Genomic DNA, 42,060 nt, shown 5'->3' with positions numbered 1-42,060 from the left:
GACTTTTCTAAGCAAGCTTAAAATCGTCTCGTTCGACTTGCATGTGTTAAGCACGCCGCCAGCGTTCGTCCTGAGCCAGGATCAAACTCTCCATAAAATTTATGAAGAACTTAATCAAGCTCTCAATTATCTATTAAAGAAATTGCCGATTGCTATGTTGTTCATACCAATCGATGTTTTAATAAGAAGTTTTCACTTCTCAAACATCTGGCTTTAATCATGTTGCATGATTATTTGCATTGTTTAGTTTTCAAAGAACAATCTGTTTTGTCGTTATCGGCTCTCGCTTCAAGCGACTCATTTATCTTATCGCATTCAGCTTAGCTTGTCAAGAACTTTTTTGAAGTTTTTTCGAAGCTTTTCGGTTCCTCACAGCGGCCTGCCAATCAAGGCTTGCTGAACTGTTTCGTTGCCGTGTCTGTCAGCGACTTGTATTATATTACACGAGTCAGAAGCTCCTGTCAACACCTTTTTTGAAAAAAATATGAAAAAGCGTTAGCAAATTGCAGTTTATTGGTTAGTTCGTGCTAATGATATTCTGTTCATGCGTAGTCAGGGGTGAACGGGGGAGTAATTTTTCTGTTTTCCGCTAAACGACCCCCTCGCCTCAAATAGCCGTCCAGGTGCCTGCGCCGGGCAAGCCAACGGCGCTGCTTTCAGCGTATTTACTTAGCAAGTTCCTCCAGGGGCCGGCCTTCACTGCGTTCAGGCAATCGCTCCCTACAGAAAAATCACTCCCCCGTTCGCCCCAAGTTGCGGCTTAGGCTATTGCCACGAATTCGTTGCTCCCGTTACAAGAACATCGATGTGCTTGCTGCTTGTTTCCACAAAAATTACGTTTTATACGGACATCACTTAGGGCGGAGGTGGTGATGCTTTTCGCCGTGGAACGACTGTCCGAACGTAGTGAGGACTGGCCCACAAACAAGAGTTCCTAAAAATTGAGCTGAACATACGCGCCGCCGGCCTGCCCGGCGCAGGTTACTAAAAGTCCAATAAATTTCCTTGTGGGTCATTTAGTGCAACGGCGAAAAGTATTACCACCTCCGCCCAAACTGAGCTGTAACAAAAAATTTCAGCACGTACTAGCAAACTGCAATTTAATCTATGCAATAAGCCCGCGGGACTGGTGATTATTACCAGTCCCGCGGGCTTATTTATACTTAAATGTAAACCAATTTATGCGTCCTTTTTCGCCTGCTCCGCAATCTGCTGGCGCACGGATTCCTGCGTCGGCGCTTCATAAGCAGGTTTTGGTGCAGGTGCCGACTCCGGCGTTATATCCGGGGTCGTAGCCACCTGTGAAGCGGTATTTTCGGCAGGCTGAACGGCAGCCTGCTGTTGTACCGGCTGCTGTGTTTGTTGCTGTTGTTGCGTGGCCTGTTGCTGTACCGGAGTCTCCAACGGTGCATTGATAGCCTGTGAGAATGCACTGGTCGCTTTCTTAAACTCGCGCATTCCTTTTCCCAGTGAGCGGGCGATTTCCGGCAGTTTTCCCGGGCCGAAGACCACGAGGCCCACAATCAATATCAGGATAAGTTCTGGTACACCGATTCCAAACATGGTGAATCTCCTCTCATCATTTCCGCTTAAAAATCACGGTCGCCGATAAAATCTGCCACCTGTACAAAAGCATCTTTAATTTCCGCAGGCAAATCCGCCGGAATGACCTGACGGGCCCGTTCCAAATATTCGTCAGCCTTTGCTTTGGCCACTTCCACGCCATCCGTCATCCGGACAATCTCCAAGGCACGCTCCACCATTTCCCCGGTCATTTCGGGATTGGTGACAATCTCCGCCAGTTCTTCTGCATCAGCACTTTCATTGAGGGCATGGATAACCGGCAGCGTCACAATGCCCTGACGGATATCATTACCCGCAGGCTTGCCAATCTGCTCAGACGTCTGCATAATATCCAGCACATCATCCGTAATCTGAAACGCCATGCCAATGCAATGACCGTATTCCGCCAGTTTTTTCGTATCTTCTTCCGGCAGGCCGCCCACCAGACCGCCCAATTCACAGCAGATTTCCAGAAAATCCGCCGTCTTTTTTTGAATACGCTCGTAGTAATTATCCAAGTCCTTGACGGCCTGATACACCGTATGGTCCTGAATGATTTCTCCCACGCTGAGATTGCACACCAGCTCTGCGAGACGCTTGGCGACATAATCCCCATAACCGCCTTCGGCAATCAGGGAGAATGCCCGGGCAAAGATATAGTCCCCGCCCAAAATCGCAATCTGATTGTCCCATTTGGCATTAGCCGTGGGTTCACCCCGGCGGGTATCCGCCTCGTCAATCACATCATCATGCACCAAAGAAGCCGTATGGATAAGTTCCAATGCTTCAGCCAAGGGCAGAATTCTTTCCAAGGAAAACTCTTTGCTGCCTCTGGCTGCCAACAGGCAAAGAGCGGGGCGAATCCGTTTGCCCCCGGCGGTAACGAGATGGGTGCCCACTTCGTTAACCAGCGCCACTGGAGAGGAAACTGCCCCGATCAGTCCCTCATTCAGCACATCCAAATCACTCTGTATAACATCAAACATGGGGTTTGACACATTTATCACCTACAAAACATAGTCTTTATGGCGTTTCACGCATTTTATAATTGTACTACATTTCTGCGCGTTTGTCATTGTTTATCTTTGTCCCTCAGAGCATATTCTGCAGGAATGCCTTGGTACGTTCTTCCTTGGGCTCGCCAAAGAAAGCCGCAGGTTCTCCCTCTTCGACAATATTGCCATCCGCCATAAAGATAACGTGGCTGGCCGCCTCCCGGGCAAAGGCCATTTCATGGGTCACCACGACCATGGTCATATGCTCGGCTGCCAGTTCGCGCATGGTTTTCAACACTTCTCCCGTAAGTTCCGGGTCAAGGGCCGATGTCGGCTCGTCAAAGAGCATAATGTCCGGCTTCATGCACAAAGCTCTGGCAATCGCCACACGCTGCTGCTGACCGCCAGAAAGCTGCGAGGGATAGTAATCGGCTCTGTCAGACAGTCCCACCTTTTCCAACAGTTCCCGCGCATAGGGTTCCACTTCGCTGCGCTTCAAGCCCTTTACCTGCATGGGCGCTTCCAGTAAGTTTTCCAATACCGTCATATGCGGGAAAAGATTGAACTGCTGAAACACCATACCCGTGGAGGCCAGGATTTCGCGTTCTTCTTTGCCGCTGGCATAAACGGCTTCACCGTCTTTGGTCTGCACCAAAAATTTATCCTTGATGGCAATACTGCCTTTATCAATGGTTTCCAGTTTATTGATGCAGCGCAAAAGGGTGCTCTTGCCGGAACCGGACGGGCCGATAATGGCCAGCACTTCGCCACGGCGCACTTCAATATCAATGCCCTTTAAGACTTCCACTTCATCATAAGCCTTGTAAATATCTGTCATCTTCAGCATGACTTCGCCTGTATTAGTATTTGCCATAATATGCCTCCAATTTCTTAAAGCCCCAAGTCAGGACAAAAGTCATCGCTAAATAAAAGATAGCCGCAAACAGGAACGGCGTCATGTCAAATTCCCGCTGTACGATGGTACGAGCCACCCGCAGCAAATCATTCATGGCCAGGATATAAACGAGCGAGGTATCCTTGACCAGATTGATGGTTTCATTGCTGACCGGCGGCAGCACAATGCGGATAACCTGCGGCAAAATGATGCGGCGCATGGTCTGCGGATAGCTCATGCCGAGCGTCTTAGCCGCTTCATACTGCCCCTTGGGCACGGCCTGAATACCCGCACGGAAAATCTCCGCAAAATAAGCGGCATAATTAAGCGTAAAAGCGAGCAAGGCCGCCGCGATATCCGGCAGGCGGATACCAATCATCGGCAGGGCAAAGTAAACAAAAAGCAGCTGCAGCATAAGCGGCGTGCCGCGCATAATCCAGATATAAAACTCGACAATCCGGCTGATAATCTTCAGACTGGACAAGCGCCCCAATGCCGCCAGCATACCAATAGGCAGGGATAAAATCAGGGTGACAAAAAATATTTCCAACGTGATTTCCGTACCTTCCAGCATCAGCAGGAAGGTGTGAACGAGCTGTTCCATATATCTTACTCCTTTAGTGTCGTAAAGTGTTAATACATTAGATTATACACAATAACTGTCACCCTGTAAAGAAAACTCCGTGCAAAACAATGTTTTGCACTACGCCCTTACACGAAATCTAAGCGATTCTGCGCCTATCGGCTTGACTCGCAAAAATTTCGTAGTACAATGACCTGTCAAAAAATTGACAAGTCATTTTCTGCATTATTCCTGTTCCAATGCAATTTCTTCGAGATATTCCCAGCGCTCCATGAGCTGTTCCACTTCCGCAGTGAGGCGTGCTTCTTCTTTGGCCAGTTCATTCAAGCGGCCAAAGTCCGTGGCGTTCTCCGCCATTTGCAGCTGCACGACCTTCAGTTCCCCTTCCTTGCTGGCGATAATGCCTTCGATTTCCGCGTACTCCTTCTGCTCCTTGAACGTGAACTTGCGCTTGGCAGGCGGCGCCGTCTTTTCCTCGGCCGCCTGCTTTTCCTTCGGCTTCTTCACGGCAGGTTCTGCTATGGCTTCAGCCTGCGCGCTTTCCTCAGCCAGCCTTTCCTTGTAATAGGAATAGCCGCCCGCATACATGCGCAGATTGCCGTCAGCTTCATAGGCAAAGACTTTGTTTGCCAGCCTGTCCACAAAGAAACGGTCATGGGATACAAAGATGATAGCGCCATTGAAATCATCGATAAAACTCTCGAGCACCGCCATGGTTTCAATATCCAAATCGTTGGTCGGTTCGTCGAGCAACAAGACATTTGGTTCTTCCATCAATACCCGGAGCAGATAAAGCCGCCGCTTCTCGCCGCCGGACAGGCGTCCAATCGGCGTCCACTGCAAATCACCGGGGAATAAAAACCGCTCCATGAGCTGTGATGCCGAAATCCTCGTGCCATCTGCCAGCGTGATAAAATGCGCGGCTTCCTTCACATACTCGATGGCCCGCAGGCGCTCGTCCATATCCACCGCCCGCTGGGCAAAATAACCGATTTTGACCGTCTGACCAATGGTCACTGTGCCAGAAGTTGGAGCCAGCTGTCCAGCAATGATATTCAGTAAGGTAGTCTTACCTGTTCCATTAGAGCCCAGAATACCAACACGGTCGTTGCGCAATACCGTATAGGTAAAATCTTTGATAATCGCGCGCCCGTCCACTTCATAATGCACATGCTCGAGTTCAATAACCGTGCGCCCTAAACGGCTGCCGGCCAAACCGATTTCCACCGTGCTGTTATCGATATTTACACTTTGGGATTTTACTTCCTCATAGCGCTGAATGCGCGCCTTTTGCTTTGTTGAGCGAGCCTGTGCCCCACGGCGCAACCATTTTAACTCATTGCGCAGGAAATTCTGCCGCTTGGCTTCCGTGGACTGCTCCCGTTCCAGACGCGCCGCCTTCTGTTCCAGATACTCCGAATAGTTCCCCGTATAAGTGTAGGCATTGCCCTTGTCGAGTTCCAAAATCTTCGTGGACGTATTATCGAGGAAATAGCGGTCATGCGTCACCATGAGGATGGCTCCCTTAAAGGCGCGCAGATATTCTTCTAACCAACCGATGGTTTCGCTGTCCAAATGGTTGGTCGGCTCGTCCAAAATCAGTAAATCGCAGGGCTGAATGAGTGCCGTTGCCAAAGCCAGCCGCTTCTGTTCACCGCCGGAGAGCGTACCTGCCTTGGCCATATAATCGCGGATACCTAACTTCGTCAATACAGTCTTGGCCGCACCTTCAAGCTGCCAGCCGTCATGTTCATCAATCACCGCCGTATGGCGCATGATTTCCTGCTGGACTTCCTTGTCCTGCGGATTTTTTTCCACCGCCGCCATGGCCAGTTCATAGCCCCGCAAAGCCTGCATCAAAGGCGACATGCCGCGGAACACTTCCATGAGCACCGTATTTTCCGGTTCAAAGACCTTATCCTGCGCCAAATACTCAATCCGCAGACCGCGCATGGTGGTAATTTCCCCGGCATCCACAGGAATGAGTCCTGCCACCGCCTTCAAAAATGTACTCTTGCCCGTGCCGTTCACACCGACAATCCCGACCTTATCCCCGGCATCCATACTGAAATTCACGCCAGAAAACAAATTCTTCTCGCCATAACTTTTCGTAAAATTTTCTATAGTTATTATCATCGTTGAAACATCCTTACTTCAAAAGTCCGAAATGAAATAGCACTTGCCGACACGCAAGGCAAGTGCTATAATGTAAGCAAGTTAAGGGTGCCGCCCAGCGGTCAGCCCTCGCAGGTTAATATTTTACTTCAAACGATAACCGCTCATGCCGGCAAGCTAGGAGCGGTTATTTTTCACTTCTACAACTATCATCCAAATCAATAGTAAAACTACGATTGTTTCAGCCATAGGCGCCGCCCCCTTTCCAGAGGGCGAAACCGCTAAACAGCACCTGAATGTAATTATAGCAGGCGTTGGGCTGAAAAGCAATGCGAAGCAAGCGACAGGCGGGGACTGGCTGACAGGCGCGTTTGGCGCGGAACGTAAAGAACATATTTTTTATCAATCCAAAAATGGGCTGGAAAAGTCAACTGTCTGAGTACAGCGAGTTTTGACTTTTCCAGCCCATTAAAATAAAGATAAAAAATATGTTTAGTTCCGCGTCTCAGCGCATGTCAGCCAGTCCACGCCTGTCGCGTCTTGCACTTCGAATCCAATCGTGGTAATCAAATCAAAGGTATTTTTTCTGCACCTGCCGCAGTCTTACTTCCAGACATACCGCACCGATAACAATGCCCGCAATCAACCCAATCCAGTACCCATACGGCCCCATATCGGTATACTTTGCCAGTCCCCAGCCCATGGGCAAACCAATAATCCAAAACGAGAGCACCGCCAGCATAAAGGTCACATGAACATCCTTAAAACCTCTGAGTGCTCCCTGAAGCGGCGCATTGATACTGTCGGCAAACTGCATAAAGACCGCGTAAATCAAAAACCCTGCTAGTATCGGCTGCACTTCTGTACTGCTGGTATAGAGCGCGGCGATTTCATCGCGGAACTGGGTTAAGAGCAGCGCCAATGTTCCCACGCTGAAAAAGGTCAGATAACGGCTGAGCTTGATGTACTGCCGGGCATCCGCCAAGCGCTTTGCCCCGACTTCATAGCCCACCAAAATAGTCAGTGTCATGCTCACCGCCAGTGGCACCATATAGACAATGGTCGTAAAGTTCATGGCCGCTTGATGTGCTGCCACAATCGCCGTACCGTAAGCCGTCATAAACAGCCCCACCGCACCGAAGATACTCTGCTCGCAGAACATCGTCGCGCCAATGGGAATACCAACGCCCAACTGTTTTTTCCATTCGGCCAGATGAATCCCCGGCAAGTGACGGAACACATGATAGTCCTTGAAGGGGTGCATGCGACTGACCACAATAATATTCAAGACAAGGTTTAACGTCAACGTTACCGCTGAACCAATCCCCGCGCCGATACCGCCAAACGCCGGCAATCCAAAGAGGCCATACATAAAGATATAGTTCAGCGTGATATTGGTCGGCACCGTACACATGGTCACGCACATCGTAAGCCGCGTATAGCCATGGGCATCAATAAAGTTGCGCAGCACCGAGGAAATAAAGATGGGAATGATGCCTAGCGACAGGAACATCAGATAATGGCTCGTGATGTATTCCACCTTGGGCTCCAGATTCAGGAGCGGCAGAATATAGGGAACCGCCAGCCAGCCCAAGGACACAAAGCCCACACCTAATGCAAAAGCCCAATAAAAGCCCTGCTTGACGATAAAGCCGATTTTTTCCTGTTTTCCCGCCCCGTAGAGTTGCGAAATGGTCGGCGTCAGCCCCGAGATTATCCCTAAAAAACTGCCGAAAAAGGGCATAAAGAGATTAACCCCCACGGCCACGCCCGCCAAATCCTGCTGGCTGATATGTCCGGCCATTACCGTATTAAAAAACCCTGTTGCCATTAAAGACAACTGGGTTATAAAGATTGGCAAAAGCACCACAAAGAATTGTCGTGCTTTTGCCTTGTAACCAAAGGTCTGTTTCATCAGTTTTCATCCTTAGACAGGCAACAGTTCTTATACTTCTTGCCGCTGCCACAGGGACAAGGGTCATTGCGGCCCGCCTTTTGACGGTGTACTTCCGCAAAGGGAATCACCTGCCCCACACCGCTCTTGGCGAAAAGTTCGCTGGGGGTGTGGCCTTTAAGCGGCCAAAGATGGGTTTCGTTATTGTAGGCAATGAGCAGAGGTACTACAGCCTTCATCTTGGCCTCGTCCTCCATCATGCCCAACTGTTCCAGATATTCAGCTGCTTCCTGCATGGAACCGCCATTCTGCAGCAGGATAAAGATTTCACCCACAATATCCGCAGCCTTGAGCACGTCACAGCCATGCTCCTTCATAAAGAACTGCGCCAAATCCTTGTACTCGTTGGTCGCATCAATATGGTTATTGGCACCTGCTTCAAAAAGCTGTTTGTAGCCAAATTCTGCATAGTCCAGATTGCTGTGCTTGCGCTGTTCGTCTTCCAGAGCGTTCTCATCAATCAGCGTATAATACTTCACGCCCTGCGGCAATGCCACAATGGTATTCGTCCAACAAGAAGCATTGAGCATTACGCCCACAAAGTCCTTGAAGGACAGGTTTTCCCGCTGGTCGGCTTCCAGCTGCCCGGCCACTTTGGTATAGAGGGTTTCATAATCCATATAACCATAGTAGAACAGATAACCGGCCGTCAAGCGGGTAATCTCCGTGTTCATGGTCGCAAGCGCCTCAAAGTTCGGAGAATCCAGCTTCTTGAATTCAGCCCGGATTTCCTTCGGCATATACCAGATAAGTTTATCCCCATCCTTACCGCAGGACAAGAGACCCAGCCCCCGCAGGTAATCCAGACGCACATCATCATCCCGCAGCTTGGCACTCTTGCCCTTTTCGAGAATGAAATGCTGGAAGCATTCGTATTCTTCCAAAAGAATAGAGGGCAGCCAGATGCGGGCAAACTTCAAAATTTCCGGAGCCAGCTTCTCTGCCAGGTCTGCCTTCTTGAGGGAGCTGGCGCCGCTGATGTTGAGGTTGTAGCGGATATCGTCGAGTTCCGCCTTGGTCATGGCGTTCAGCATGTCCTTCAGCGTGTTCTTTTCCGGCATCTTGTGACGATAGAGGGCCTTCTTGCGCTCCTCCATATCCGCTTCCATCATCTGGGCAAGAGTTTCTGCCTGGGTCAATTCTTTTTTCTGGTCTTCCATTGGTCTTTCTAAAATCCTTTCTATCCTTACGTCTTACAGGGTAATTTTTTCTCAGCCAAAGTAATCGGCAATGCCATCGGCAATGCCCTGAGCAGCTTTGCGAATACCTTCTTCGCTGTCGAGCATTTTCTCTTCGCTCTCGTTGGAGATAAAGGCAACTTCCACCAGCGTAGCCGGCATATCGGTATGCTTCACCACATAGAAGTTGCTGCTCTGGGTGCCCCGGCTCTGGGTGCCCAGCTGGTCAACGATGCCAGCCCGAATCTTATCCGCCAGCTTGCGGGAGCGCTTGTCCCCCAGGGAATAATAATAGCCTGTGGTACCTTTCGCCGCATTGTTGGTAAAGGAATCCATATGAATGGAAACAAAGATATCCGCTTTCTTGGCATTGGCCACATCACAGCGGGCCTGCAGTTCTTCAATGTCCGTAGCCTTGGCCCGCTTCTTGGAAACTTCGATATCGGCATTACGGGTCATATAAACCGTAGCGCCCTCTTTCACCAACAGGCGTTTGACTTCGTTGGACACTCGCAGAGTCACGCTCTTTTCCATGACGCCCGTGGGGCCGATAGCACCGGAGTCGCTGCCGCCATGACCGGGGTCAATGACGATGATGCGGCCTTTCAGACCGGTAATGCCTGCCAATTCGCCATCCATGTCTTCCCCACCAGCAGGTTCCTGTTTTTCTGCAGGTTCAGGCGGGGTACTTGGTTTCACTGGTTCTGTTTTCGGCTGAGACGGATGCGAGCCTGTTTTTGACATGTCAATTTGTGCGTCATCCGAATCGGTCAGGTTGCCAAAGTCCATAACAATGCGGCCGGGTGTTTTGCCGCTGCTCAAGGCAAAGACATTGTAGTTGTTTTTGCCCACTTTGGTCTCTACCACCACGCGAACAGTTTTGGGGTCAAATTGGGCGATTTTTACGCCCCCTACAAAGCGGTTGTCAATATGGATGTGTTTGTCCACCTTCGGCGACAGCCAGGCATTTTCTATATCCACCACCACACGGTCAGGGCCGGACAGCACCATTTTTTTGTATTTTACGGGCTTGGTGGCATCGATGACAATACGGGTCTTATCCCCGTTAAAACTGTCACGGATGCCAGTGATTTCGGCCATGCCGCTGATACGCTCACTGAATGCCTCATCAGCAGCCGAAGCCGCGGAGATGGGCAGGAGCAGACATAAAGTTGTCAACAGCAGTAAATGTATATAGAAGAAAATACGTTTCATAGAATCCCTCCATTACAGGACACATATACTCTATTATCAACTTTATTGCGTGAAAATGCAAGGGCTGGGGAGGATTTTAATGGAGATTTAAGATAGAACATCTTCACGCACTGCTTTGAGACAACGAGAATGGGGAAATTTCCCTTAACGTAAAAAGCCCGCTGACAAAAAAGTGTCAACGGACTTTTAGTAAATTGCAGTTTGTGAGTTCATTCGTGCTGAAGGTATCCCGTTTATACGTGGTCATGGGGTGAACGGGGAGTGATTTTTCTGTTTTCCGCTAAACGACCCCCTCGGAAAGACAAGCTGTCCAGTTACCTGCGCCGGGCAGGCCGGCGGCGCTGCTTTCAGCTTATTTGCTTGGCAGCTTTCTGCCGGGGCCGGCCTTCACTTCGTTCAGGCAGTCGCTCCCTACAGAAAAATCACTCCCCGTTCGCCCCAAGCTACGGATTAGGCAAGCGGCGAAAACTCGTTACTCCCGCAACAAGAACATCGATGTACTTGTTCCTTGTCACCGTGAAGATGCCAGCTTATACGGACATCGCTTAGGGCGGAGGTGGTGATGCTTTTCGCCGTGGAACGACTGTCCGAACGCAGTGAGGACTGGCCCGCAAACAGTAGTTCCTAAAAATTGAGCTGAACATACGCGCCGCCGGTCTTGCCCGGCGCAGGTATCTAGAAAAGACCAAACTATTGTTAGTGGGTCATTTAGTGCAACGGCGAAAAGTATTACCACCTCCGCCCCCACTGAGCTGTAACAAATAAATTAAAGTTCGCACTGACAAACTAGCGTTTTGCTTTTGGCTTGCCGAGAATTTCTGACCAGATAACTGCCTGCTGCAAATTACTTAACGTCACCGTATTCTGCGGAGCCTGTGCCTGTTCAACTCGCTGGGATTCTGCACGTTTCTCTGCCTGTTCCCGCTGCTTTTTCTTGCGGCGCAGCATTTCCTGATAGCGTTCCTGCTGTGCACGAATCGCATCCTGTGTTTCCACTTCTGCCGTTGTCTGGATGTCAGGCAGGGGCGGAGCGCCTCGAAGTTCCGGAATTTCGATTTTTATGCGCTCCTGTTTAGGCTGCGGAATATCCGGCAGGGGGCGCTGGGGGAAATCCGGTATCCGGCGTTTGGGCACCGGCTTTTTCTTGCCCTTGCGGTCAGAAAAGATGGCAAAGAGAATAAAGAGGACTATGACCCAAAAGGAGTCCATAAGTACCCCTCCTTATTTTACCGGTGCCGACGGCGCCTGCAATTTGCTGCCCGCACTGCTCGTGCTGATAGCATTGCGCATATCCGTGTCGGCTTGCACATTGTTGAGGTTGTAGTAGTCCATAACCCCGAGCTTGCCTTCCCGCAAAGCCTGTGCCATAGCATGCGGCACTTCGGCCTGTGCTTCGACAACCTTGGCTTCCATTTCCTGCGTGTAGGCCTTCATTTCCTGCTCTTTGGCCACAGCCATAGCACGGCGTTCTTCGGCTTTGGCCTGTGCAATGCGCTTGTCGGCTTCAGCCTGGTCGGTCTGCAGTTCTGCACCGATGTTGCGGCCTACATCCACGTCAGCAATATCAATGGAGAGGATTTCAAAGGCCGTACCGGCGTCAAGCCCCTTGCCCAACACTGTCTTGGAAATATCATCCGGGTTAGCCAGCACGTCATTATGGCTTTCGGAAGAACCTACAGTTGTGACGATACCTTCGCCAACGCGAGCGATAATCGTCGGTTCACCAGCACCACCGACCAGACGGTCAATATTAGCGCGCACGGTAACACGCGCCTTGATTTTGAGTTCGATACCGTTTTTCGCTACAGCGGAAACCACCGGCGTTTCGATAACCTTCGGATTAACGCTCATCTGCACGGCTTCGAGCACATCACGGCCGGCCAAATCGATGGCGGCAGAGCGTTCAAAGGGCAGGGGAATCTGCGCACGGTGAGCCGCGATAAGGGCGTCCACGACCTTATCCACGTTACCGCCCGCCAGGTAATGAGCTTCGAGCTGATTAACGGCCACATCAAGACCAGCTTTATTAGCCTTAATCAGCGGCAGGATAATCTTGTTGGGCGGTACGCGGCGCATGCGCATACCAACCAGAGTCATAATGCCGACCCGCACATTGGCTGCCAAAGCAGAAATCCAGAGTCCAATGGGGACAAAGTGCAGGAACACCATGATAAATGCAATAATCAGGACTAACAAAAAACCTGTTCCAATCAAACCACTCATAAATGCAAAACCTCCTTAAATCTGTCGCACAACTACCCGGTTTCCTTCGACGGCCACAACTTGAACCTGCACACCTTTCGGCACGAAAGCACCTTCGGAAACCACATCCACAGGCTTGCCATTCAGCCGCACACTGCCAGAAGGACGCAGCTCCGTGAGCACTTCGCCCACTGCTCCCAGCAGTGACTCCCGCGGTGCCGCACTGACAAAGCCGCGTTCCGAACGCGATTCATCCTTCAGCACCACCTTATTCCAAAGTTTACTCGAAGGCAGACGTTTAACGATAAGTGCAAAAATCACAATCGCTGCCACAAAGGAAATCAGCATGGCATAGAGCGCATGAATATCTCCGCCCAGTGCCAGCACCACACTGTAGAGCATAGCAGCAACACCCAGGCCAGCCAAAAGCCCCACCGTAGGCAGCAGCATTTCCACGATAATACAGAGAATACCGCCCATAAATATGGCAATCTGATACAGGGACACCAGCCCTTTCACATACTGACTGCCCCAAAAGACACCAGCGGCTACCAGCCCCAGCAAGATACCTGCTCCCAAGCCACCGGTCTTAATCTCCACCATAATGGCCAGAAACATAATCGCCAGCAAAAGCATCTGCACCACCGGCATACCTACCACCATATCCATATACTCACCCCCTTGCAAAATATTTCCACATAGCCTGTAAAAAGTCCTGCCTAGGTGAAGCTACTGCATCGTACTAAGCTACTGCATCGTACTAAGCCCGTGGAGACTGGTGATGTTTTTCCGCAGCTTTTGACAAGCCTGTCTATGGCGAAGGAAAAATATTGCCAGCCTCCACGGGCGCCTTAGCACTATGATGTTATCCCTGCAGGAAGCTCTTCACGATTGTATTAACCATCTTCCCATCAGCGCGCCCCTTAACCTTCGGCATCAGCACGCCCATAACTTTGCCCATATCCTTCGGCGTAGCAGCTCCGGTCTGTTCCACCGCAGCCTTCACGAGCTCACGCACTTCGTCTTCGGAAAGCTGAGCCGGCAGGTAAGGCAGGAGCACATCGATTTCCGCCTGCGTCTTTTCCACCAAATCCTCACGGCCGCCCTTCTGGAATTCTTCGATGGAATCACGGCGCATCTTTACTTCCTTGCTGATAACCGCGATTACATCTTCCTCACCGAGTTCTTTCTGTCCGTCAATTTCCTGCTGGCGGATAGCACCGCGCACCATACGGATAACGGCCAGACGTTCCTTTTCCTTATTCTTCATGGCTTCTTTCATATCAGCAGTAAGCTGTTCCTTTAACGACATTTTCTAATCCTCCTGTAATATAAATCCATATAACAAAAAGACACCTGAAAATCTTACGACTTGCAGGTGTCCCGCGCAAATTATCTGAACTTGCGTTTACGAGCTGCTTCAGATTTCTTCTTGCGGCGAACGCTCGGTTTCTCGTAATGTTCACGTTTTCTCACTTCAGCCAGAGTACCAGCTTTCTGGGACATACGCTTGAAGCGGCGGAGAGCACTATCGATTGATTCGTTTTTACCAACTTTAATTTCGTTTGCCATCTATTTTTCCCCCCCTCCACTTAACATGGGAGTTTGTGTTTCTAAAACTACACCACGATATTATACAATAAAGGTAGCGAGCCTGTCAACACAAATCCACACAAATCGTTAGCCTGGGGGCCATTGCAGGGAGCGACCGCCTAAGAGATGGAAATGCAGATGTTTTACGGTCTGACCGCCTTCATCGCCCGTATTGGCAACTACACGGAAACCGGATTCCGCTACACCTAGCTCGCGTGCAATCTGCGGAATCACATCGACCAGAATATGTGCTGCCAGTTCCTTATCTTCAGCCTTTAATGCTGCCACGCTTTCCACGTGCTTTTTCGGAATCACGAGCACATGCACAGGGGCCTGCGGTTCCAAATCCTTGAATGCCAGCACGGTCTCGTCTTCATAGACTACCGTAGACGGAATCTCCTTGCCCGCAATCTTGCAAAAAATACAATCTGCCATCATTAACACCTCCTTCACAATCGCATATTATATATTATTCGTCATAAATTGGAAAACACCTGCAAGGATGCAAAAAATATTTTCTCACTGTTTATTTTGTCACCGTCATTCCCCCGTTTTGAATTACGAAATGAATCGTCTCCGAAACAACGGACTCATTCCGCGCAGTCGTGAAACGAAATGCAAACGCATAGGTCCCATTTGCGAGTGGCTCGTCTCGCAAAACAGGCTCACCTGCCAACTGGAACGACGTGCCTTTCACTTCCTCTCCCTCGTCATTGAAGAACAGCGGTATGATTTGGTCGCCAGCTTTCAAGTTCAGATTTTGCCTGTCCATCCAACCATTTTTCAAAACGCGGTGAATGCTGAGTATCTCATATTCGCCCTTCGTGAAATCATAGCCAGCGGTTAGATAACACTTCTGCCCGTTAAGCAGAATGTAAGAATAGTAAAGATTATAATCCTGCTGCTGTTCACTAAGATAGAACGACAGGACATGACCGTTCAAGGCTGGCCACTTCCCGTCAAAATTCTCCTGGAATACGCCGCGTTCCCAATCGGCCTTCATTTTATCATCACTGCCCAGATAAATCTCTCTTCCCTGCGCATCATAGGAACAGAGCAGAAAATCGGCCTGACTGATGGCATTGGCATCTTCCGGCGAAAGAGCGATAGTGGCCATATTGTTCTCATTAAGAACGATCTGCGCATGTTTTATCTTCTCGACATCAAAATAAAACCAAGGTGTACCATCGCCGCTGCCGGAAAGCATATCGTGATAGAGCTTGGCGAACGCCTTGCTGACTCCTGTCAGAGACGAGTAAATCTGCCACGAATCCAAACCGCCATAGAGGCTGTAATAGCCAGACAAGCCCATACCATACTTACGATAGGGACCCGCCGTCTTGCATACCACAGCCTTATCCAGCGCCTCCACGAAAGCAGGCGCTGTGCTGAGCTCGGCCATGCCGTCCGCCAAAGAGCCCAAATCCACCATATTGGTATAGTCTTCGCTGTCATTCGGCCCATAATTTTCCACGCCGCCAGCCACCCGGTCATACGTGGTGAAAAAATGACGCGGATTTCCCTGAGACAGCTTCAATGCTTCCTGCCCCATTTTTTCGTAAGCGTCATTCAAGGCAGGCATTTGCCCCAAATCAATCAGGGATAAGGTTGCCATATCATCCGTTTCATGGCGCTCACAATGCGGCAGGTAGGTTTCACAGATGACCGTCCCCAGCTTTTTCCCGTCCATGCCCGGATCATTTGCTAAGGCTCCTACCCAGCCGACATAATCTGTGCCCGTTCCCGGCATGAGTTCTTCCGAAGCCGCCATGTAACGCGCAAAGCCGTACAGAGTGTTCGCTGTTTCGATGCTCGCCATCAGGCAGGTGTCAAACAGCACGAGTTCAAAAGCCGGCTTCTTCGGATTATTTTCTTCCACACTCTGCAGCGCCTGCCGCAAATCATTCAGGCTGAGTGTCGTTTCATATTTTTCATCAAAGCAGCAGCCGCCTAAGCTGCCACCGCCATGGTCCCAAAAGACGAGCATCCGATGGTCCGCAGGGTAACGCTCCTTGCTGAAGCGCAGAAAAGCCTCCAGTGTTCCTTCATCCCCCATGCTGGCATCCTGCAGTCGTTCTATCTCATGAAAACCACTGCTGTCATAAACATAACGGGCCAATTCATTTTCCGGTATGCCTGCGGTCTGCCATTTTTTTGCGCCACCGGTCTGAATGACGAACTTCACATTTTCCGGAAGTGGTATGCTTTGCAAGGCCTTCAGGTCAGCTGAGGCAAAACCACTCTCTGACTCCAAATCCGAGCCACACATATAGATGGAAACGACCCAGTTGCCCTGTGTGAACTTTATCCCGGAACAGCCTGCAACCAGCCCGCCCACCAGTACAATAAAAAGCAGCAGGCGGCACAAGGTCTTCTTGCTCATCCTCTCATCCCCTTCTTCATTTTTCCTGTTCTGACACACGCTATCCCCAGCCAGCATCACCCAGCGGTTCAAGCTTTTACCGTAATGACTTCTTCGCCAGCCATCGGCAATTTCCTCCTGTACCATCCCTCTGCCACTCATTTTCTGCCTGCGAATGCAGAGCAGCTTTATACAAACAAAGACCCCGAAGCCCTTTGCAGCGGGTTTCGAGGTCTTTTCATATTTAAGATACCAACGGTATTTGTAAGTAGATGGTCGTTCCCTTGCCGAGCTCACTTTCGAGCCGGATTTCAATGTCATGCTGCTGGGCAATCCAACTGGCTATGGAAAGTCCCAGCCCGGTTCCGCTGACGCCCTGGGCCTTGGTACGGGAAGTATCCACCCGATAGAACCGTTCAAAGACCTTCTGCTGGTCTTTCTTGTCAATGCCAATGCCGTTATCGGCCAGCGCCACCTGCATGAACAGCCCGTCCTCATTTTCCACCCGTTCGGACTTCACCGTGATACGGCCGCCCTGGGGCGTATACTTCGTGCTGTTATCCAGAAAGATGCGGAACATCTGCCGCACGGTCACCAAATCGCCATACATCATACCGTCATCATTTTGCAACAGCTCCACGCTGTGGTTCTTGGTCACGAGCTGCATCTTCCGCATGATGTCTTCCAACAGTTCACTGAGTTCGATATTTTCCTTATGCAATACCTGACGGTTCTGGTCAGCCCGGGCCAAGAACAGGAGCTTTTCAATCAGCTGCTGCATGTTCTCGGCCTCGGAGCGGATGGACGAAATGCCCTCGTCCAGCACCGCTTCATCCGCACGCCCCCAGCGGGACAGCAAATCCGAATAGCCTAGGATAACCGTCACTGGGGTGCGCAGCTCATGGGAGGCATCCGACACGAAGCGCTTCTGCTGCTCAAAGCCCCCCTCCAACCTATCCAGCATATGGTTGAAGGTCTGCGCCAATTCGGAAAGTTCATCCCGGACAGGCGGCACCACAATGCGCTTGTCCATATTTTCCACTTCGATTTTCCGAGCCGTAGCCGTCATCTCGCGAATGGGCTGCAAAATGCGGCGGCTCACAAAGAACCCTGCCAAGAGCGCCAGAAAGAAGCCTAAAATCGTCATCAGGAACAGGATTTTTTGCAGGGTTTCCAAAAAATGCTTCTCCGCGGTGATGGTGCGGAAGAAGTGCATATTATAAACCTGTCCGCGGTATTCCACATCCATGCGCGCATGGTAAAGCGTGGCATTGCGCAGCTGCACCACCTGCATATTCTTGTTGGCCCAAAAGGGCGGATTTTTTTCCGTATTTTCCTCGATGCGCCGCAGCGGCGGGTAATGGCTGTCGTTTTCGTAGACGATTTTTCCCCGGCTGTCGGTTATGCGCAGTACCACGCCGGGCAGAACCAAATCATCGCGGCCAAAATCCATATCCAGCGAACGGCCCTGCTCCATGACATCCAGCACATGATTCATGCTGATTTCCAATTCCACTTCCGCCTGATGGTAGAAGGAGAAGAATACGCCCAACCCCGTCAGGGTACTGGTGAGAATCAGCACCAGCAGCAGTACCGCCGCATAAAAGCAGGTAATCTTGGTGGAGATTTGGGCATAGCGCAGACGCGCAAACATCAGTTTTGGATGCCGCAGCCAGGCCTTAATCCCTGACAGCATAGCCTATGCCCCGCACCGTATAGATGTATTTTTCCTGATAGCGTTCATCGATTTTCGAGCGGAGGTAACGGATATAAACATCCACCACATTGGTGTCCCCATTGTAATCATAGCCCCATACCGCCTGCAGAATCTGTTCACGGGACAGGACATTGCGCTTGTTGCGCAGCAAAAATTCCAACAGAGCATATTCCTTTTTGGTGAGCTGGACAAACTCACCCTTCACCCGCACTTCATAGCGGCTGGGAATCATGATGAGGTCCTTGATGGCCAGACGCTCGTTCTCGTCCCCTTCGCTGGGGGTCTCTTTGTAATGGCTGCGCAGGGCACGGCGGATGCGGGCCAGCAGTTCCTGCATGTCGAAGGGCTTGGTGATGTAGTCATCGGCACCCAAATCCAATCCCGACACCATATCGGACACATCATCCCGGGCCGTCAGCATGATGATGGGCACATCGGAGCTCTCCCGCACCTTGCGGCAAATCTCCATGCCGTCCATTTCCGGCAGCATCACATCCAGCAGCACCAGGTCGAAGCCGCCCTTCAGAATTCTATCCAGGGCATGACGGCCGTTATCCTCAAGAGCCGTGTCATAGCCTTCATGTTCGAGTTCAATCTGTAAAAAACGGGCAATACGGTGTTCATCTTCTACGATAAAAATTTTCGGATTCGCCATACAAAGTCCCCTCCTGTAAGTTAAACATACATATATAATATAACGAAGGGCAAGGTTTGAAAAGCCTTGCCTTGTAATTATAATGGAAATTTAATGTTGTACTTTCGCTGTGGCCTTGGCCAAAAACTTCTCCTTGGCTACCGCAAAACGCTCATGGCTGCCTACGCCAATTTCGCCCTGGTCATCATAGGCCCGCACGGTGAAGATAATCTTGCGCCCTTCCACTGCCGTAACCTCAGCTTCCGCCCGCACGGTTAGGCCCACAGGCGTCGCTGCGGTATGCGCCACATGAAGGCTGATGCCCACGGTAGTCCAGCCCTCCGGCACCAGAGCTTCCACTGCCTCCGTAGCCGCCTTTTCCATCAGGCAGGTCATGGCCGGCGTCGCATAAACCGGCAGGCTGCCGCTGCCCATGGCCCGGGCGGTTTTTTCCTCTGTAACTTCCTCAGAAACCGTATTTTTAAGTCCCACTTGCACAGCCGTTAATTCCATCTTTATACTCCTTTCTCTCCGAGAAACATTTCCCGGAACAGACGAATCAGATGTTCACTGGAGGATGAGAGCGTGCGGTTCTTCAGCCAGGCAATTACCGTATGGGTACTCATCTCCGGCTCAATCAGCTTTTTATATATGAGATTGCCGTCAGTCAAAAGGGTCTTGGAGGACACCGGCAAAAGCGCCATGCCCATCCCCATCTTGGCCAGCAGCAAGTCCTGTACGATACTGTCGCTGACGCAAACAATGTTGGGCTCAAAACCAAGCTTGCGGCAGTTGGCAATGAATACCGACTGCCAGCGCAGCGGAATGATGATGGGCTGGTCTTTGAGCTCTTTGAGTTCCACCTTATCGCTGGCGGCGCCGATTTCCTGCTCCTTGTTCATGATGAGCACCAGCGGCTCATTGGGCAGCACAATGGACTCGTAAACCTTGGAATCCACCTGCGTGCGGGTAATGCCGATTTCAATCACGCGGTTGTCCAGCAGTTCCAGAATACGTGCCCCTTCCGCTTCCCAAATCTGATAAGTCACATTGGGATAGCGGGAATGAAATTCAGAAATAAGTTCCGGCAAAAGTAAAGCCCCGGACGTAGTGATGGTACCCAGGCGGACAGAACCGGCTATGCCCGAGCCGATTTCCGTAATCTCCCGAACGGTACCATCCACCATGCCCAGAATGTGCTCCACGCGGGAGTACATGACCCGGCCCGCATCGGTCAGGCGGATACGGCGGCTGCCCCTTTCAAAGAGCTGTACTCCCAGAGAAGTTTCCAGCCGTTTCATCTGCCGCGATAAAGCGGGCTGGGCAATATCCAGCCGCTGGGCCGCATGACTGATATTTCCTTCCTCCACAATGGCGTAAAACGCCCGCATATCCTTGATATCCATTTCCTGCCTCTTTCTCAAATCTATATGCAAAACTTCATAGCTAGTATAACCATTTAGGTTTATTATAACTTTTTTGACAAATAAGAGCAATGTTTTTCCCAAAAAGTAATAAAAACAAAAGAGGCTTGTTCAGCCTCTTAACTGTTTTGCAATATGACATAATTTTCCGGATGCATCCCTGGGGTGGCAGTGACCTTGATATCCATGGCAAATTCTGCCGCCAGATTCATCAGCAGCTGATTGTGGCGAAGTTCCTCCGCCACAGATTCATGGACTTCGATTTCATAGCCGTCCTCTGCATGGGATTTATGCTCCATGCGGCGGATGTCTCCAGCAATGCGGATGCTGACCGTCTCCGGCGATTCCACCCGCCCCCGTCCGTGACAGATGGGACATTCGCTGTAGATGATGCTGTCTAAGTTTTGCCGGGATTTCTTGCGGGTGATTTCCACCAGCCCCAAGCTCGTGATATCCACGATATTGGTCTTAGTGGGGTCAAACTTAGCCAGTTCCCGCAAATGAGCGAGCAGCTGTTCCTTATGCTCGTCCTTCTCCATATCGATAAAATCCACGATGATGATGCCGCCAATATCCCGGAGGCGCAGCTGACGCATGATTTCTTCCGCCGCCTCCTGATTGGTGGCATAGACCGTTTCCCCCAGATTGGTGCTGCCCGTGTACTTGCCGGTGTTCACATCAATCACCGTCAGCGCTTCGGTCTTGTCGATGACCAGAAAGCCCCCGGACTTCAGCTCCACAGTACGGCCGCCCAGATTATCCAGCTCTTCTTCGATGCCGTAATGCTTAAAGAGCGGTTCCCGGCTGTCATAATAACGGATTTTTTCCGTAAGCTCCGGGGACAGCAGCTGCACAAAATCACGCACCCGCTGATAGACAGCCCGATTGTCAATCCACATGGCCTCCACTTCCGGCGTCAGATTATCCCGCACAACGCGGATAATCAAATCCGCATCCCGGTAAAGGAGATTGGCCCCCTTGCTCTTCATCTTGAAGCGGGCCATCATGGAATGCCAGAGCTTTTCCAGATATTCCACATCTTCCTGCAAGGACTCTTCCGTAGCCCCTGCCGCCACCGTGCGGATGATAAGCCCCATCCCTTCCGGGCAGATGCGTGAGGCAATATCATGCAGCCGGTTGCGCTCCGCTTCCTCCTCAATCCGGCGGGACATGCCAATATAAGCCGCCGTCGGCAAAAGCACCACATTGCGCCCGGGCAGGGTGATATGCGTGGTCGCCCGCGGCCCCTTCGAGCCGATAGCGTCCTTAATAATCTGCACCGGCAGCTGCTGGCCGATATGAATCTTCTGCGGATGGGGAAGTGTCTGCTTCACATCCGCAGGCATCCCATCCCCGATATACATAAACGCATTCTTGCCCGTCCCAATATCCACAAACGCCGCCTGCATCCCCGGCAGGACATTCTGGACCTGCCCTTTATAAATATTGCCGACAAGATGCGAATGCGTGGCCCGCTCCACTTCGATAGAAGAAAGTTTGCCATCCTCAAGAATCGCCAATTTCGTTTCTTCGGGTACAACCGTTACTAGAATAGATTTCATCAAATCACCTCCCCCATTTTTATAATATCGAACTAACTATACAAGTTCCACGAGCCTCTTCCCATTAGAAAGCATAGCCGTACGGGTAATCCGTGCCTCAGCAGCCTTAGCAGGCAGCTCGAACTGTTCGACTAAAGCCGCAATTACTTCACTCGGCTTCACACTGCCGCTGTCCGTAATCGCAATATCTATAGCCAGAACCAACGTATTCCCCTCAAGCGAAACTTTCACTGACTGTTTCATATATTTCTTCAGTTCAATATCCCGTTTCTTTTTCGGCGTAACGCGCTGGAACTGAACTTCCTTCGCTTCATTGTACTGCTTCACCGCCGCCTGGGCAAGGGCAAAGTCTCCCCGCAGCGGCATATAAGCTGCGTATCTTGCCTCATCGGCCTGGGCCATCATGGCCTTCTGCTTGGTCTTAACCTCCCGCAGTTCCTTGAGTTCAATCCCCGGTGGCAGCTGGGCTTTAAGCTTGTCAAAGACCTCCGGCTGACAGACGGGCTTCAAGAGTTCAAACTCCATATACTCCGCCTCACTGGTTACGCCCAGAGATAACGCCGAAGCAAAGGCGACCTTCATATGATGGTTGAAGCCTTCCGAATACGCCATGGGCAGGCCTGAACGCTTGAACGCGCGGATGAAGATATTGGCATAATCCAGATGGGACACATAGCGCAAATCTTCGCCCTTGGTGATTTCCGCACGATATTTATAGAGCGTGCGAGGACGGCCGGAATCCTTGGGGTCACGATGGACTTTAGCGGGCAGTTCCGGCGACTGATAGTTCCGCTCTGCTTCTTCCTTGGCATAATCCATGACATGTACGCCAAGATTCGGGCAGATGCCGCAGGCCGAGCACTTGCCACGGCGGCAGTCCTCGGTGAGGGCCGCCTGCATGGCCTTATGCCACTCACGCAGCAGGAACTCCGTATTGACGCCCGGCGAGGTAATCGCCCAGGGCAGTGCCTCGTTAAAGTTGCGGGTGCGCTGGCTGTAATACTTACCGTCAATGCCACATTTTTCCATTGCCTTAAGCCATGTTTCATGCTGGTACAAATCCGTCCAGCCGTCGAACTTGGCCCCATCCTGCCATGCCTGATAGAGCACTTTCGCTAAGCGGCGGTCGCCACGGGCAAACACACCTTCGATAACAGACAGACGCGCATCATGGTAGTTAAAGGTAATCGCGCGGTCGGTGATGTGCTCCTTCAAGAGCTCCTGACGGCGCTGGAATTCTTCAATGGGCAGCTGGCCGAACCACTGGAACGGCGTATAGGGTTTCGGCACAAAACAGGAAACAGACACCGTGACCTTGACGCCCCGCTTGCCCTTGATTTCCGTATAGAGGTCCACGACTTTTTTCGCCAGCTTGGCAATGCCGATAACATCTTCGTCGGTTTCCGTCGGCAGGCCCATCATAAAGTAGAGCTTGACCTGCTTCCAGCCCTGCTTGAAGGCCGAAGCGCAGGCATTCATAAGGTTTTCCTCAGTTACACCTTTATTGATGACATCGCGCAGTCTCTGCGTACCTGCTTCGGGTGCAAAGGTCAAGCCAGACTTTCTGACCTGCTGCATCTTATGCGCCAAATCAATGGAGAAGCTATCAATGCGCAGGGACGGCAGGGAGAAGCTCACTTCCTCATCCTTAAAGCCGAGCATCAAATCATCCACCAGACGGCCCAGGCAGGAATAATCTGCCGAGGACAGCGAAGTCAGACTCATTTCATTGTAGCCTGTGCTGTCCACTAAGTTTCTGGCCATCTTCTTGAGATTTTCTTCGGTGCGTTCACGCGCCGGACGATAGCAGATACCCGCCTGACAGAAACGGCAGCCACGGGAGCAGCCGCGGAAGAGTTCGAGCATGGCGCGGTTATGGACGATATCCATGGACGGCACCAACGGATGCTCCACGCTCATTGTCTCATCCATATTCTTGCAGACACGTTTATAGATAAGGGTCTTGGCGTTTTCATGCAGCGGTTCAAGCTTTTCATAGTCGCCATCTGCCGTATATTTCGGCTCGTAGAAGGACGGCACATAGATGCCTTCAATCACCAGCAGGCGTTCGAGGAAACCGCGGCGTCCGCCAATGCGTCCTGCCTTTTTCCACTCGATAAAAGTCTTGGAAACCTCCACAATGGCTTCCTCTGCTTCACCGACGATAAAGAAATCAAAGAAGTCGGCAATGGGCTCTACGTTGTAAACGCAGGGGCCGCCGCCCACGATAAAGGGCATATCCTCGCCACGGTCTTTGCTCCAGAGGGGAATCCCTGAGAGGTCCAGCATGTTGAGCACGTTGGAGTAAATCATCTCATACTGCAGGGAAAAGCCGAAGAAGTCAAACTTAGAAAGCTCGTGCTTCGTTTCCAGCGAGAACAGCGGGATATTGCGGCTGCGCATCTCCGCTTCCATATCCGTCCAGGGCGCATAGACACGCTCGGCGGCAATGTTTGCTTCCTTGTTCAGGATTTCATAGAGAATCGCCAGTCCCAAGTTACTCATGCCCACTTCATAGACATCCGGCAGCGCCAATGCAAAGGTGCAGTCAACCTTATCCCAATCCTTCACCTGTGCATTCCATTCGCCACCCGTATAGCGGGACGGCTTCAGCACCGACTGGAGCACCTCATGATTGAGTTGTACCATTTCGTTAAATTCCTCCATACATCTTTTACACATTCAGTTCAAATACAGAGCCTTCCCCTAGAGGGGAAGGTGGCAGCCGCAGGCTGACGGATGAGGTGTACAGATATCCTGCCTTTTTGACCTCATCCACCGCTCCGCGGTCCCCCTTCCCCTCCAGGGGAAGGCTTTTTAGTTACTAGAATTCTAATTTCTTTTTTCTAAGCTGTATATTCAGTAATATCGCTATCGCCATGATATTGGTAGTCAGTGAACTTACCCCGTAACTCATGAGCGGCAGGGGGATACCCGTAACCGGCATAATGCCCAGGGTCATGCCCACGTTGACCAGCACATGGAAGGCCAGCATGGACGTGATGCCCACCGCCAGCAGGCGGCCGAACATATCGCTGGCATCCTTGGCAATCTGTGCGCCCCGCCAAAGTACCACGAGGTACAAGAGCAGCAGGCATACAACGCCAATAAAGCCCAGTTCCTCACCTACCACGGCAAAGATAAAGTCCGTGTGGTTCTCCGGCAAAAAGTCCAGCTGACTCTGGGTGCCTTCAAAGAGCCCCTTGCCAAAGAGCATGCCGGAACCGATGGCAATCTTGGACTGGATGATATGATAGCCCGACCCCAGCGGGTCCACATTCGGGTCCATAAAGACCATAATGCGCATCTTCTGATAGTCCTTCAAAAAATGCCAGAGCAGTGGCATCATGGCAATGCCTGTCGCAAAGAGTCCGCCTAAGAGCCGCAGGTTAATGCCGCTGACAAAGACCATGCCTAAGAAAATCGCCATAAACACCAACGAGGTCCCAAGGTCCGGCTGTTTCAAGACCAGCAGGAAGGGCAGGCCCACATAGGCCGCCACGGGCAGCAGCTCATGGAGATTGTTGAGTTTCCCCACCCGATCCTCCAGCATCGTAGCCAGAGATACGATCATGATGATTTTGGAAAACTCCGAAGGCTGGATGCTGATTGGCCCGATGGATATCCACCGCTGCGCCCCCAAGGCTGACTGCCCCACCAGCATAACGGCCACCAGCATGATGAGATTGAAGATGTAGAGCTTGTTGCCATAACCCTGCAGCATCTTGTAGTCAAAGTTCATCAGAAAAGCCGCCACTGCGATATTCACCGCCGCAAAGAGGCCCTGCCGGGCCACGAACCAATACCGCTCATCACCGGGGGTATTGATATGCGTGGCACTGCCGATAATCACCAGACTCATGATGATGATACCGGCCGTTGCCGCCAGCAGGGTTAAGTCCGTGCGGCGCAAGATCGTTTTGGTCATGATTGTTTATCTTCTCTCAATGCTCGCCCTTGTCATGCTTCATACGGCTGACGGGGATATTGGCTACCAGAGCTACAGAATCATCATCATTAGCCAGAGAGATATCCATATCCTGCTGATTGATTTCCATATAATTGGAGATAACTTTAATGATGTCATTCTTCAGATTGTCCATAACCTCCGGGGAAATATTGGCACGGTCATGGATCAGTACCACCTTCAGGCGATCCCGGGCAATCTTACCGGTTTCTTCTTTTTTGCCAAAAATTTTCATCAATGCGTCCAACATATAACCCCTCCTCTCAGCGTTTGAACATGCGTTTTAAGCGTTTCCACCAGCCGCCGTCTTTGTGGAATTCCATGAAGGGAATGTCCTCGCCGAGCATGCGGCCTACAATGTTGCGGTATGCCTGACCGGCTTCGCTGTCGTTCATGGTCACGCAGGGTTCCCCCTTGTTGGTGCTGGTAACGACCTTGAGGTCATCCGGCACCTGACCAATGCAGTCGAGCGAGAGGATGTCGTTAATGGCTTCCATGTCGAGCATATCGCCGTCTTCTACCATCTGCGGACGAATACGGTTGACAATGAGTTTGATGTTTTCCTTGTCCGCACGGCCCAGTTCGCCGATAATCTTATCGGCATCACGTACCGCCGAAATCTCCGGCATGGTGACAACCAGCGCCGTATCCGCAGCGGCAATAGCCGTCTTGAACCCCTGTTCAATACCTGCCGGGCAGTCGATGATGATGTAGTCAAATTCCTTGCGCAAATCGTCGCAGAGCTTTACGAGCTGTTCCGGATTTACGGCCATCTTGTCCTTAACCTGGGACGTGGGCAGCAGGAACAGATTGTCGTACTTCTTATGGCGCACCAGGGCTTTCTTATAAGCCACGCGGCCTTCCGTTACGTCAATCAGGTCGTACATGATGCGGTTTTCCAGACCTAAGAGAAGGTCAAGATTACGCAGGCCCGTATCGGTATCCACCAATACTACCTTTTTGCCCCGCATCGCAAGTCCCATACCCAAGTTAGCCGTTGTCGTAGTCTTACCAACACCGCCTTTGCCAGATGTTACTACATAGATTTCACTCATACTGTCTTATCCTGCCTTTCTATTGGTTCGATTACGATTTGACCGTCTTTTATCGAAGCGCGTTCGGCGCGGTCAGTCTTTTCCATCTCGTCCGGGGAGCGGGCGATGAGGTTTGAGATTCTAATCTGTGTGGGCATCAGATGGTCGGCGATAATAAATGCCGTACTATCCCCATAGGCTCCGGCATGCACCATCCCCCGGCAGGTGCCGCGGATATCAATGCTGCCACCGGCGATAATCTGGGCGCCGGGATTCACGTTGCCGCAGACCAGCACCGAAGATTTGGTACGGATTTCCTGGCCGCCCCGCAGCGTCCTGTTAATGACCACCATCTCCTGCGGCTTTAATTCCTCAGGCTGGCTGCTAGTCTGTGCTGGCGCGGGTGCAGGCTGGGCCGGAGCTTCTTTTGCTTCCGGCTTTTCCTCCGGTTCGGGCTTTTGCGTACGGCAGATAAGACCGTACTCATAGAAGAGCCTCTGCAGCTCATCCCGCTCGCTGCCCATGAACACATCCCGGGGAATCAGCACCAAGGTGCCCCGCAAAAAGAAGGTGGTACCGGATTCCAGTTTCTTTTTCAGGTTATCCCGCACATCTTCAAAGGATGCCTCTGGGGCAAAGCTCAGCTGTAATCCAAGGGAAGTTCCCTTGATTTTTACAATATCTTCACTCATGGCTGCCCTCGTTTCTCTATAATATAGTCTTGCTTACTTGATTATTGTTTTTTCTGCCCATCTGCTGGCTGTGCCGGCTGAGGCTTGTTGAGGCCGAACCAGGCCTCTAAGATTTTGCGGCCGATTGGCACTGCGGACTGGGAGCCGAAGCCGCCCTGTTCCACGATAACCGCTACCACGATATCGGGATTCGCAAAGGGTCCATAGGCCACAAACCAACCGTGGTCGCGGCCATGCGGGTTTTCCGCCGTACCGGTCTTACCGGCAATCTCAATGGGGAAGCCCCTGAAAATGCTGGCCGCCGTACCGTATTTGGTAACTTCGTGGAGGCCGGTCTGCACCAGCTGAATGTCTGCAGCCGGCACGTCCAGCGTTCCCAGAAGTTCCGGCTTGAATTCCCGCACCGTCTTGCCATCCGGCCCTACAATGCGATTGACCAGATGGGGCTTATAACGCTTGCCGTCAGCGGCAATTTCCCCCATGACCATAGCAGCCTGCAGCGGCGTTACCAGATTGAAGCCCTGACCGATGGCGGCGTCGAAGGTTTCCGACAGATACCAGTCGCCATCCTCAAAGTTTTTCTCCTTGTAGCGGCGATTGGCCACGAGGCCATCCGACTCATAGGGCAGGTCAATGCCGGTAATCTTGCCCAGTCCGAACATGCGGGCGTATTTTTCCAGTCGGTCAATGCCCAGACGATTGCCCATTTCATAGAAATAGACGTTATCGGAGTGCGCCATGGCCTGCTGGAAGTTGATAAGGCCCAGAGCTTCGCCTTCGGCGTTGCCCTTGGGGATAATCCAGTGATGACCGCTGTCCATGATGAGCTCACTTGGCGTAACCACACCTTCGGTGAGGGCCGCCGTACCTGTGATAATCTTGAACGTAGACCCCGGCGGATATTCACCGGTGATGGCCTTGTTGTCCATGGGATGGTAGGGATTGTTGTTGAGTTTGTTCCAATCCTTCGAGGAAATTCCATGGGCAAAGAGGTTGGGGTCAAAGGCAGGACGGCTCACCATGGCCAGAATCTCGCCGGTCTGAGGATTCATGCACACCACAGCCGCCGCATTAGCATGAATGAGCTTTAACTGCTCATCCACAGCCTTTTCGGCTGCCGTCTGGAGATTCTTGTCAATGGTGAGATAGAGGTCATCCCCCGGCGTCGGTGGCTTGTTGCCGATAATCTGCACAGGCTTGCCCGTAACATCTACTTCCACCTGCTGACCACCGTTTTCACCGCGCAGTTCCTTGTCGTAGATTTTTTCCAGACCGAACTTGCCGATGATATCGCCGCTCTTATAGCCCTCATCCTTTTTCTTTTCGAGCTCCATGTCATTGATTTCGCTGACATAGCCATAGGTATGAGCCGCTTCTTCCTTATTCATGTAGTCGCGGATAGGCTGTACCTCGATGATGACACCGGGGTAATTATTCTTTTGTTCCTCGATAATGGTCACAATATCGGGGGTGACATCCGCCTTAATCCGAATGGGGTCAAAGCCCGTATGGGCCTCGATTTTCTTGTTGATTTCCTCCACCGGCACCTTCAACAGTTCCGACAGACGGCTAATCACCACCGGGTCAATCTTGGTCATCACCGGCATCAGCGAAACCGCAAAGCCCGGACGGTTCTGTACCAAAAGCTCGCCGTTGCGGTCAAAAAAGGTTCCGCGGGGAGCCATGGTAGGAATGATGCGGATGCGGTTGCCCTCAGCCAAGCGGGCGTAATAATCACCCTCGTAAATCTGCAGGTAGCCGGCCCGGCCGATAAGCACAGCCACTACGAGCACCGACAGCCAGCCTAGGACATTGAGCCGGCCGCCAAATTCGTCATTTTCGACCAAAAAGTATCTCTCCCATAAAAAAGGCACCCGCAGGTGCCTTAATCAGTTTGTTTCTTTTGTGCTGAGTTTCTTATCCAATTGATAGGTCAAAAAGTGAACCGGATAGGCAAACGCCAGCTGGTAAATCAGCATGGGCAGAAGCATGACCTGCACATTGCTGATTGGATTAAAGCGATACCCTAATAATACCATAAGTAACGCCAAAATAAAATAGTTTAACGCAGTTATGCCCAAAGATGCGAACACCGGCAGGAAAAACTGCTCCTTATAAACACGATTCGCAAAACGGCCGCACAGATTTCCCAGCAGCATATAGGTAAAGGCATGCACGCCGAAAAAAGTTCCTGTGGACAAATCCGTCAAAAGACCTGTGGCAAAGCCCATCAAGGTGCCCTTCTCCATGCCCTTCAAAAAAGCGAAGGATGTGGTCAACAGCAGCATGAAGTTGGGGCTGATGCCATGGTAGGCAATCAGAGGAAAAAATGAAGTCTGCAGAACATACAGGGCCACTGCAAAGGCGGCCAGTTTGCCGAAATTGTTCATTTCTGCCCCTCCGCCTTCTGATCAGCGATGCGCTCGCCCGTTACGGGGTCCGTTTCCGTTCCTGGCGTCTGCACAGGCGGTTTGATGGGTTCCGGTGGTGCTTCACGCGAAGCCGTAATCACCATCACATCTTCCAGTTTCTGGAAGTCCACGGCCGATTCTAACACGCCGATTTTGAGGAGGCCGCCATCATCATTTTTGAGGCTGCTGACCAGTCCCACGATGATGCCTTTGGGATAGATGCCTCCAAAGCCTGAGGTGACGATGACATCCCCTTCCACCACATCGGCATTCTTGGGAATGTTCACCATCTGCGGCATGGTGGGATTGTCCATATCGCCCTGCACAATGCCAGTGACTCTCGACTCCGCCCGCTGCACGATGGTGCCCACAGAAGAACGCGGGTCCAAAATCAGCTGCACCTTGGAGGAATTGGGGCCAGCTTCTACCACGCGGCCTACCAATCCCTGCGGTGTCACCACCGGCATATCATTCTGAATGCCGTTTAGCGTCCCTCTATCAATGACAATCATGCTGGACCATGTCTCGGACTCACGGCCGATGACTCTGGCTGCCACCAAATCAAACTGACGGGCAGAATGCTGATAGCCAATCATGGTCCGCAGTCGTTCATTTTCTGCCAGCGCTTCATTGGCCTGCAGGTTGATGCCCCGCAGCTGCTCCACTTCATTTCGGAGCATCTTGTTCTGCTCATAGAGCGTGGAAACTTCCCAGACAACGCTCGTAACATAGCGAATTTCATTCGCCACCCAATCCGTTGCCTGCTGGAAGGGAGACAGGACCAGCGAAACAGCCTGACTGCTCACCGGCGCCTGAAAACGGCCCCGGGCGGCAAAAAAGATGATGCAAAAGAGGCTGACCACGACAAACACCATGGCCCAGCCCTTGCGTCCGTCTTCCTTATCTCTTCTTACACGATTACTCATTTTTTATCAGCTTCTCAGCTTTTTGCCAGTCATAACCACGCGCTTCAAGAGCTCGATGTTTTCCAGGGAACGGCCCGTGCCTTCGCCTACGCAGGAGAGAGCATCCTCAGATACCAGTACCGGCATGCCCGTCTCATGGGACAGGAGCTTGTCGAGGTTGGTTAAGAGGGCGCCGCCACCGGTCATCATGATGCCGTGGTCCATAACGTCAGCAGCCAGTTCAGGCGGAGTCTTTTCCAGCGTGCCCTTAACCGCATCGATAATCTTGTAGATGGGGTCGTTGAGTGCTTCACGGATTTCCTTAGCCTGAATCGTGAGCGTCTTAGGCAGACCGGATACGAGGTCGCGGCCACGGATATCCATGGTCTTGTCGGCTTCCGGCGTAACGATAGCCGTACCAACGGTCATCTTGATTTCTTCAGCCGTGCGCTCACCAATCATCAGATTGTACATGCGCTTGATATACTGCACAATGGCGCTGTCCATTTCGTCACCGCCGACGCGGATGGAGCAGCTCGTAACGATACCGCCCAGAGAGATAACAGCGATTTCCGTCGTGCCGCCGCCGATATCTACAACCATGCTGCCGGTAGCTTCTTCTACAGGCAGACCGGCACCGATAGCTGCTGCCATCGGTTCTTCAATCAGATATGCTTCACGGGCACCAGCCTGCTGCGCAGCATCGATTACGGCACGCTTTTCCACTTCCGTAACACCGGAGGGAACGCCAACTACCACGCGGGGACGTACAAAAGACTTCGTGTTCATGGCCTTGCGGATGAAATACTTGAGCATAGCCTGCGTTACATCAAAGTCTGCGATAACGCCGTCCTTCATGGGGCGAATTGCCACAATATTGCCCGGAGTACGGCCAATCATCTGCTTTGCTTCCTCGCCTACAGCCAGAACCTCCCCCGTATCACTCTTAATTGCTACTACAGAAGGCTCCCGCAGCACAATGCCTCTGCCCTTTACATGCACCAGCGTGTTAGCCGTGCCCAGGTCAATACCCATATCGTGCGAAAAACCGCCAAACAGACTCCACATTTTGTCAAAAAACTCCCTTCGAAAAAACCATCTATCTACGCCGCAAGCTAAGCAGCGCATATATTCTTCAAAAACAAAATAGCTATCTTATTGTATCACAAGATAGCTATTTTGATAACAGGCAAACGATTATTTTTTCAATAAAATTTCGATTAGAAACTTATCCTTGGAGCAGGCCCTTCTCCTTGAGACTGATGAAGCGATCCCTGCCCAGTACCACATGGTCGAGCACGGGAATGTCCATAATCTTCCCCGCCTTCACGAGCCGTTCCGTCACCGCAATGTCCTCACGGCTGGGCGTGGGGTCGCCGCTGGGATGATTGTGCAGCAGAATCATGGCGGCTGCCGCATGGTCAATAGCCGCCCGGAACACCTCCCGGGGATGAACCACTGAGGCCGAGAGACTGCCCACCGAAACCTCCGGCATACTGATGACATGATTCTTGGTGTTTAGGAGCAACACCGCAAAGTGCTCCTTCTGCTCGAAACGGTAATGAGGCATGGCGTAACGCGCCACATCCTCCGGCCCCGTAATCATCTGAATCTTAGCCGACTGCTGGACGGCCAGCCGCCGGGCAAGCTCAATGGCCGCCTGCAAAGTGGCAGCCTTGACCTTGCCCACGCCATCAATCTTTGCCAGTTCGGCTACCGAGATATGTACCATCCCCACTAAGCCCTGCTCCTTGATGCGGGCCAGAATTTCCTCGGCAATGCGCAGGACGGATTTTTTCCGTGTGCCGCTGCGCAGCAGGATTGCCAGCAGTTCTGCATTGCTCAACCCGCTCGGCCCGTAGGCCAGCAGTTTCTCCCGTGGACGTTCCTCAGGGGGTAAATCCCTCACCATAATCGCCATACAAATTTACGCCTGCCTTTCGCGCAAGCCGTACAGTCGCATTGAGGGGCAGTCCCACCACATTGCTGTAGGAGCCATGAATGCCCACGATAAATTCCGCCGCCGCCCCCTGAATGGCATAAGCGCCGGCTTTGTCCATGGGTTCACCGCTCTTCACATAGCGCTCGATTTCCGTATCTGCCAGCTGGGCAAACTCCACATCCGTCTTTACGACATCCGTGAAGAGATGCCCATTATACACCCAGGCAATGCCGGTGAGCACCTGATGCGTTCTGCCGGAAAACTCCTTCAGCATGCGGATGGCATCCTCGCGGCTGTCCGGTTTCCCGTAAGTATGCCCGTCCAATGCTACCACCGTATCTGCTCCCAATACAGCATGATTGGGATAAAGCCGGGCCACAGCCTGCGCTTTGGCCGCAGCATTTTTTTCCACCATCTCAGCGGGACTTATTCCATCTCCGCTGAGTTCCTCCGCGGCGCTGATACGAATTTCAAAACGGGCATTTATCTGCTGGAGAAGTTCTTTTCGCCGTGGCGAACCCGAAGCCAGAATAAACATAAGCCAAGTCTCCTTTCTCTTAGTAACGACGGAACAGAATCAGGGCGATGACAATGCCCAGAATGCTCATGAGGTTGGGTGCAAAGGCCAGCCCAAGTGTCAGCTGAATCACATAGAGATTAATCGTAAAGGCTGACGTGTCAAATACTGGGAAGGTATTCACCAGATAAGGCATCACGCCGCTTAAGGCTTCCACGCCAGTCAGCAGCTGCCCCAAAATACCGCCTAAAATCGCACCAATTACCACAAAGAGTATGGCCATGCCATAGCCATGTCCGCCAAATTTTGCCACCAAAAACTCCTCCTTCAAAGTACAACCATTCGTGTCTGCTGCAAAAAATCCTGCTAGTAAAGACATTTTTTATAAAATAAGGCCCATAAATTCCACCGGAATTTACAGGCCCAAATCCGGTCAAATCAGATACCGGATATAAACATACACCGTTGACAATACAATCGTCAAGAGCATAATCGGAAAACCAATCTTGAAATAATTGATAAAGGTGATTTTTACGCCCCGCTCAGCAGCCAGACCGGCTACGATGAGGTTAGCCGAAGCACCGACCAGCGTACCGTTGCCGCCGAGGCAGGCCCCCAGTGCCAGGCTCCACCAGATGGGTTCCAGATTGCTGACGCCCATAGCGCCCATGTTCTGAATCAGCGGAATCATGGTGGCGACAAAGGGGATATTATCCAGTACCGAGGAAACGATGGCGCTAAGCCAGAGCACGAGCAGCGAAGTAGCCGTCACATCCCCGCCAGTGAGTTCTACTGCCTGGCTGGCCATGCTGCCGATAATGCCCGTTTCGATAAGACCACCTACTGCGATAAAGAGACCGATAAAGAAGAAAATCGTTGCCCACTCCACAGCCTTCATAGAGCTTTCCACCAGATGGTGGCTGCCGCCCGCCAGCAGCAGGAGCAGGAAGCCGCCCGTCAGCGCAATCATGGAAGATTCTACATGCGTGATGGAATGAGTGAAGAAACCTAAGATTACCAACGTCAGCACAAACAGGGACTTCTTGAGCAGACGGCGGTCTTTCAGCGCCTTATGCTCATCCATCTGCATCAAATCCGCCTGCAGTTCCGGCTTGGTATGCAAGCCCTTCTTGTAGATGATTTCCACGAGGAAGATGACGATAATCAGGTTAAGAATGGCAATCGGCGCCAGATTTTCGATAAAGGCCATAAAGGTCAGTTCCTTTACCGCACTGCCAATCATGATATTCGGCGGGTCACCGATAAGCGTTGCCGTACCGCCGATATTGGAAGCAATAATCTGCGTGAGCAGGAAGGGATTCGCCTTCAGATGCAGCTTCTGGGTAATGCTGAAGGTTACCGGCACCATCAGCAGCACCGTGGTCACATTATCCAGAAACGCGGAGAATACCGCCGTAATCAGCGCCAGATAGATGAGGATGCGCTTCGGTTCAGCCTTGGCCACCTTGGCGGCCTTGATGGCCACATAGTCAAAGAGACCCGTATGGCTGGTAACGCCCACCAGCACCATCATGCCCACCAAAAGCCCCAACGTATTGAAATCAATATGATGAAGCGCTGTCTCCTGGGATAAAATCCCCAGCAGAATCATCGATGTAGCACCCAGCATGGCTGCCACTGTGCGGTGAATCTTCTCCGACACAATTACCATGTACATGAAAACAAAAATAACCCCCGCTAAAACTTCCATTATGTTCCTCCCTTAAATTTGTACCTCTTAGTGCACAACAACATTATTTTTACCGCGAATCAGCTTGGCCTCGTAGAGAGCACTATCGGCCCGCTTGAACAAGCTGTCCGGCGTATCATTCGTAGCAGCTGTCACCACGCCAATACTGGTGGTGACCACCGCTCCATCCGGCAGCAGAGCCTGCTCATTGATGAGTTGTCCAATGCGCTGAGCAATCTCCCTGGCCCGGTCATTCGTGGTTCCCGGCAGGATGACGAAAAATTCATCCCCGCCCCAGCGTCCGGGGAAATCCGTTCCCCGCCGCGTATTCTTATGCAAAATCCTGGCAATGGACTTTAAGGTATCATCCCCAACGGCATGGCCATAAGTGTCATTGATAATCTTGAAATCGTCCACATCCATCATCAGTACCGAAAGCGGCTCCTGATATTCTCTGGTCTGCTGCAGCAATGTTTTCAGATTGGCTTCCGTTTCCCCGCGATTAAAGAGTCCCGTCAGCCTGTCTATTTGCGCCAGATGGGTAAGCTGGCGGTTGGATTCCTCCAATTCCTTGGTGGTGGTTTCAATGAAATGCACCAGCCGCGCCATCAAGGAGCGATGGCCTTTCAATTTCGGCCGCGGCGGCACCACATTTGACTGTCGGCCCATGCAGAGTCCCTCGCGCATGGCAATGGTCACCAGTGTCATATTGGACACCATGATTTCACCACTGCTGTTGCGCATGAACTCCCCATAGGCATAGAAACCTGCCGACGGCGCCAAATGCTTGCAAATCGCCAGCTCCTTCTCCGTATCACTGCCCAACAGCATCCAGCGCGCCACACAACTCACCACAAAGATTGCCTCCGGCTTGAAGCTCGCCATCTTCTCCTGCAGGGCCATGGCATTATCAATGATATCCCCAGGGTCGCCGTAGGCCAGCCGCAACTGTTCGCCCACATGCAAATCCGCGCCGAACATCATGCTGCCGTCATCACGGCAGCGACGGGGATGACGCGCCAAAATCGTACCATGACGCTCGAAATAAAAGGGAAAAGTCAGCGCCTCCACCAAAAAGTCTTCGGTATTCCGAATGGCCAGATAGCGCTCGAAAACCTCCAGCGGCGAACGGCCATCCAGTTCCTGCAGACAGTAATCCCCCTCCATCTTCGTCACCGTCATGGTGCGTCCCAAAGGCTTCCAGCCAAAACTGGAGCTGCCCTGCACATGGAGCGTTTTCCCGCTGAACACAGCCACGACCACGCCATGGTGGAGCTGCGCCGAGTGGGTAAACACCAGACCATTCTTCCCTAGGCTGCCATCATCTGCCAGTCCGCCGAAGAAAAAAATCTTCCGCCGGGCTGCGGACAGCTGCTTGAAAAAGGGATTGATATCCAAGTGAAAGCCGGAAGAGATAATTTCTACCGCCGCCGCATCCCTGTCTGCCTGTAAAATGCTCAACAGCTCCCGCCCTGCGCTGCTGCTCTTCTTTGCCCCAAAATCGTAGGCAAAGACGCGCACCGTAGATTCTTCAAAGAGGGTAAAATTAACTGCCACACCTTGATCCAGAAGCTGACCATTGACAATTTCCCCGCTGGATACGGAGCCAATCACCTGTGCTTCGGGGAACACAGCCTGAATAGCCTTTTGAATTCCCTCCAGCATGGCTTTCTTCGTCGGGTCCATAAACACCGATACCAACACGCCGGAAAGATGCTTTAACTGGCGGCTCGTTTCCCGCACTTCCTCCACACAGGCCTGCAATTCTTTAATTGTATGTATGGCATAGGGTATTTGCTTCATCTGTTCATATACCTTCTTATTGGGTCAGCCGGCAGTCTGGCCGCCGACGGTTCATTCCTGTTCGCTCTTCTTATCCCGCAGGAACAGCTTCAAAAGCTCTTCCTGGGGAGATTTTCCTTCGTTGATGATGGCATTGACCGTTGCACAAATGGGTAATTCCAAGTGGTACTCCCGGGCAATATCCATCAATGCCGTCACCGTATACACCCCTTCGGCCAATTTGCCAAAGTTCTTCCCCTTGACAAATTCCTCACCAAAACGGCGGTTATTACTGAACGGGGAAAAGAGAGTGGCTTCATAATCCCCTAAATGGGAGAGGCCATACACCGTCATACGGTCACCCCCCATCTTTTCAATAAGACGGGATAGTTCCTTGGTGCCCCGGGCCATCAACGCCCCTTTGAGGCTGCTGTATCCGAGGCCGTCTAACATACCAGCGGCCAGTCCCATGACATTTTTCGCAGCCGCACCGATTTCCGTTCCCAGCAAATCCTCGCCGTAATAGAAGCGGATTAACGGGCTGGCAAAAGCATTGACAAGTTCCCGGGTCAGCTGCATTTCCTTAGCGGCAATGACCATGCAGTTGGGAATCTCCCGTATAAAATCCTGCACATGGCCGGGGCCTACCCATACCGCCACCTGCTTGTCCGTGCCCAGTTCTTCCGCCACCACAGTGGTAAGGCGCTTGCCGGTGCTGATTTCCAGCCCCTTCATGCACAGGACAAACTTCTTCGCATCCAGCTGGGGCAGAGCCTTTAACTGGCGGCAGAACTCCCGCAGTTTCTGGGCACTGATGGAGATAATCAAAATATCGGCAAAAGCCACCGCCGCTGCCAAATCATCCGTAAGCTCCACCGTCTCCGGCAAGGTCAGATATTCATTCTGCCGCGTTTCCTGCAGCGCCTGCAGATGCTTAGACCCCTTGCGGCCCCAAAGCATCACCTGATGGCCAATACGCTGGGCATACCAGGCGTGAAAAGACCCCCAGCGGCCGCAGCCTAACACTGCAATTTTCATTTATCTGCCTCCCGTTGACTCCCGAAATTTCCTGTCAAATCCTTGACGACCTCGCTGGCGATAATAAGACCTGCCACCGAGGGCACGAAGGACATGCTGCCCGGCGCGGTCCGTCCAGCACTGCCCTTCTTCTCCGCTTCGCCATCTTCCGGCAGCATGATTTGGCGAGGTTCCTCGGTGGAATAAACCACCTTGAGCTTCTTTACGCCCTCTTGCTTTAATTTGCGGCGCATCACACGGGCCAGCGGGTCAACACTGGTCTTGTAGATATCAGACACCACAAAGCGCGTGGGGTCAAACTTATTGCCCGCTCCCATGCTGGCAATCAAAGGCAGCTGGCGCTTCTGACATTCCACCGCCAGACTCACCTTGCCTGCCACCGTATCAATGGCATCTACCACATAATCATAGTCACCAATAAAAAAACTGTCGGCATTATCCGGCAGATAAAAATCATTGATTTCATTTACCTTAGCTGCAGGATTGATATCCATAATACGTTCCCGCATAACTGCAGTCTTTGACTTGCCCACGGTAGAGGTCAGAGAATGAAGCTGCCGGTTGATATTGGTAAGACTGATTTTATCATTATCCACCAGCACGAGATGCCCCACACCAGCCCGGGCCAGCCCTTCGGCTACGAAGGAGCCTACGCCGCCTACGCCAAAGACAGCGACAGTGGCAGACGCCAGCCTTGCCAGCCCTTCCCGTCCCAAGAGCAGCTCGGAACGGGAAAATCTATGTACATTACCCAATGCTGTAACCTTTCCTCTCTTATTGCTTGTCCTTATCCGGCAAATCCGTCAGCTTAAAGGCCGGAATCGCAAAAGGCTGTGACGGCTTCTCTTCCTTTTTATCTTTGTTCATGAAGGCCGGCACCTCCATCTGGAAGGTTTCCTTCTGCAGGGTTTCCTTCTTAATGGCACTTTCCGGCACCTTTACAGTCGGAGCCTTCATTACCACACTATCCGCAAAGTCCGTGGCAATGATGGTGGCCTGTACGGCCCCCTTCATGGTATTATCTTCCACCGTACCCAAAATGATATTTACTTCCGGGTCCGTATGCTTCACGATATAGCGGGTAGCCTCATCCACATCATAAAGACTCAGCGTGCTGTCTCCGGTGAGATTGAGGATAATGCCGCGCGCACCAGTCAGCCCCTTGTCAATGAGCGGACTTTCTGCGGCAATCTTCACCGCATCCACAGCACTGCGCTCGCTGACACCAATCCCCAGCAGTGCATCACTGCTCTCACTCTGACGGAAGATGGTCGTAACATCCGCAAAGTCCACATTGATGACACCCGTGGTCAGAATGAGTTCTGCCACACAGTTAATGGCCTGCTTCAAAATATTATCTGCACATTCAAAAGCCTTCACCAAAGACATCTTGCGATTCTCCGGCAGCTTGGACAGATTGTCATTTTCCACCGCAATCAGCGCATCCATCTGGGACTGCATCTTGGTAATACCTTCCTGGGCCACCTTCTTCTTGCGGTTGCCCTCAAAAGCGAAGGGAACCGTCACCACGCCAACGGAGAGAATTCCCATCTCCTTCGCCAGCCGGGCTACAATCGGTGCAGCCCCGGTGCCGGTGCCGCCGCCCATGCCTGCCGTGACGAAAACCAAATCCGCCCCGTTCATGGCAGCCTGCAATTTTGCCGCATCGTTCTTGGCAGCCTGTTCACCAATCTGAATATTGCCGCCAGTTCCCCGTCCGCGGGTCAGGTTCTCACCAATCTGAATGCAGTTCACGCCGCCAACCTGTGCCGTAATCTGCAGCTGCTTGGCATCCGTATTCACCGCATAAAGCTCAATATCCAATTCATTGTGCTGGCCCATGCGCATAAGAACACTGTTGCCGCCGCCGCCAACGCCAAATACCTTTATCTTAACTTTTGGTTTCACCAATGTTTCATCTGTGGTCATTGAGTATTCCCCTCTCTAAGGCTCATATCTCACTTGTAATTCGTCATAGCCAAGGCAGATTCCTGCCCCCCACTAGTGAAAATTTTACCATAACCCGGCCTTATCTGCAAATAATAAAAGAGCAGGGCCGTAGATGCCCTGCTCCTCTCCTCAACTTTTCTATCCCCAGATCAGCTAAAGAGAAATACTGCCAAACACGCCAATACTAGTTTCACGCCGTCTAGCTTCACTGTTCCACACTCCTTACCGCGCTTCCAGCAAAAATTTTCTGCGTCTAGCACTAGTGCAAACCGTTACCTTGATTATACACTTGCAGCATGGAAATAGCAATATATTTTACGCCACCAGACTTCTGTTTCCCGACAGGATTTCGCCCGTCTGCTGACTGCTGTTTTTCTTCTCATACCAGCGAATTTCCAGCTGCATTTTCTCGGTCTTTGATTTATAATCCTTAAGCCGCTGGCCCTGAATTGTGATATAGGTAGACAGGCAGACTACCAGCATAATCAAAGCCACATTGACCACAACTGCAAAATGAATAACCTGATTTAACATTTTTCTGCCTCCATTACAAGTAAATTCTCATACATGTATCCGCTTCAAAAACTGGCTGTCTACACCATCACTGGGGCGGATATCGTACCCCAACTTGGCCATCTCCTGCAGCTTCACCAAGGCCAGATTGATGTTGCAGTTCATCTTCCGGGCCAGCGTAACCTCATCACAGCCCTCTTTAAGCTCTGCATAAACGCTGTCCGTATCCATCAGAAGATGGGCGGCAAAGGCATTGGCCTCATACTCCGTACGGCTGTTCAAGCGGAACAACTCAAACTCCTGCAGCTGTCCCTGCCCGGCCAAATCCCGATGCAGCTGGTCATGGCCAATCTCATGGGCCATGACCATATTCTGCCAGATATCATCCAAATTGGAATTGAGGATGATGAACCGATGATGCCACTTGCAAAAGTACATGCCCAGCAGGTTGACAAAATTATCATTATAAAGCACCTTGATATTCAATTCTTTGGCGATGCGCCTCATATCCCGGCTGCCGACCTGCCTGACAATTTCCCGTGCCCGATTATGGCACCACTCTGCGTCCATCTGCTCACCCCTTCGAGTTTCTGCTGCCGTACTTCCTGTTTTCCTTTTTTGCCAGCCAATATGCTTCCTGCAGGGACTGCATTACGGCATCCCGATCTTCCTCCGTAAGCTCCCCACCAGCAAAGAGTCCGGATAATTCACTGACAAGGGCGGTGGCCTGCTTTATCCCCCTGTCACCATATTTCCGGCCAGCTCTGCTGACAAAATCTTCATTCTCCGTATACAGGTAATTCACATCTACCCCAAAAACCTCTGCCAGTTTGGTGTATCGTTCCCTGTCTTTCGGATAGCGGCCATCTAATTCATAAGAAATGTAGGTGCGCCGGGTTACGCCAATAGCTTTAGCTACCGCCTCCTGACTCATTCCCTTCTGATTTCGTAGCTGCCTTAATTTTTCTGCGAACTTCATAACGGCTTCCTCTCAAATTCAGTGAAATCAATTTACACAAAAAGTGTAACACAGAAATTAGAATTACACAAGACCTTTTTGTCATTTTTATACGAAAAAAGCACCCCGCAGGGTGCTTTTAGCTTAACTGGCAACGCCCTATCCTCCCAGTCCGTCTCCAGACAAGTACTTTCGGCGTATGAGTGCTTAACTACTGTGTTCGGTATGGGAACAGGTGGAACCACTCAGCTATCGTCACTGGATATTCTGTTGAATGTTATGCACATTCAAAACTATACAGAAGAAATTTTCATGTCGAACATTTTAGCTCTGAAAGATAAGCCCTCGATTTATTAGTATTGGTACGCTGCATGCCTTACGGCACTTCCACTCCCAACCTATCTACCTTGTCTTCTTCAAGGAATCTTACTGGATTACTCCATGAGATACTTCATCTCGGGACAGGCTTCACGCTTAGATGCTTTCAGCGTTTATCCCTTCCGGACGCAGCTACCCAGCTATGCTTCTGGCGAAACAACTGGTACACCGGCGGTCCGTCCACTCCGGTCCTCTCGTACTAGGAGCAGCTTCCCTCATGTATCTTACGCCCGCGATGGATATGGACCGAACTGTCTCACGACGTTCTGAACCCAGCTCACGTACCACTTT

The 42,060-nt window shown here is 51.6% G+C and carries 40 protein-coding genes and 2 rRNA genes; all 42 read right to left on the bottom strand.

Annotation, left to right across the window (positions count from 1 at the left end; genetic code table 11):
- Positions 1 to 1,179 precede the first annotated feature (1,179 nt).
- A complete protein-coding gene (locus T320_RS06025) occupies positions 1,180 to 1,563 on the bottom strand; it encodes a Sec-independent protein translocase subunit TatA/TatB (protein ID WP_037353975.1) in 384 nt (127 codons plus the stop codon).
- 26 nt (positions 1,564 to 1,589) lie between these two features.
- The gene (locus T320_RS06020; protein ID WP_231465855.1) at positions 1,590 to 2,549 is read right to left on the bottom strand and encodes a polyprenyl synthetase family protein; all 960 of its coding nucleotides are present in this window, start codon (positions 2,547 to 2,549) and stop codon (positions 1,590 to 1,592) included.
- A gap of 106 nt (positions 2,550 to 2,655) precedes the next feature.
- Positions 2,656 to 3,432, bottom strand: coding sequence for an amino acid ABC transporter ATP-binding protein (locus T320_RS06015; RefSeq protein ID WP_037353969.1), 777 nt, complete (start codon positions 3,430 to 3,432; stop codon positions 2,656 to 2,658).
- Positions 3,419 to 4,057: an amino acid ABC transporter permease gene (locus tag T320_RS06010; protein WP_026761442.1), complete on the bottom strand. Its 639-nt coding sequence runs from the start codon at positions 4,055 to 4,057 to the stop codon at positions 3,419 to 3,421. Before T320_RS06010 ends, T320_RS06015 begins: the two co-directional genes overlap by 14 nt.
- Positions 4,058 to 4,261: 204 nt before the next feature.
- Entirely contained in the window at positions 4,262 to 6,172 is a 1,911-nt protein-coding gene (locus T320_RS06005; protein WP_037353965.1) for an ABC-F family ATP-binding cassette domain-containing protein, read from the bottom strand.
- Between the two features lie 550 nt (positions 6,173 to 6,722).
- Complete coding sequence (locus T320_RS06000; protein ID WP_037353962.1) at positions 6,723 to 8,066, bottom strand: MATE family efflux transporter; 1,344 nt, start codon at positions 8,064 to 8,066, stop codon at positions 6,723 to 6,725.
- Positions 8,066 to 9,265: a YecA family protein gene (locus T320_RS05995; RefSeq protein ID WP_037353960.1), complete on the bottom strand. Its 1,200-nt coding sequence runs from the start codon at positions 9,263 to 9,265 to the stop codon at positions 8,066 to 8,068. Before T320_RS05995 ends, T320_RS06000 begins: the two co-directional genes overlap by 1 nt.
- A 51-nt stretch (positions 9,266 to 9,316) precedes the next feature.
- Positions 9,317 to 10,498, bottom strand: a complete 1,182-nt coding sequence (locus T320_RS05990; protein WP_037353958.1) for an N-acetylmuramoyl-L-alanine amidase — start codon at positions 10,496 to 10,498, stop codon at positions 9,317 to 9,319.
- 786 nt (positions 10,499 to 11,284) lie between these two features.
- Positions 11,285 to 11,707: a hypothetical protein gene (locus T320_RS05985; RefSeq protein ID WP_037353956.1), complete on the bottom strand. Its 423-nt coding sequence runs from the start codon at positions 11,705 to 11,707 to the stop codon at positions 11,285 to 11,287.
- Positions 11,708 to 11,719: 12 nt separating this feature from the next.
- A complete protein-coding gene (gene floA / locus T320_RS05980; protein WP_026759207.1) occupies positions 11,720 to 12,721 on the bottom strand; it encodes a flotillin-like protein FloA in 1,002 nt (333 codons plus the stop codon).
- A gap of 15 nt (positions 12,722 to 12,736) precedes the next feature.
- On the bottom strand, positions 12,737 to 13,369 hold the full coding sequence (locus T320_RS05975; RefSeq protein ID WP_026759208.1) for an NfeD family protein: 633 nt from the start codon (positions 13,367 to 13,369) through the stop codon (positions 12,737 to 12,739).
- A 196-nt stretch (positions 13,370 to 13,565) separates the two neighbouring features.
- Complete coding sequence (locus T320_RS05970) at positions 13,566 to 14,012, bottom strand: GatB/YqeY domain-containing protein (RefSeq protein WP_026759209.1); 447 nt, start codon at positions 14,010 to 14,012, stop codon at positions 13,566 to 13,568.
- 80 nt (positions 14,013 to 14,092) lie between these two features.
- Entirely contained in the window at positions 14,093 to 14,272 is a 180-nt protein-coding gene (gene rpsU, locus T320_RS05965; RefSeq protein WP_014425320.1) for a 30S ribosomal protein S21, read from the bottom strand.
- Positions 14,273 to 14,380: 108 nt separating this feature from the next.
- Positions 14,381 to 14,728, bottom strand: coding sequence for a histidine triad nucleotide-binding protein (locus T320_RS05960; protein ID WP_026759210.1), 348 nt, complete (start codon positions 14,726 to 14,728; stop codon positions 14,381 to 14,383).
- Between the two features lie 91 nt (positions 14,729 to 14,819).
- Positions 14,820 to 16,817: a clostripain-related cysteine peptidase gene (locus T320_RS05955; RefSeq protein WP_197019384.1), complete on the bottom strand. Its 1,998-nt coding sequence runs from the start codon at positions 16,815 to 16,817 to the stop codon at positions 14,820 to 14,822.
- A gap of 82 nt (positions 16,818 to 16,899) precedes the next feature.
- Positions 16,900 to 18,309, bottom strand: a complete 1,410-nt coding sequence (locus tag T320_RS05950) for a sensor histidine kinase (protein ID WP_037354115.1) — start codon at positions 18,307 to 18,309, stop codon at positions 16,900 to 16,902.
- A gap of 25 nt (positions 18,310 to 18,334) precedes the next feature.
- Positions 18,335 to 19,027, bottom strand: a complete 693-nt coding sequence (locus T320_RS05945; RefSeq protein ID WP_037353951.1) for a response regulator transcription factor — start codon at positions 19,025 to 19,027, stop codon at positions 18,335 to 18,337.
- A gap of 90 nt (positions 19,028 to 19,117) precedes the next feature.
- Entirely contained in the window at positions 19,118 to 19,519 is a 402-nt protein-coding gene (locus tag T320_RS05940) for a thioesterase family protein (protein ID WP_037353948.1), read from the bottom strand.
- A gap of 2 nt (positions 19,520 to 19,521) precedes the next feature.
- Entirely contained in the window at positions 19,522 to 20,412 is an 891-nt protein-coding gene (locus tag T320_RS05935) for a LysR family transcriptional regulator (protein WP_026759214.1), read from the bottom strand.
- A 137-nt stretch (positions 20,413 to 20,549) separates the two neighbouring features.
- Positions 20,550 to 21,992: an Rne/Rng family ribonuclease gene (locus T320_RS05930; protein ID WP_037353945.1), complete on the bottom strand. Its 1,443-nt coding sequence runs from the start codon at positions 21,990 to 21,992 to the stop codon at positions 20,550 to 20,552.
- Positions 21,993 to 22,028: 36 nt separating this feature from the next.
- Positions 22,029 to 24,641 carry a TIGR03960 family B12-binding radical SAM protein gene (locus T320_RS05925; protein WP_037354114.1) on the bottom strand — a complete coding sequence of 871 codons (2,613 nt, stop codon included), beginning with the start codon at positions 24,639 to 24,641 and terminating at the stop codon, positions 22,029 to 22,031.
- 175 nt (positions 24,642 to 24,816) lie between these two features.
- Entirely contained in the window at positions 24,817 to 25,920 is a 1,104-nt protein-coding gene (rodA, locus tag T320_RS05920) for a rod shape-determining protein RodA (protein WP_037353943.1), read from the bottom strand.
- Positions 25,921 to 25,936: 16 nt separating this feature from the next.
- The gene (gene minE, locus T320_RS05915) at positions 25,937 to 26,209 is read right to left on the bottom strand and encodes a cell division topological specificity factor MinE (RefSeq protein WP_026759218.1); all 273 of its coding nucleotides are present in this window, start codon (positions 26,207 to 26,209) and stop codon (positions 25,937 to 25,939) included.
- 13 nt (positions 26,210 to 26,222) lie between these two features.
- Positions 26,223 to 27,014, bottom strand: coding sequence for a septum site-determining protein MinD (gene minD / locus T320_RS05910; RefSeq protein ID WP_037353941.1), 792 nt, complete (start codon positions 27,012 to 27,014; stop codon positions 26,223 to 26,225).
- The gene (gene minC, locus T320_RS05905) at positions 27,011 to 27,685 is read right to left on the bottom strand and encodes a septum site-determining protein MinC (protein ID WP_037353938.1); all 675 of its coding nucleotides are present in this window, start codon (positions 27,683 to 27,685) and stop codon (positions 27,011 to 27,013) included. Before minC ends, minD begins: the two co-directional genes overlap by 4 nt.
- Positions 27,686 to 27,726: 41 nt before the next feature.
- Entirely contained in the window at positions 27,727 to 29,532 is a 1,806-nt protein-coding gene (gene mrdA, locus T320_RS05900) for a penicillin-binding protein 2 (protein ID WP_037353936.1), read from the bottom strand.
- 42 nt (positions 29,533 to 29,574) lie between these two features.
- The gene (gene mreD, locus T320_RS05895; RefSeq protein WP_026759222.1) at positions 29,575 to 30,075 is read right to left on the bottom strand and encodes a rod shape-determining protein MreD; all 501 of its coding nucleotides are present in this window, start codon (positions 30,073 to 30,075) and stop codon (positions 29,575 to 29,577) included.
- Positions 30,072 to 31,022: a rod shape-determining protein MreC gene (gene mreC / locus T320_RS05890; protein WP_037353934.1), complete on the bottom strand. Its 951-nt coding sequence runs from the start codon at positions 31,020 to 31,022 to the stop codon at positions 30,072 to 30,074. Before mreC ends, mreD begins: the two co-directional genes overlap by 4 nt.
- Positions 31,023 to 31,028: 6 nt before the next feature.
- Positions 31,029 to 32,069 (bottom strand): rod shape-determining protein, encoded by a 1,041-nt coding sequence (locus tag T320_RS05885; RefSeq protein ID WP_026759224.1) that lies wholly within the window; start codon positions 32,067 to 32,069, stop codon positions 31,029 to 31,031.
- 160 nt (positions 32,070 to 32,229) lie between these two features.
- A complete protein-coding gene (gene radC / locus T320_RS05880; RefSeq protein WP_026759225.1) occupies positions 32,230 to 32,922 on the bottom strand; it encodes a RadC family protein in 693 nt (230 codons plus the stop codon).
- Positions 32,891 to 33,481 (bottom strand): Maf family protein, encoded by a 591-nt coding sequence (locus T320_RS05875; protein ID WP_026759226.1) that lies wholly within the window; start codon positions 33,479 to 33,481, stop codon positions 32,891 to 32,893. The genes radC and T320_RS05875 overlap by 32 nt, the downstream gene beginning before the upstream one ends.
- A 19-nt stretch (positions 33,482 to 33,500) precedes the next feature.
- A complete protein-coding gene (locus tag T320_RS05870) occupies positions 33,501 to 33,773 on the bottom strand; it encodes a DUF4321 domain-containing protein (protein ID WP_026759227.1) in 273 nt (90 codons plus the stop codon).
- 120 nt (positions 33,774 to 33,893) lie between these two features.
- Entirely contained in the window at positions 33,894 to 35,171 is a 1,278-nt protein-coding gene (locus T320_RS05865; RefSeq protein ID WP_026759228.1) for an ArsB/NhaD family transporter, read from the bottom strand.
- 27 nt (positions 35,172 to 35,198) lie between these two features.
- The gene (locus tag T320_RS05860; protein WP_037353932.1) at positions 35,199 to 36,953 is read right to left on the bottom strand and encodes a sensor domain-containing diguanylate cyclase; all 1,755 of its coding nucleotides are present in this window, start codon (positions 36,951 to 36,953) and stop codon (positions 35,199 to 35,201) included.
- A gap of 51 nt (positions 36,954 to 37,004) precedes the next feature.
- A complete protein-coding gene (locus tag T320_RS05855) occupies positions 37,005 to 37,970 on the bottom strand; it encodes an NAD(P)H-dependent glycerol-3-phosphate dehydrogenase (RefSeq protein ID WP_037353930.1) in 966 nt (321 codons plus the stop codon).
- Positions 37,967 to 38,725: a tRNA threonylcarbamoyladenosine dehydratase gene (locus T320_RS05850; protein WP_037353928.1), complete on the bottom strand. Its 759-nt coding sequence runs from the start codon at positions 38,723 to 38,725 to the stop codon at positions 37,967 to 37,969. Before T320_RS05850 ends, T320_RS05855 begins: the two co-directional genes overlap by 4 nt.
- A 19-nt stretch (positions 38,726 to 38,744) precedes the next feature.
- A complete protein-coding gene (gene ftsZ, locus T320_RS05845) occupies positions 38,745 to 39,899 on the bottom strand; it encodes a cell division protein FtsZ (protein WP_026759232.1) in 1,155 nt (384 codons plus the stop codon).
- 336 nt (positions 39,900 to 40,235) lie between these two features.
- Complete coding sequence (locus tag T320_RS05840; RefSeq protein ID WP_026759233.1) at positions 40,236 to 40,454, bottom strand: hypothetical protein; 219 nt, start codon at positions 40,452 to 40,454, stop codon at positions 40,236 to 40,238.
- Between the two features lie 27 nt (positions 40,455 to 40,481).
- Positions 40,482 to 41,003, bottom strand: a complete 522-nt coding sequence (locus tag T320_RS05835) for an ImmA/IrrE family metallo-endopeptidase (protein ID WP_026759234.1) — start codon at positions 41,001 to 41,003, stop codon at positions 40,482 to 40,484.
- A 4-nt stretch (positions 41,004 to 41,007) separates the two neighbouring features.
- Positions 41,008 to 41,412 (bottom strand): helix-turn-helix transcriptional regulator, encoded by a 405-nt coding sequence (locus tag T320_RS05830; protein ID WP_026759235.1) that lies wholly within the window; start codon positions 41,410 to 41,412, stop codon positions 41,008 to 41,010.
- Positions 41,413 to 41,537: 125 nt separating this feature from the next.
- Positions 41,538 to 41,654, bottom strand: a 5S ribosomal RNA gene (gene rrf, locus T320_RS05825).
- Positions 41,655 to 41,724: 70 nt separating this feature from the next.
- A 23S ribosomal RNA gene (locus T320_RS05820) occupies positions 41,725 to 42,060 on the bottom strand; the annotation flags it as partial.

The sequence above is a fragment of the Selenomonas sp. FC4001 genome (assembly GCF_000701565.1).
Classification (GTDB): Bacteria; Bacillota; Negativicutes; order Selenomonadales; family Selenomonadaceae; genus Selenomonas_A; species Selenomonas_A ruminantium_B.
The sequence above is the reverse complement of the archived record's forward strand: the minus strand, read 5'-3'. Positions and strand labels throughout refer to the sequence as shown.

Bases quoted from the DNA above. Each gene is read 5' to 3' on its own strand.
- T320_RS06025 (WP_037353975.1), bottom strand. From the start codon at position 1,563: ATGTTTGGAATCGGTGTACCAGAACTTATCCTGATATTGATTGTGGGC.
- T320_RS06020 (WP_231465855.1), bottom strand. From the start codon at position 2,549: ATGTTTGATGTTATACAGAGTGATTTGGATGTGCTGAATGAGGGACTG.
- T320_RS06015 (WP_037353969.1), bottom strand. From the start codon at position 3,432: ATGGCAAATACTAATACAGGCGAAGTCATGCTGAAGATGACAGATATT.
- T320_RS06010 (WP_026761442.1), bottom strand. From the start codon at position 4,057: ATGGAACAGCTCGTTCACACCTTCCTGCTGATGCTGGAAGGTACGGAA.
- T320_RS06005 (WP_037353965.1), bottom strand. From the start codon at position 6,172: ATGATAATAACTATAGAAAATTTTACGAAAAGTTATGGCGAGAAGAAT.
- T320_RS06000 (WP_037353962.1), bottom strand. From the start codon at position 8,066: ATGAAACAGACCTTTGGTTACAAGGCAAAAGCACGACAATTCTTTGTG.
- T320_RS05995 (WP_037353960.1), bottom strand. From the start codon at position 9,265: ATGGAAGACCAGAAAAAAGAATTGACCCAGGCAGAAACTCTTGCCCAG.
- T320_RS05990 (WP_037353958.1), bottom strand. From the start codon at position 10,498: ATGAAACGTATTTTCTTCTATATACATTTACTGCTGTTGACAACTTTA.
- T320_RS05985 (WP_037353956.1), bottom strand. From the start codon at position 11,707: ATGGACTCCTTTTGGGTCATAGTCCTCTTTATTCTCTTTGCCATCTTT.
- floA (WP_026759207.1), bottom strand. From the start codon at position 12,721: ATGAGTGGTTTGATTGGAACAGGTTTTTTGTTAGTCCTGATTATTGCA.
- T320_RS05975 (WP_026759208.1), bottom strand. From the start codon at position 13,369: ATGGATATGGTGGTAGGTATGCCGGTGGTGCAGATGCTTTTGCTGGCG.
- T320_RS05970 (WP_026759209.1), bottom strand. From the start codon at position 14,012: ATGTCGTTAAAGGAACAGCTTACTGCTGATATGAAAGAAGCCATGAAG.
- rpsU (WP_014425320.1), bottom strand. From the start codon at position 14,272: ATGGCAAACGAAATTAAAGTTGGTAAAAACGAATCAATCGATAGTGCT.
- T320_RS05960 (WP_026759210.1), bottom strand. From the start codon at position 14,728: ATGGCAGATTGTATTTTTTGCAAGATTGCGGGCAAGGAGATTCCGTCT.
- T320_RS05955 (WP_197019384.1), bottom strand. From the start codon at position 16,817: ATGAGTGGCAGAGGGATGGTACAGGAGGAAATTGCCGATGGCTGGCGA.
- T320_RS05950 (WP_037354115.1), bottom strand. From the start codon at position 18,309: ATGTTTGCGCGTCTGCGCTATGCCCAAATCTCCACCAAGATTACCTGC.
- T320_RS05945 (WP_037353951.1), bottom strand. From the start codon at position 19,027: ATGGCGAATCCGAAAATTTTTATCGTAGAAGATGAACACCGTATTGCC.
- T320_RS05940 (WP_037353948.1), bottom strand. From the start codon at position 19,519: ATGGAATTAACGGCTGTGCAAGTGGGACTTAAAAATACGGTTTCTGAG.
- T320_RS05935 (WP_026759214.1), bottom strand. From the start codon at position 20,412: ATGGATATCAAGGATATGCGGGCGTTTTACGCCATTGTGGAGGAAGGA.
- T320_RS05930 (WP_037353945.1), bottom strand. From the start codon at position 21,992: ATGAAATCTATTCTAGTAACGGTTGTACCCGAAGAAACGAAATTGGCG.
- T320_RS05925 (WP_037354114.1), bottom strand. From the start codon at position 24,641: ATGGTACAACTCAATCATGAGGTGCTCCAGTCGGTGCTGAAGCCGTCC.
- rodA (WP_037353943.1), bottom strand. From the start codon at position 25,920: ATGACCAAAACGATCTTGCGCCGCACGGACTTAACCCTGCTGGCGGCA.
- minE (WP_026759218.1), bottom strand. From the start codon at position 26,209: ATGTTGGACGCATTGATGAAAATTTTTGGCAAAAAAGAAGAAACCGGT.
- minD (WP_037353941.1), bottom strand. From the start codon at position 27,014: ATGAGTGAAATCTATGTAGTAACATCTGGCAAAGGCGGTGTTGGTAAG.
- minC (WP_037353938.1), bottom strand. From the start codon at position 27,685: ATGAGTGAAGATATTGTAAAAATCAAGGGAACTTCCCTTGGATTACAG.
- mreD (WP_026759222.1), bottom strand. From the start codon at position 30,075: ATGAACAATTTCGGCAAACTGGCCGCCTTTGCAGTGGCCCTGTATGTT.
- mreC (WP_037353934.1), bottom strand. From the start codon at position 31,022: ATGAGTAATCGTGTAAGAAGAGATAAGGAAGACGGACGCAAGGGCTGG.
- T320_RS05885 (WP_026759224.1), bottom strand. From the start codon at position 32,069: ATGTGGAGTCTGTTTGGCGGTTTTTCGCACGATATGGGTATTGACCTG.
- radC (WP_026759225.1), bottom strand. From the start codon at position 32,922: ATGGCGATTATGGTGAGGGATTTACCCCCTGAGGAACGTCCACGGGAG.
- T320_RS05875 (WP_026759226.1), bottom strand. From the start codon at position 33,481: ATGTTTATTCTGGCTTCGGGTTCGCCACGGCGAAAAGAACTTCTCCAG.
- T320_RS05865 (WP_026759228.1), bottom strand. From the start codon at position 35,171: ATGGAAGTTTTAGCGGGGGTTATTTTTGTTTTCATGTACATGGTAATT.
- T320_RS05860 (WP_037353932.1), bottom strand. From the start codon at position 36,953: ATGAAGCAAATACCCTATGCCATACATACAATTAAAGAATTGCAGGCC.
- T320_RS05855 (WP_037353930.1), bottom strand. From the start codon at position 37,970: ATGAAAATTGCAGTGTTAGGCTGCGGCCGCTGGGGGTCTTTTCACGCC.
- ftsZ (WP_026759232.1), bottom strand. From the start codon at position 39,899: ATGACCACAGATGAAACATTGGTGAAACCAAAAGTTAAGATAAAGGTA.
- T320_RS05840 (WP_026759233.1), bottom strand. From the start codon at position 40,454: ATGTTAAATCAGGTTATTCATTTTGCAGTTGTGGTCAATGTGGCTTTG.
- T320_RS05835 (WP_026759234.1), bottom strand. From the start codon at position 41,003: ATGGACGCAGAGTGGTGCCATAATCGGGCACGGGAAATTGTCAGGCAG.
- T320_RS05830 (WP_026759235.1), bottom strand. From the start codon at position 41,412: ATGAAGTTCGCAGAAAAATTAAGGCAGCTACGAAATCAGAAGGGAATG.